Origin of the sequence: Pseudomonas sp. CG7 (assembly GCF_023701885.1) — a bacterium.
GTDB classification, from domain to species: Bacteria; Pseudomonadota; Gammaproteobacteria; order Pseudomonadales; family Pseudomonadaceae; genus Aquipseudomonas; species Aquipseudomonas zanjanensis.
The window spans coordinates 1-48,478 of sequence record NZ_JABAEE010000018.1 but is presented as its reverse complement, the minus strand read 5'-3'; the positions used below and the strand labels follow the sequence as shown (position 1 = coordinate 48,478).

40 protein-coding genes are annotated in these 48,478 nt (G+C 61.8%); 14 read left to right on the top strand and 26 right to left on the bottom strand.

The window, feature by feature from the left end; genetic code table 11:
- Positions 1-158: 158 nt before the first annotated feature.
- The 5 genes from HGO40_RS10160 to HGO40_RS10140 form a co-directional block, all read right to left on the bottom strand.
- Positions 159-1,652 carry a sensor domain-containing diguanylate cyclase gene (locus HGO40_RS10160; RefSeq protein ID WP_250962879.1) on the bottom strand — a complete coding sequence of 498 codons (1,494 nt, stop codon included), beginning with the start codon at positions 1,650-1,652 and terminating at the stop codon, positions 159-161.
- 230 nt (positions 1,653-1,882) lie between these two features.
- Positions 1,883-3,250, bottom strand: a complete 1,368-nt coding sequence (locus HGO40_RS10155; RefSeq protein ID WP_250962878.1) for a heavy metal sensor histidine kinase — start codon at positions 3,248-3,250, stop codon at positions 1,883-1,885.
- Positions 3,237-3,920 (bottom strand): heavy metal response regulator transcription factor, encoded by a 684-nt coding sequence (locus HGO40_RS10150; RefSeq protein ID WP_186705131.1) that lies wholly within the window; start codon positions 3,918-3,920, stop codon positions 3,237-3,239. Before HGO40_RS10150 ends, HGO40_RS10155 begins: the two co-directional genes overlap by 14 nt.
- A gap of 9 nt (positions 3,921-3,929) precedes the next feature.
- Positions 3,930-7,046 (bottom strand): multidrug efflux RND transporter permease subunit, encoded by a 3,117-nt coding sequence (locus tag HGO40_RS10145; protein WP_250962877.1) that lies wholly within the window; start codon positions 7,044-7,046, stop codon positions 3,930-3,932.
- Complete coding sequence (locus HGO40_RS10140) at positions 7,043-8,200, bottom strand: efflux RND transporter periplasmic adaptor subunit (RefSeq protein WP_250962876.1); 1,158 nt, start codon at positions 8,198-8,200, stop codon at positions 7,043-7,045. Before HGO40_RS10140 ends, HGO40_RS10145 begins: the two co-directional genes overlap by 4 nt.
- Before the next feature lie 467 nt (positions 8,201-8,667).
- Here HGO40_RS10140 and HGO40_RS10135 point away from each other — a divergent pair, with 467 nt between their 5' ends.
- The gene (locus tag HGO40_RS10135) at positions 8,668-8,925 is read left to right on the top strand and encodes a hypothetical protein (RefSeq protein WP_250962875.1); all 258 of its coding nucleotides are present in this window, start codon (positions 8,668-8,670) and stop codon (positions 8,923-8,925) included.
- A 28-nt stretch (positions 8,926-8,953) separates the two neighbouring features.
- On the opposite strand, the gene HGO40_RS10130 is transcribed toward HGO40_RS10135, so the two are convergent.
- Complete coding sequence (locus HGO40_RS10130) at positions 8,954-9,922, bottom strand: LysR family transcriptional regulator (RefSeq protein ID WP_186705135.1); 969 nt, start codon at positions 9,920-9,922, stop codon at positions 8,954-8,956.
- Positions 9,923-10,240: 318 nt separating this feature from the next.
- On the opposite strand from HGO40_RS10130, the gene HGO40_RS10125 reads away from it, so the two are divergent.
- Genes HGO40_RS10125 through HGO40_RS10110 form a run of 4 tightly spaced genes read left to right on the top strand, consistent with a single transcriptional unit; the run spans position 10,241 to position 15,095 of the window.
- Entirely contained in the window at positions 10,241-11,818 is a 1,578-nt protein-coding gene (locus HGO40_RS10125) for an efflux transporter outer membrane subunit (protein ID WP_250962874.1), read from the top strand.
- Positions 11,819-11,829: 11 nt separating this feature from the next.
- On the top strand, positions 11,830-14,031 hold the full coding sequence (locus HGO40_RS10120) for an FUSC family protein (RefSeq protein ID WP_250962873.1): 2,202 nt from the start codon (positions 11,830-11,832) through the stop codon (positions 14,029-14,031).
- Positions 14,021-14,221 (top strand): DUF1656 domain-containing protein, encoded by a 201-nt coding sequence (locus HGO40_RS10115; protein ID WP_250962872.1) that lies wholly within the window; start codon positions 14,021-14,023, stop codon positions 14,219-14,221. Before HGO40_RS10120 ends, HGO40_RS10115 begins: the two co-directional genes overlap by 11 nt.
- A 10-nt stretch (positions 14,222-14,231) precedes the next feature.
- Positions 14,232-15,095: an efflux RND transporter periplasmic adaptor subunit gene (locus tag HGO40_RS10110; RefSeq protein WP_250962871.1), complete on the top strand. Its 864-nt coding sequence runs from the start codon at positions 14,232-14,234 to the stop codon at positions 15,093-15,095.
- Positions 15,096-15,422: 327 nt separating this feature from the next.
- Here HGO40_RS10110 and HGO40_RS10105 read toward each other — a convergent pair whose 3' ends face one another.
- The 14 genes from HGO40_RS10105 to HGO40_RS10040 form a co-directional block, all read right to left on the bottom strand.
- Complete coding sequence (locus HGO40_RS10105) at positions 15,423-16,247, bottom strand: SDR family oxidoreductase (protein ID WP_250962870.1); 825 nt, start codon at positions 16,245-16,247, stop codon at positions 15,423-15,425.
- A gap of 34 nt (positions 16,248-16,281) precedes the next feature.
- Entirely contained in the window at positions 16,282-16,746 is a 465-nt protein-coding gene (locus HGO40_RS10100) for a multidrug transporter (protein ID WP_250962869.1), read from the bottom strand.
- A 172-nt stretch (positions 16,747-16,918) separates the two neighbouring features.
- Entirely contained in the window at positions 16,919-18,370 is a 1,452-nt protein-coding gene (locus tag HGO40_RS10095; protein ID WP_250962868.1) for a mannose-1-phosphate guanylyltransferase/mannose-6-phosphate isomerase, read from the bottom strand.
- A gap of 217 nt (positions 18,371-18,587) precedes the next feature.
- The gene (locus HGO40_RS10090) at positions 18,588-19,253 is read right to left on the bottom strand and encodes an alginate O-acetyltransferase AlgF (protein ID WP_250962867.1); all 666 of its coding nucleotides are present in this window, start codon (positions 19,251-19,253) and stop codon (positions 18,588-18,590) included.
- Between the two features lie 14 nt (positions 19,254-19,267).
- Complete coding sequence (locus tag HGO40_RS10085; protein WP_250962866.1) at positions 19,268-20,443, bottom strand: alginate O-acetyltransferase; 1,176 nt, start codon at positions 20,441-20,443, stop codon at positions 19,268-19,270.
- Positions 20,444-20,454: 11 nt separating this feature from the next.
- Positions 20,455-22,020, bottom strand: coding sequence for an MBOAT family O-acyltransferase (locus HGO40_RS10080; RefSeq protein ID WP_250962865.1), 1,566 nt, complete (start codon positions 22,018-22,020; stop codon positions 20,455-20,457).
- A 222-nt stretch (positions 22,021-22,242) separates the two neighbouring features.
- Complete coding sequence (locus HGO40_RS10075) at positions 22,243-23,379, bottom strand: mannuronate-specific alginate lyase (RefSeq protein WP_284739060.1); 1,137 nt, start codon at positions 23,377-23,379, stop codon at positions 22,243-22,245.
- Between the two features lie 11 nt (positions 23,380-23,390).
- Positions 23,391-24,842: an alginate O-acetyltransferase gene (locus HGO40_RS10070; protein WP_250962864.1), complete on the bottom strand. Its 1,452-nt coding sequence runs from the start codon at positions 24,840-24,842 to the stop codon at positions 23,391-23,393.
- An 11-nt stretch (positions 24,843-24,853) separates the two neighbouring features.
- A complete protein-coding gene (gene algG / locus HGO40_RS10065; RefSeq protein ID WP_250962863.1) occupies positions 24,854-26,446 on the bottom strand; it encodes a mannuronan 5-epimerase AlgG in 1,593 nt (530 codons plus the stop codon).
- 26 nt (positions 26,447-26,472) lie between these two features.
- Positions 26,473-27,963 carry an alginate export family protein gene (locus tag HGO40_RS10060; RefSeq protein ID WP_284739063.1) on the bottom strand — a complete coding sequence of 497 codons (1,491 nt, stop codon included), beginning with the start codon at positions 27,961-27,963 and terminating at the stop codon, positions 26,473-26,475.
- Positions 27,964-27,968: 5 nt separating this feature from the next.
- A complete protein-coding gene (algK, locus tag HGO40_RS10055; protein WP_502943250.1) occupies positions 27,969-29,474 on the bottom strand; it encodes an alginate biosynthesis TPR repeat lipoprotein AlgK in 1,506 nt (501 codons plus the stop codon).
- A 15-nt stretch (positions 29,475-29,489) separates the two neighbouring features.
- Positions 29,490-30,659, bottom strand: a complete 1,170-nt coding sequence (locus HGO40_RS10050; RefSeq protein WP_250962860.1) for an alginate biosynthesis protein Alg44 — start codon at positions 30,657-30,659, stop codon at positions 29,490-29,492.
- A 35-nt stretch (positions 30,660-30,694) separates the two neighbouring features.
- Entirely contained in the window at positions 30,695-32,176 is a 1,482-nt protein-coding gene (gene alg8 / locus HGO40_RS10045) for a mannuronan synthase (RefSeq protein WP_411385554.1), read from the bottom strand.
- Positions 32,177-32,276: 100 nt separating this feature from the next.
- Positions 32,277-33,593 (bottom strand): nucleotide sugar dehydrogenase, encoded by a 1,317-nt coding sequence (locus tag HGO40_RS10040; protein ID WP_053124910.1) that lies wholly within the window; start codon positions 33,591-33,593, stop codon positions 32,277-32,279.
- A gap of 472 nt (positions 33,594-34,065) precedes the next feature.
- Here HGO40_RS10040 and HGO40_RS10035 point away from each other — a divergent pair, with 472 nt between their 5' ends.
- A complete protein-coding gene (locus HGO40_RS10035) occupies positions 34,066-34,320 on the top strand; it encodes a hypothetical protein (protein WP_250962859.1) in 255 nt (84 codons plus the stop codon).
- Between the two features lie 83 nt (positions 34,321-34,403).
- On the opposite strand, the gene yaaA is transcribed toward HGO40_RS10035, so the two are convergent.
- Positions 34,404-35,183, bottom strand: coding sequence for a peroxide stress protein YaaA (gene yaaA, locus HGO40_RS10030; RefSeq protein ID WP_250962858.1), 780 nt, complete (start codon positions 35,181-35,183; stop codon positions 34,404-34,406).
- A 299-nt stretch (positions 35,184-35,482) separates the two neighbouring features.
- Between yaaA and HGO40_RS10025 the strand changes: the two genes are divergently transcribed.
- From HGO40_RS10025 to aotJ, 6 genes are all read left to right on the top strand, one after another.
- Positions 35,483-36,607 carry a polysaccharide deacetylase family protein gene (locus tag HGO40_RS10025; RefSeq protein WP_250962857.1) on the top strand — a complete coding sequence of 375 codons (1,125 nt, stop codon included), beginning with the start codon at positions 35,483-35,485 and terminating at the stop codon, positions 36,605-36,607.
- Positions 36,608-36,942: 335 nt separating this feature from the next.
- Positions 36,943-38,337 (top strand): PhoH family protein, encoded by a 1,395-nt coding sequence (locus HGO40_RS10020; RefSeq protein WP_250962856.1) that lies wholly within the window; start codon positions 36,943-36,945, stop codon positions 38,335-38,337.
- A 259-nt stretch (positions 38,338-38,596) separates the two neighbouring features.
- Entirely contained in the window at positions 38,597-39,070 is a 474-nt protein-coding gene (moaC, locus tag HGO40_RS10015; protein WP_030139643.1) for a cyclic pyranopterin monophosphate synthase MoaC, read from the top strand.
- On the top strand, positions 39,067-39,309 hold the full coding sequence (gene moaD / locus HGO40_RS10010; protein WP_250962855.1) for a molybdopterin converting factor subunit 1: 243 nt from the start codon (positions 39,067-39,069) through the stop codon (positions 39,307-39,309). The genes moaC and moaD overlap by 4 nt, the downstream gene beginning before the upstream one ends.
- A 3-nt stretch (positions 39,310-39,312) precedes the next feature.
- Entirely contained in the window at positions 39,313-39,765 is a 453-nt protein-coding gene (gene moaE, locus HGO40_RS10005) for a molybdopterin synthase catalytic subunit MoaE (protein ID WP_250962854.1), read from the top strand.
- Positions 39,766-40,031: 266 nt separating this feature from the next.
- Positions 40,032-40,808, top strand: a complete 777-nt coding sequence (aotJ, locus tag HGO40_RS10000) for an L-arginine-binding protein AotJ (protein ID WP_250962853.1) — start codon at positions 40,032-40,034, stop codon at positions 40,806-40,808.
- A 105-nt stretch (positions 40,809-40,913) separates the two neighbouring features.
- Here aotJ and HGO40_RS09995 read toward each other — a convergent pair whose 3' ends face one another.
- The 5 genes from HGO40_RS09995 to HGO40_RS09975 form a co-directional block, all read right to left on the bottom strand.
- On the bottom strand, positions 40,914-41,540 hold the full coding sequence (locus HGO40_RS09995; RefSeq protein WP_186705153.1) for a helix-turn-helix transcriptional regulator: 627 nt from the start codon (positions 41,538-41,540) through the stop codon (positions 40,914-40,916).
- Between the two features lie 89 nt (positions 41,541-41,629).
- Positions 41,630-42,757 carry an NAD(P)/FAD-dependent oxidoreductase gene (locus tag HGO40_RS09990; RefSeq protein ID WP_250962852.1) on the bottom strand — a complete coding sequence of 376 codons (1,128 nt, stop codon included), beginning with the start codon at positions 42,755-42,757 and terminating at the stop codon, positions 41,630-41,632.
- A gap of 146 nt (positions 42,758-42,903) precedes the next feature.
- Positions 42,904-43,854 (bottom strand): ornithine cyclodeaminase family protein, encoded by a 951-nt coding sequence (locus HGO40_RS09985; protein WP_250962851.1) that lies wholly within the window; start codon positions 43,852-43,854, stop codon positions 42,904-42,906.
- A 123-nt stretch (positions 43,855-43,977) separates the two neighbouring features.
- On the bottom strand, positions 43,978-45,441 hold the full coding sequence (gene rhlB / locus HGO40_RS09980) for an ATP-dependent RNA helicase RhlB (protein WP_250962850.1): 1,464 nt from the start codon (positions 45,439-45,441) through the stop codon (positions 43,978-43,980).
- 98 nt (positions 45,442-45,539) lie between these two features.
- Complete coding sequence (locus HGO40_RS09975) at positions 45,540-46,196, bottom strand: alpha/beta hydrolase (RefSeq protein WP_250962849.1); 657 nt, start codon at positions 46,194-46,196, stop codon at positions 45,540-45,542.
- A 472-nt stretch (positions 46,197-46,668) separates the two neighbouring features.
- On the opposite strand from HGO40_RS09975, the gene HGO40_RS09970 reads away from it, so the two are divergent.
- Entirely contained in the window at positions 46,669-47,700 is a 1,032-nt protein-coding gene (locus HGO40_RS09970) for an amino acid ABC transporter substrate-binding protein (RefSeq protein ID WP_053124867.1), read from the top strand.
- Between the two features lie 65 nt (positions 47,701-47,765).
- The coding region (locus HGO40_RS09965) for an ABC transporter permease subunit (RefSeq protein ID WP_250962848.1) at positions 47,766-48,478 on the top strand (713 nt) is incomplete at its 3' end.

The following is a 48,478-nucleotide window of genomic DNA, read 5'->3' as shown; positions in this document are numbered from 1 at the left end:
CCGGGGGAGGCGTGCGGCCCGCGCCCGCCAGCCCCGCCTGGCCGGCCCGCCGCCAAAGCCTTTTTTGGGGCCGCTGCGCGACCCAGCGGGAGCAAGCTCCCTCGCCACAGGACCGTGCCGGTCCCAAAACCCTTGTGGGTATCCAACATCACCGGACATCACATCGCACAAACCACACGATTTCGCCCACTGGCCTTCGCCTGGTACAGCGCCTTATCCGCAGCGAACAAAAGTTGCGAAAGCTCACCATATGGCCCATTCAGCCAAGTAGCGATGCCAATACTTACCGTCATGGGTGCTCCCCCCTCGGACACCGGCGGTAATTGTTCAACCGCGTCGCGAATGTTCTGGGCCATGGTAAAGGCGCCCGCAGTGGTGGTCTCCGGCAGAATCACCGAGAACTCTTCACCGCCATAACGCGCCGCCAGGTCGGCGGGGCGTCGCACATGCTGGCCGATCAACTGCGCCAAGGCCCGCAGGGCCTCGTCACCCTGTTGATGACCATGGCGATCGTTGAACGCCTTGAAGTGATCGGCATCGATCATCAACACAGACAACGGTTGACCCGAACGTTGCGCACGCAACCACTCCTGCTGCAACGTTTCGTCCAGGGTTCGCCGGTTGGCCAGGCCTGTGAGGGCGTCGGTAGAGGCCAGTTGTGCCAGTTCCCGTTCGGCATTGTGGCGGCGGCGCAATTCCCGGCGCAGCAGCCAGGTGAGCCAGAGCAAACCGATGCACAGCGCACCGGTGGCGCCACTGACCAGCAATGCCGTGCGCTGCCAGGACGCGAAGACCTCTCGGGAGGAGAGCGCTACCACGACGATCAGTGGCAGGTTGCCTACCTGGGAAAAGGTGTATAGGCGCTGTGTCTGATCGACACTGGATATGCTGGTAAAACTGCCGTTGCCCTCGCGCAGGATACGTACGAAATTCGGTCGGGTGCTGAAGTCCTTGCCAATCATGTCGTCAGCCAGGGGCGGTTCCTGGGCCAGCAGGATTCCATCGCGGCTGACCAGGTTGACCGTCCCATGGCCGATGTTCAGGCTCTTGAACAACTGGCTGAAGTAGTTCAGGCGCATCGCGGCTTCGGCCACGCCCATGAACTCGCCCTGGTCATCGCTCAGTCGATAGCTGAAGCTGATGCGCCAATCCTTGGTGGCACTCCTGGAACGGAACGGGCGACTGATCATCATGTCCGGAGTCGGGTTCTGGACATGGGACTGGAAATACTCCCGGTCGGCGTAGTTGCCTTTGCGCGGTTCGACCGAGGCGGAATCGGCGATCACATCGCCCCGCTTGTCGAGCAGCAGGATGTCGCCTTTATAGGGAACGGTGGTGGCGCGGTCGAACAGGGCCAGGTGGCGGATCGTTGGCGAAACGTCTTTCAGGTCGTCGCGTTTTGCCGTGGCGATCAAGCCTTGTAGCGAAAGGTCGTAGAGTTCGACGTTGCGCAGCACGTCGGCATCGATCAGTTGCACGATATTGTTCGCCGCGCGTGTGGCCGCCTGCTGGGCCGTCGCGTGTTCGCGAATCAACAGGAACGTCACGATACTCAGGATGGCAATGACAACCAGCGAGCTGGCCAGTACGAGTACCCGTTCCGAACGTATCGAAGACGGGGTGTTGCCGGGTGTCGCACTGCGCGCGCTCATGGTTCCGAATGTCTGCATTGTCATAGGGTTGGGATCCGTCCCAAAGGATTGCAAACCGGCAAATGAACCAGATGCTGGCCTTTTGCTGATTGTGCTTGGATCGATGAGAGCGGGCAATCAGTGTTTGCGCAATATCTGGTACGCGCTGCCGAAGGTGGCGATCTGTTGATTTTGATTCAGTTGGCTTTCGCCCAGCATTCAACTGGAAAACACCGGACCTTGTGGCGGTGTCAGGCTGGCAAGCGGATCCCGAACGTGTTGGCGCCCTGGTCGCTGTGCACAAAAACATCGCCACCATGCATCAGTGCGATGGCCTTGACGATGGCCAGCCCCAGCCCATGGTTGGCGCCGCTGTTGCTGCGCGAGGCATCGACGCGATAGAAGCGTTCGAACAGGCGCGGCAGGTGTTCGCCGGCAATCGGGTCGCCGGGGTTGGTGACGGCGAGGCAGATCTGCTCGCCAAGGGCTTCGATGCGCACATCGATCACTTGACCGGGCGCCGTGTGCTGCACGGCGTTGCTCAGCAGGTTGATCAGCGCCCGGCGCAGGTGGGCGATCTCGATGTTGGCCTGGGCGTCGCCGCTGACCCGGACCTGGACTTGGGCATCTTCCAGAATGAAGTCCAGGTAATCGAGGGTGGTTGCCACCTCGCTGGCCAGGGAGGTGCTGGTCACCTTGGTGGCCTTGCTACCCTGGTCGGCGCTGGCCAGGAACAGCATGTCGTTGATGATCGAGCGCAGCCGCTCCAACTCCTCGAGATTCGATTGCAGCACTTCGAAGTAATGTTCGGCCGAGCGTCCGCGGGTCAGCGCCACCTGGGTCTGGCCGATCAGGTTGGTCAATGGCGAGCGCAGTTCATGGGCGACGTCGGCGTTGAACGACTCCAACCGTGAGTAAGCCTGTTCGACCCGGTCCAGAGTGGCGTTGAAGGAACTGACGAACTGGTTCAGTTCCGGCGGCAAGGGCGACAGTTGCAAGCGCCCGGACAGGCGGGGCGGGGTCAGGCGTTGGGCTTCATCGGAAAGCTTGATCAGCGGCTTGAGGCCGATGCGCGCGACCCAATAGCCCAGCAACGAAGCCAGGAGCACGCCGACAATCGCCAGGCTCACCAGCGCCACCAACAGGCGATGCTGGGTCTGGTAGAAGGTCTCGGTGTCGATGCCAATCATGAAGCGCAGCGGCGGGCGTTGGTCCTTGGCCGGGAACTGGCTCACCAGGACTTTCATCGGATAGTATCGATGGGGCAACGTCAGGTCGCGTTTACCCAGGGGACCTTGGGCAAAGGTGCGGATCTGCCCATCGGGATCGCCGTACTCAAAGCGCGGATCGTCACTGACGATCCAGAAATGGATGCGCTTGTCTTCCTCGCCGAGCAATCGCAGCTTGTTGTTGATCTTCACCCAGTGTTCAGGCGTGCCATAGCGACCGACAGTAGACTCCAGGACACTGTAGCGGGCATCGAGCTCGGCTTCGGGCAACAGGCCCAGGCCTTTGGCGACTTGTTGATACAAAGCGCCACCGATCAACAGGAACACCAATGCCGCCACCAGCGTGAACAGGCCGCTGAGGCGCAGGGCGATGCTGTCAGGCAATTTCATTGCCGCGATTCTCCAGCACATAACCCATGCCGCGAATGGTGTGCAGCAACTTCTGCTCGAATGGCCCGTCGAGCTTGGCCCGCAAGCGTTTGATCGCCACTTCCACCACGTTGGCGTCACTGTCGAAGTTGATGTCCCAGACCATTTCGGCAATGGCGGTCTTCGAAAGGATTTCGCCCTGGCGGCGGGCCAGGACACTGAGCAGGGAGAACTCCTTGGCGGTCAGGTCCAGGCGCTGGCCGGCGCGTGTGGCCTTGCGGCTGATCAGATCGATCCACAGGTCGGCGATGCTCACCTGCACCGGTTCATGGCCGCCACTGCGACGGGTCAGGGCTTGCAGGCGGGCTACCAGTTCCAGGAACGAAAAGGGCTTGCCCAGGTAGTCGTCGGCGCCGTCGCGCAGCCCCTTGATGCGGTCCTCGACCCGTTCCCGGGCGGTGAGCATGATCACCGGCGTCTGCTTGCGGGCGCGCAAGGCCCGGAGCACGCCGAAGCCGTCCAGGCCCGGCAGCATCACGTCGAGCACGATCACCGCATAGTCGGTTTCCAGGGCCAGGTGCAGCCCCTCGATGCCGTCCGGCGCCACGTCCACGGTGTAGCCCTGTTCGGTCAGGCCGCGGTGCAGGTAGTCCGCGGTTTTTTCTTCGTCTTCGATGATCAGAACGCGCATGGCTCCGCCTCAGTGGTCTGTGCTTGCCAGCGCCGCCGTCGGCGCCGACCCTGGCTGATGGGCAGGCCGATGGAACAGGCGCTCGAGCCACAAGTATATGACCGGAGTGGTGAACAGCGTCAGCGCCTGGCTCACCAGCAGGCCGCCCACCACCGCGATGCCCAGGGGCTGGCGCAGTTCCGCGCCGGCGCCATAGCCGAGCATCAGCGGCAGCGCACCGAGCAGGGCGGCCAGGGTGGTCATCATGATCGGACGGAAGCGTGTCAGGCACGCCTGGAAAATCGCCTCCTGGGGCGCCAGCCCTCTGTTGCGTTGGGCGTCGAGGGCGAAGTCGATCATCAGGATGCCGTTCTTCTTGACGATCCCGATCAGCAGCACCAGCCCGATCAGCGCCATGATCGAAAAGTCCTGGCCCAGCAGCCAGAGCATGATCAGCGCGCCGAGGCCAGCCGAGGGCAGGGTAGAAATGATCGTCAACGGGTGTACGAAACTCTCGTAGAGCACGCCGAGGATGATGTAGACGGCCACCAGCGCGGCGAGGATCAGCCATGGCTGGCTCGCCAGCGAACTTTGGAAAGCCTGGGCCGCGCCCTGGAAATTACCGGTGATGGCGGCGGGCATGCCGATTTCGTTCTTCGCCTGGTCGAGCAGGCGCACCGCGTCTCCCAAGGCCACGCCGGGCGCCAGGTTGAACGACAGGTTGGCGGCCGGGAACATGCCGTCGTGGGCAATGGACAGCGGGCCGTTGCTCGGCGCATCGAAGCGGGCCAGGGCCGAGAGCGGCACCATTTCCCCACTCAAGGGCGAGCGCAGGTAGAAATATGCCAGGCTTTCGGCCTTGCCCCGCTGCGCGGTGTCGAGCTCCAGGATCACGTTGTACTGGTTGGTCTCGGTCTGGAATTCATTGATCTGCCGCTGGCCGAAGGCGTCGTACAGGGCTTGGTCGACATCGGTGGCGGTGAGGCCGAATCGCGCCGCCGCGGTGCGGTCGATGTTGATGTGGGTGATGCGGCCGCCCAGTTGCAGGTCGTTGGAGATGTCGCGGAACGCCGGGTTGCCGCGCAGCTTGTCGGTGAGTTTTTGCGTCCAGGCGTTGAGGCTCGGCCCGTCGTTGCTCTTGAGCACATATTGGTACTGGGCGCGACTGGGGCCGGAGCTGAGGTTGATGTCCTGCCCTGCCCTGAGGTACAGCACCACGCCAGGGATCTTCAACAATTGCGGGCGGATCCGGTCGATGAAGCCACTGGCCGACACGTCACGCTCGCCCCGGGGCTTGAGGGCGATCCAGAAGCGGCCGTTGGCGATGGTCTGGTTATTGCCCGAGACACCGACGGAGTGGGAGAAGGTCTGCACCGCCGGGTCGGCGGCGACGATCTCGGCCAGGGCCTTGTGCTTGGCCACCATGTCAGGGAACGACACATCGGCGGCGGCTTCGCTGGTGCCCAGCACCAGGCCGGTGTCCTGTACCGGGAAAAAACCCTTGGGAATGAACACATAGCCCACCACCGCCAGTGCCAGGGTCAGGCCGAACACGCCGATCATCAGTTTTTGATGGGCGAGGGCCCGACGCAGGCCGCGTTCATACCAGCCCAGCAAGCGTTCGCCGAACCCTGGCGAGCCGTGGGCGTGGTGCACCGGGGCACGCATGAACAGCGCGGCCAGGGTCGGCGCCAATGTGAGGGACACCACCACCGAAATCAGGATGGTCGAGGTGGCGGTCAGGGCAAACTCCTTGAACAGACGCCCGACCACGCCGCCCATGACCAGCAGCGGAATGAACGCGGCGATCAGCGAGAAACTGATGGAAACCACGGTGAAGCCAATCTCGCCGGCCCCCTTGATCGCCGCCTCGCGCAAGCCATCGCCGGCCTCCAGGTGCCGGTGGATGTTCTCCACCACCACGATTGCATCGTCCACCACGAACCCCACCGAGATGACAATCGCCACCAGGGTCAGGTTGTTCAAGCTGAACCCCATCACGTACATCAAGGCGAAACTGGCGATCAGCGACACCCCCAGCACCGCCGAGACGATCAACGTCGCCGAGAGCTGGCGTAGGAACAACGCCATTACCGCCACCCCCAGCCGCACCGCGATCAGCAAGGTGATCTCCACTTCATGCAACGAGGCGCGGATGGTCTGGGTGCGGTCGATCAACACTTTGACCTGCACCGCGGCGGGCAACATCGCTTGCAAGGTGGGCAGGGCCGCCTGGATGCGGTCGACGGTCTCGACGATGTTCGCCCCCGGTTGCCGGAAGATCACCAGGTTGACCCCCGGCTCGTTGTCGGACCAGGCCTGGACGTAGGCGTTCTCCGAGCCGTTGACCACCTTGGCGATGTCCTTGAGGTGTACCGGTGCCCCGTCCCGGTAGGACACGATCAGCTCGCCATACTCGGCAGGTTGGAACAACTGGTCGTTGGTGGACAGGGTGGAAATGCTCGACTCGCCGTACAGCGCGCCCTTGGCCAGGTTGAGGCTGGCCTGTTGCAGCGCCAGGCGAATGTCCGCGAGGGTCAGGCCGATGGCCGCGAGCCGGTCGGCCGAGGCCTGGACGCGGATCGCCGGGCGTTGCTGGCCGGGGATGTAGATTTGTCCGACGCCGTCGAGCTGGCTGATCTGGCGGGAGAGCAGGGTTTCGACGTAGTCGCTCAGTTCGGTGCCGGGCATCAGGCTGGAGCTGATGCTGAGGATCAGCACCGGGCTGTCCGCGGGGTTGACCTTGCGCCAGGTCGGCAGGTTCGGCATGTCGTTGGGCAGTTTGCCGGCGGCGGTGCTGATGGCGGCCTGCACTTCCTGGGCGGCGGTGTCGCTGCTTTTATCGAGGCTGAATTGCAGGATCAGGTTGGTCGAGCCCGGGGCACTGCTGGACGTCATTTGGGTGATGCCGGGAATGGCGCTGAATTGCACTTCCAGCGGCGTCGCCACCGACGACGCCATGGTTTCGGGACTGGCCCCGGGCAACTGGGCGTTGACCTGGATGGTCGGGAACTCCGCCTCCGGCAACGGCGCGACGGGCAGGCGAGGAAACGCGATCACCCCCAGCAATACCAGGGCAAATGTCAGCAGTACCGTGGCGATGGGGTGGTCGATGCACCACGCCGAAACCGAGCCGCGGCCCTTCATGGTTGCGGCTCCACAGTCTTGGCCAGGGCGGGCGGATCACTGAGCACCTGGATGTGGCTGCCCGGCTTGAGCCGTGACTGGCCGTCGCTCACCAGTTGGTCGCCGGCGTTGACCCCCTTGATGATGTGCAGGTCGCTGTCCTGGTAAACCATCGTCACCGGCACGCTCTCGACCATGTCGCCCTTGATCCGGTACACGAAGTGTTGCTCCAGGCCGCGCTGGACCACGGTGGGCGGCACCACCAGGGCGTCCTTGTCGATGGCCGTCTGGATTTTCAGCGTCACCAGTTGCCCAGGCCACAGTCGTTGCGCGGCGTTGTTGAATTCGGCCTTGGCCCGCAGGGTTCCGGTGTTGGCGTTGATCTGGTTATCGATGAGGCTCAGGCGCCCCTCGCCGAGCAGCTCCCCGGTGGCGCCATCGGCACCGATGTAGGCCTTGACCAAGGCTTGCTCAGGGGCGGCGATCAACCGTTGCAAGGTCGGCAGCATTTGTTGGGGCAGGGAGAACTCCACCGCGATCGGGTCGATCTGGGTCACCGTGAACAGGCCTTCGGCATCGCTGGTGCGCAGGAAGTTGCCTTCGTCTACGTTGCGAATGCCGACGCGCCCGCTCACCGGGGAGCGGATCTGGGTGTAGGACAGTTGCACCTGTGCCGAGTCGATGGCCGCCTGGTTGCCCTGGGCGGTCGCCTTGAGCTGGTTGACCAGGGCCTGTTGCTGGTCATAGGTCTGCTTCGAGACGCCGTCATCGACGCTCAGCAACTTGTAGCGCTTGAGGTTGACCTGGGCCACCGCCAACTGCGCCTGGCTCTCGCCGAGCTGGGCCCGGGCCTGGTCGAGGCTGGCGCGGATCGAGCGGTCATCGATGGTCGCCAGCAGGTCACCCTTCTTGACCCGTTGCCCTTCCTTGACCAGAAGCCGGGTGAGGATGCCGTCGATCTGCGGCCGGATCACCACGCTGTGCAGCGACAGGACCGTACCGATGCCGCTGGCAAAGCGCGGCACATCCTTTTGCACCACGCTGACGGCCCGTACCGGAACGGCGGCGGGGGCGCCGGGCTTGGCGGCCACGGGCTTGAGCACATACCAGAGGGCCAGGGCCGCCAGGGCGACCAACAGCATGACAAGCAGGATAGTTTTCTTCTGGGTGCGCATGGATATGAAGGGCCGGTTCGGGACGCAGGAGTTTGAGCTTTCTTATATAGCGTTGCGAGCCGGTCAGGAAGGTGACGGCTAACTGACAGGCGTGTCAGTTTTGTCCTGGATTGCTGTCGGACGAATGGATGTTGGGCTTGCTGGCCCCATCGCGAGCAAGCTCGGCTCCCACAGTGGCTCTGTGTTGGATATCAGTTTTGTGCCCACTGAAGATTGAATGTGGGAGCGAGCCTGCTCGTGATGGCGGTGGTTCGTGTTGGATGAAACTGGCCTGCGCGCCGGGATATCGGGCAGGTATACTGCCGCCTTTCGCGGCTCGCCTACCGAGCCCGGCATACTGAATTGTGGCGAGGGAGCTTGCTCCCGCTGGGCTGCGAAGCGGCCCCATCCCTGTGAGCGCTTCGCACTCAAGCGGGAGCAAGCTCCCTCGCCACGGGTTTGTTGTCCTACTCAAGTGAATAATTCAAATGACTTCCTCAATACCATCGCCCGCGGACGAACGCTCGCAAGGCGAACCGTCCGGCCAGACGGACAGCGATGTTTCCAACAGCGAGGACGTGAAAGCGGCGATCCCCGCCTTCAAATTCCCGTTCAAACCCGGTGAACTGGCTGCGGCCAAGGGCGCCGGCCAGCAGCCGTGGTACAAGAATGGCGCAAAGAATGGCCACACCAAGACTCCGGGCGCCGCGCCTCCTGGAACGCGCCGTTCAATGGGCAAGCGCTGAAGTCATCCTTCGAGCACGGGGCACGACTTCAGTTCGCGACCCGTGTGCCCGCCAGGCTGCCACTCAATTCGTAAGCCGTCAGTTCAGCCTGGTGCGCCGCGAGGATTTCCGGCAACGAGCCGCGCAGGTATTCGACCCAGGTCTTGATCTTCGCGTCCAGGTATTGGCGCGACGGGTAGATGGCGTAGAGGTTCAGTTCCTGGGAGCGGTAGTTGGGCATGACCCGCACCAGCGTGCCGTTGCGCAAGCCTTCGATGGCGGCGTACACCGGCAGCACCCCCACGCCCATGCCACTGGTGATCGCGGTTTTCATCGCATCGGCGGAATTCACCAGGAACGGTGAGCTGTTGATGGTGACCATCTCTTGGCCTTCCGGGCCGTCGAACACCCATTTTTCCAGCGGAATGACCGGGCTGACCAGGCGCAGGCAGGCGTGGTTGAGCAGATCGCTGGGTTTTTGCGGGCAGCCGCTGGCTTTCACGTAGGCGGGCGACGCGCAGACGATGCTGTAGGTGATCCCCAGGCGTTGGGAAACGAAGCCCGAATCCGGCAGTTCGCTGGCGAGCACGATGGAGACGTCGTAGCCCTCGTCGAGGATGTCCGGCACGCGGTTGGCCAGGGTCAGGTCGAAGGTCACGTCCGGATGAGTCTTGCGGTAGCGGGCGATGGCGTCGATCACGAAATGCTGGCCGATGCCGGTCATGGTGTGGACCTTCAACTGCCCGGCCGGTCGCGCATGGGCGTCGCTGGCCTCGGCTTCCGCTTCTTCGACATACGCCAGGATCTGCTCGCAACGCAGCAAGTAGCGTTTACCCGCCTCGGTCAACGCAATGCGTCGGGTGGTGCGGTTGAGCAGACGGGTTTGCAGGTGGGCTTCCAGGTTGGAAACCGCACGCGAGACGTTGGCTGTGGTGGTATCCAATTGCGCGGCGGCGGCGGTGAAACTGCCGGCTTCGGCCACACAGCTGAACGCGCGCATGTTTTGCAAGGTGTCCATGGAGGGCTCTCTTGGGAGGTGGCAAATTGTGACATGAAGTTACAGAGATGCGGGACCCGACTAATGGATTATCGCGTTAACGGTAACAAAGATTCGCAGAAAGGTCGGCTTATCGCCGGGGAGGGCGATGCATAGAATTGCCGCCAAAGCAGGAGCCGGCCTTGGCGAACACCTGTGGGAGCGAGCTTGCTCGCGATGAGGCCATTACCTTCAACCTTTGAGGTGAATGTCCGGACGCCATCGCGAGCAAGCTCGCTCCCACAGATTTTGCGTTACAGCCACCCTCGTCGTTGTGCCCCTCTCAGGAATTTTGCGCCAGTGCCGCGTTGCATCAGCAGAGAGCTGAAGACTCTCAGTGTTTGGGTTCTGACATTAACCATCAGCGGTTGCATCGGCACAGGCGGCATTGCGCCACACGGCCAGGTAGTGCCGGCCAACCAACTGGTAACCGATGCCGCCATCCGCGAGGCCGCCCGCGATGCCCACTGGCCCGCCGGCCAATGGTGGCAAGCCTACGGTGATCGGCAATTGGATCGCTGGATCGACCTGGCGGTGCAGGGCAGCCCGAGCCTGGCCATGGCCGCCGCCCGGGTGCGCCAGGCCAAGGCCATGGCCGGTGTTGCCGAAGCCGCCGAGTCGCTGCAGATCAATGGCCAGGCGACCCTCAAGCGCCATGACTGGCCTACCGATCAGTTCTACGGCCCGGGCGAGTTGGCTGACACCACGACCTGGGACAACCAGGCTTCCCTGGGCTTGAGCTACGCCCTGGACCTGTGGGGCCGTGAGCGTAATGCCAGCGAACGGGCGGTTGATTTGGCCCACGTGAGCGTCGCTGAAGCACGACAGGCGCAACTGGAGTTGCAGAGCAACATCGTGCGCGCCTACATCCAGTTTTCACTGCACTATGCCCAGCGCGATATCGTCGCCGCGACGCTTCATCAACAAGAGCAGATTCTCGCTCTGGCGCAAAAGCGTCTGGACGGCGGCATCGGCACCCAGTTTGAAGTCAGCCAGGCCCAGGCGCCCCTGCCCGAGACCCATCGCCAACTCGACGCCCTCGACGAAGCCATCGCCTTGAGCCGCAATCAGTTGGCGGCGCTGGCAGGCAAAGGGCCGGGCGCAGGCGCGCCGTTGCAGCGCCCGACCCTGGTCCTCGGCGCGCCCTTGAAGCTGCCGGCGGCTTTGCCCGCCGAACTGCTTGGCCAGCGGCCGGATGTGGTGGCCGGGCGTTGGCAAGTGGCGGCCCAGGCCCGGGGCAGCGATGTGGCCCGGGCCGGTTTTTATCCCAACGTCGATCTGGTGGGGAGCCTCGGCTACATGGCCACCGGGGGTGGGGCGCTGGAGTTCCTGACCGGCAAGAAACTCACCTACAACGTCGGGCCGGCGATCACTTTGCCGATTTTCGACGGCGGGCGCCTGCGTTCGCAATTGGGCGAGGCGGCCGCCGGTTATGACATCGCCGTGGCGCACTACAACCAGACACTGGTGAATGCCCTCAAGGGCATTTCCGATCAGTTGATCCGCCGCCAGTCCCTGGACAAGCAACAGGTCTTCGCGGCTGAATCGGTGGCTGCCGCCCAGCGCACCTACGAGATCGCAAGGGTGGCGTTCCAGCGCGGGCTCACCGACTACCTCAACGTGCTCACCGCCCAAGGCCTGTTGTTCAAACAGCAACAGGTGCAACAGCAGGTGCAGGCGGCCCGGTTGAGTGCCCATGCCGATCTGGTGACGGCGCTGGGTGGCGGGCTTGAGGCCGGCAACGACAGTCCTGACTCGGGCCATACCCTGTGGCGAGGGAGCTTGCTCCCGCTGGGCTGCGCAGCAGCCCCTCCAATCGCGCCGCAAAGTGGGTGCTGCGCACCCAAGCGGGAGCAAGCTCCCTCGCCACAATGCTGAGTCGTTCTATTGTGATGTCTTTATTCGCCCCTGCCCGCTGGCTGTACCGTCTCGAATGGCGCCGTGGTTTTTTCGACTGGGCCCGTAGCGACGGGGTGACCTGGGTCTATATCTTCAAGGTCCTGTTGGCCGCGTTCCTGACCTTATGGCTGGCGATGCGCCTGGAATTGCCACAACCACGCACGGCCATGATTACCGTGTTCATTGTCATGCAACCCCAGAGTGGGCAGGTGTTCGCCAAGAGTTTCTATCGTTTCCTCGGCACCCTGGCCGGCTCGGCGGTGATGGTGGCGCTGATCGCCTTGTTTGCCCAGAACACTGGGCCATTCCTCGTTTGCCTGGCGATCTGGGTCGGCCTTTGTTCGGCGGGGGCGGCGCGTTATCGCAATTTCCGCGCCTACGGTTTCGTGCTGGCCGGTTATACCGCGGCGATGATCGGCCTGCCGGCCCTGGCCCATCCGGAAGGTGCATTCATGGCGGCGGTCTGGCGGGTGCTGGAGATTTCCCTGGGGATTCTTTGCGCCACCCTGGTCAGTGCCGCGATCCTGCCGCAAACCGCCAGTGCCGCCATGCGCAATGCCTTGTACCAGCGCTTCGGGGTGTTTGCCCTGTTTGTCACCGACGGCCTGCGTGGACGCAGCCAGCGAGAGGCGTTCGAGGCGCGCAACGTGAGCTTCATTGCCGAGGCCGTGGGCCTGGAAAGCCTGCGTAGCGTGACCGTGTTCGAAGACCCGCACATGCGCCGGCGCAACGGTCGGCTCAGTCGCTTGAACAGCGAGTTCATGGGCATCACCACTCGCTTCAACGCCTTGCACCAGTTGCTTGAGCGCTTGCGCAGCAGCGCGGCGGGTCATGTCGTCAATGCCATCAAGCCTGGTTTGCAAACCCTGGCCGAACGGTTGGACGGCTTCAGTGGCCGGGCCCTGACCGACGGCGATGCGGCCCGTCTATCTGCGGCGCTGGCTGAGTACAAGGCCGATTTGCCGGCCCAGGTGCGGCGGCTGCGGGCGGTTTTCCAGGACACCGCGCCGAGCGACGGGCAACGGCTGGATTTCCATACCGCCTATGAACTGCTGTATCGCTTTGTCGACGACCTGCATGGCTACGCTCAGACCCACGCGTCCCTGGCCGAGCATCGCCATGACCGTGAACGCTGGGACGAGCCGTTCGTGCCGCAGACCAACTGGCTGGCCGCCACGGCGTCGGGGGTTCGCGCTGCTTTCATCCTGTTGTTGCTGGGCGGCTACTGGGTCGCCACCGCCTGGCCGAGCGGCGCAACCATGACGATGATCGCTGCCGCCACGGTGGGCTTGTCGGCCGCGACGCCGAACCCCAAGCGCATGGCCTTCCAGATGGCCTGCGGCACGTTGGCCGGGGCGTTGATCGGCTTCGTCGAGATGTTCTTCGTCTTCCCGTTGATCGATGGTTTCCCGCTGCTCTGCATGATGCTGGCACCGGTGATCATGCTGGGCTCGTTCCTCAGTTCGCGCCCCCAATACGCCGGGGTCGGGCTGGGGCTACTGATCTTTTTCTGCACCGGCTCGGTGCCGGACAACCTGACGGTCTACAACCCCTACGCCTTCATCAACGATTACATCGCGATGATCCTCGGCATGCTGGTGTGCGCCGCGGCCGGTGCGATTATTCTGCCGCCCAACAGCCGCTGGCTATGGCGCCGACTGGAACAGGACCTGCGCGAGCAAGTGGTGTTTGCCATCAGTGGCAAGCTCAAGGGCCTGGCCTCGGGTTTCGAGAGCCGTAGCCGCGACTTGCTGCATCAGGCCTACGGGCTGGCGGCGGGGCAGCCTCGGGTGCAACGGGACTTGCTGCGCTGGATGTTCGTGGTGCTGGAAGTCGGCCACGCGATCATCGAACTGCGCAAGGAACAGGCGATCCTGCCGGTGCACCCGGCCTATGCACAAAGCCAGCCGTGGCGCCAGGCGATCCGGGTGATGGGGCGGGCGCTGGTGCGGCTGTTCCGCCAACCGAACCCGAGCAATCTGGAGCGTGCCCTGGTGGCGGTGGACCACGCCATTGGCCGTGTGCAGGCCACCGACGAACCCTTCGCCCCGCATTTCGACACCTCGGCCCTGCGTCGGGTGAAAAGCTACCTGCATTTCATCCGCACCTCGCTGCTGGACCCGCAATCGCCGTTGGCCGGCTATGTCATACCGCCTGCCACGCTTCCCCAGGAACCTGAACATGCCCCGTGAGATCGCCTTCCATGGCGTGTACATGCCCACCATGACCCTGATGTTTTTCATCGCCGCCGGCCTGGCCTGGGCCTTGGACCGTTTCCTGTCGGGGGTGGATTTGTACCGCTTCTTCTGGCACCCGGCGTTGTTGCGCCTGAGTCTGTTCACTTGTCTGTTCGGCGCGCTGGCGCTGACGGTCTACCGTTGAGATCGATGCGATGAAAAAGTTCTTCAGCCTGCTGGCGACGCTGCTGGTGCTGGGTCTGGCCTTGTGGATTGGCCGTACGCTGTGGGTCCATTACATGAACACGCCCTGGACCCGCGATGGCCGGGTGCGGGCCGACATCATCAACGTGGCCGCCGATGTCAGCGGCGAGGTGGTCGAGGTGCCGGTGGGCGACAACCAGTTGGTGAAAAAGGGCGACCTGCTGATGCGCATCGACCCCGAGCATTACCGCATCGCGGTGAAGCAGGCGCGCTCCCTGGTGGCGTCGCGCAAGGCCACTTGGGAAATGCGCAAGGTCAACGCCCATCGGCGTGCCGACCTGGACAGCCTGGTGATCTCCCGCGAAAATCGCGACGACGCCAGCAACATCGCCGACTCGGCCCTGGCCGATTACCAGCAGGCCCAGGCGCAATTGGAAGCCGCCGAATTGAACCTGTCCCGTACCGAGGTTCGCGCAGCGGTGGACGGCTACGTCACTAACCTCAACGTCCACCGTGGCGACTATGCGCGCATCGGTGAGGCGAAGATGGCCGTGGTGGACATGCATTCGTTCTGGGTCTATGGCTTCTTCGAAGAGACCAAGTTGCCCAAGGTGCGGGTCGGCGATTCGGCGCAGTTACAGTTGATGAGCGGAGAGGTGCTCAAGGGGCATGTGGACAGCATCTCCCGTGGTATCTACGACCGCGACAACCCCGAAAGCCGCGAGCTGATCGCCGATGTCAACCCGACCTTCAACTGGGTGCGCCTGGCCCAGCGGGTGCCGGTGCGCATTCATCTGGATGAGGTGCCGGACGGCGTGCTGCTGGCGGCGGGGATGACCTGCACGGTGGTGGTAGAACCACGCGACAAGCGTTGAGACCAGTGGCTTGCTTGTGGGTGATGGTGAGCCAAAAAAACCTGTGGGAGCTTGCTCGCGATAGCCGTGGTCCAGCTTGAACTGATGTTGGCTATGCCACCGTCATCGCGAGCAAGCTCGCTCCCACTTTTTTCCGGTTGCCCCCGGAACTCTCGTTCACCCGTGGCGAGGGAGCTTGCTCCCGCTGGGTGGCGAAGCCACCCCAAAACAGGCATTGCGGTGCGACGGATTAACCGTGCCAGCCGGGTTACGACTGCTGCGCAGCCGAGCGGGAGCAAGCTCCCTCGCCACAACAGCCAAGAAGCCAAGAAGCCAAGTACGCGATGATTACAGCGATTTGCCCAACCCAAACCGCTTCATCAACCCCTTCTCCAGCAACCCATTTGGCAACAAACCAGCCATCAACGGCAACGCCCGGCTGCCATTGCCCAGTCGCAGCAGGCGGGGCGGCTTGGGTTGTTGTACGGCCTTGAGCAGCGCGGCGGCGAATTCGTGGGCCGGGGTCGGGTTGTCCTGGGACGCCTTGGCCCGGGCGCGGATGCCCTCGCGCAGGGGCCACCAGGGCGATTGCTCGCTGATCAATTGTTCGGCTTCGTGGCCGGCATTCTTGGCGAAGCTGGAGGCGATCGCGCCAGGCTGGACCTCCATCACGCGGATGCCGAACGGCGCCAGTTCCATGCGCAAGGCATCGCTCAGGGCATGCACCGCCGCCTTCGAGGCGCAGTAGGCGCCGGCAAACGGCGTGACCAGCACCCCGGACACGCTGCCGATGTTCACCACCAGCCCCCGGGCCCGACGCAATACCGGAAACAGCGCCCGGGTGACCCCGACGATGGCGAACACGTTGGTTTCGAACTGACGTTGCATGGCCGGCACGCCACCATCCAGCAGCGGGCCCATGGCGCCGTAGCCGGCATTGTTGACCAGCACATCCAGGCCACCCTGCTGTTGGTTGATCCGTTCGCTCAACCGCTCCAGCGCCTGGCCGTCGTTGACGTCCAGTTGCACGGCGGTGAACCCGGCCGTGGCGAGTGTCGCCACGTCCTCAGCCTTGCGCGCCGTGGCCCAGACCTGATAACCCGCGGCCTTGAAGGCCTCTGCGAGGGCGCGGCCAATGCCGCTGGAACATCCGGTGATCAACGCAACAGGCATGGCGCGTTCCTTGTGCAAAAAAGGGGGGAGGCAATCAGTTGGAGAAGCTGCCGTGCAAGCGCTCGGCGCGAAACTCCAGGGTTTGCGGGCGATAACCCGGACGCAGGGGCGGCAGGGGCAGGCAGTCCTGCCAGTCGGCGCCGGCCTGCAATTCGCCAGGGCCACGGTAGCGTGGTGCGTCGTAGGGGCTGTCGGCCAGGTTGATGGTGTCGCCAGGTGCATAGGCCGCGACCCGCCAGCGCAGTTCCAGCAGTGGCACGTCGTTGTTGTTCTTCAGGGTCAGGGACAGCGGCCGGTCGGCGGGGCACTGTCCGGGGGCATAGCTGAGGCGCAGTTCCAGGCGCTCCAGTTGCCGGGTCTCGCGCCTCTCCTGCCAGAGCACCCACACAGCGACCAGTCCCAGCCCGATGAACGCCGCGAGGGAGACCGGCAAGGCCTTGGCCGGGTAGCGCAACAGCAGGATGAGCCAGGTGATGACCAGCAAGACGCCGATAAGCATGGTGGAAGCCTCCGTTACCGTAGGCACATCCTACCGAAGGGCGCGGGCAATGTTGAAGCAATGATGCCCGGCCATGACTTACTTGCAAAAAAAGCCCCCACCCAACCCACTGCGGATAGGGGACGCAGTGGGCTGGATGGGGGCTTCTTGTACGGCTGATCGTTGCTGCGGGTTACTGTGCGATGGTCTTCACCGACACGCCACGTTCGATTGGGGTGGAGCGACCATAGATGTCTTCGAAACGCTCGATGTCGTCTTCGCCCAGGTAGCTGCCGGACTGCACTTCGATGATTTCCAGCGGGATCTTGCCCGGGTTGCGCAGGCGGTGCACCGACGCGATCGGGATGTAGGTCGACTGGTTTTCGCAGAGCAGGAACACGTTCTCGTCGCAGGTCACCTCAGCGGTGCCGCTGACGACGATCCAGTGTTCGGCGCGGTGGTGGTGCATCTGCAGCGACAGGCACGCACCCGGCTTGACCGAGATGTGCTTGACCTGGAAGCGCCCGCCCATGTCCACCGAGTCATAGGAACCCCACGGACGATAGACCTCGCAGTGGTTCTGGGTCTCGGTACGACCCTGTGCGTTGAGGGTGTTGACCATCTGTTTCACGCCTTGGACCTTGTCCTTGTGGGCGATCATCATGGCGTCCTTGGTTTCGACCACCACTATGTTTTCCAGGCCGATCACCGACACCAGCTTGCCGTTGCCGTGGATCATGCAGTTGCGGCTGTCCTGGATGACGACGTCGCCCTTGGTGACGTTGCCATTGGCGTCTTTCTCGTTGACTTCCCACAGCGACGCCCAGCAGCCGACATCGCTCCAGCCGGCCGACAGCGGAACGACGCAGGCACGCTGGGTCTTTTCCATCACGGCGTAGTCGATGGAGTTGTCCGGGCAGCAGGCGAAGGTGGCTTCGTCGAAGGTGATGGTGTCGGCCGTCTGCTCACTGCGCTCCAGGGTCAGCAGGCAGGTGTCGTAGATGTCTGGATCGTGCTTTTTCAGCTCTTCGAGGAAGCGGCTGGCGCGGAACAGGAACATGCCGCTGTTCCAGAAATAACCGCCGGCCTCGACGAACTCGGTGGCACGCTTGACGTCGGGTTTTTCGACGAAGTGCGAGACGCGGCTCACGCCCTCGGGCAGCAGCGCATCGTTGGTCGACTTGATGTAGCCGTAGCCGGTTTCCGGTTTGGTGGCCGGTACGCCGAACAGCACCATTTCGCCACGCTCGGCGGCCACGGTGGCCAGTGCCAGGGCGCGTTGCAGGGCTTTCTGGTCGTCGATCACGTGGTCGGCCGGCAGCACCAGCATCAGCTCGTCGCGGCCTTCGTTGACCAGCATCATCGCGGTCAGCGCGACGGCCGGTGCGGTGTTGCGCCCGAACGGTTCCATCAGGATGCGCTGGGCTTCGAGCTTACGGGTGCTCAGCTGTTCGTTGACGATGAAACGGTGGTCTTTGTTGCAGACCACGATCGGCGTGTCCATGCCTTCGAACACCAGGCGCTCGAGGGTCTGCTGGAACAGGGTGTGTTCACCGGTCAGGGCCAGGAACTGTTTAGGGAATTGCTTGCGCGAAAGCGGCCAAAGACGTGAGCCACTACCACCTGACAAGATCACCGGAATCATGTTTGTTACTCCTTGAAGCGAAATGGTTGTTAGAGCTACTGCGTTCTGTCGTTTCACTCTCTTGTTCTTGTTCCGTACCCGATTGACACCCCGATTCAGGGTGGGAGCGGGCTTTCTCGCGAAAGCGGTGGTTCAGCCAACATCAATGTTGAATGTGAGACCGTATTCGCGAGCAAGCCCGCTCCCACAGGGGTACAGCGTCAATCAGGTGAGTTCATCAGCGGGTCGACACTGGGCGTTTCACCCACACTGGCGACAGGCTGCTGCCCGAGCCGGTCACGTACAGCACGGCCGCTTCGCCGCGCTCCAGGGCCACGGGCTTGACGTCGCCGACTTTCTTGTCGCCTTCGTACAGGGCCAGGGATACTTTCACTGGGTTGATTTCACGTTCGCCACGGCCCTTGGCGGCCACGTTCGGCACCACTTCGGTCTTGCCGTCGGCGGTCTTGAGGGTCAGTGCCTTGTCGCTGAGGTTCTGTACGCGGACCAGGGACTTCTGCTTGTTCTTGAACGGTGGCTCTTCGATCAGTTGCGGCTGGCCGGTGGCGTTGTTGACCAGGGTGTAATAGTGATCGGAGGCCAGTTTCACCGGCACGGACTGGCTGCCGACCTTGGCGCTGTAGTCGCCACCGGGCATGAAGCTGAAGTCGCTGCTGGCCAGTGGGGCTACGTCGCTGATGTTGGTGGTGCCGACGGTGGCGCTGACTTCGGCGTTGCTGGCGTTGTACACCCGCACGAAGCTCGAGCCTTTTGGCGCGACCGGACCGTAGAGGGCCGAGTCACCGGCGAAGGCCGAGAAGGAAAGGGCGCTCATGCTGGCGACCAGGGCAACAGCCTTGAAGGAGCGAGCAGCGAGACGGCGAGGAGTAGTGTTGAAAGTCATGGTGGACCTCTCTTTCAGTTTTGCGCCCGGTCGGGCGTCTCGGATTGTGTGTTAGCAGCTACGTTCTGTTGGCGGGCGCCGGCCTGCTTGAGTTCGGCGACCCACTGCGGATCGGCGTCGCCGATCTCGTTGTTCACGGGCAGATAACGTTCAGGGAACTCCCAGATCAGCACCTGTGGCGGGCTGTTCTTGAAGGCGTCGCTCTTGAGGTAGCTGAGCATCGGCAGAATCGGGCCATGGCCGTCTTCGGCGTAGTTGACGACGTCGCTGTGCAGGGCTTGCTTGAGTGCACCGACGAAGTTCCAGTTCGGGTTGGCGCTGTAGCTGGTGCCGATCAGGGCCACGGGCACCTGGGCATCGGCGAACAGTGCGTCATCGCTGGCCGGCTGGTCGTCGGCTTCGCGGGTGTTGCGCTTGACGAGCGGCTCCTGGGCCGGCATCAGGTTTTCGAACAGCGGGTCCAGCGGCAGGAACTGACGCAGGTCGCCTTTATGAATGACTTTCTCTGCCGGTTCAGTGACGAAACGCTGTGGCTCGCCATTGAGTGGTGTGCGTTCGGCAATGGCTTTGGCCAGATGTTCCGCAGCAATTTGCGCGCCTTCCGGTGTCCAGTGGGTGGCGGTGCGCAGGAACACTTGCTGGCCGCTTTGCTTGGCCTGCTGCAGCGGGGCGAGCAGGTCAGGGGCGACGATCTTGTCCGCGGCCACGCGGGCATGGAAGTCCTCGTACAGGTTGGCGTGAATGCTCGAAGGCTTCACTTCACCCAGGTGCTCCGGGTACAGACGCGCCTTGGCCGGCACGATCGCCATGACCAGGGTGATGCCTTGCTCCTTGAGCTTCTGGCGCACGCCTTCGATCAGCGCGTAGTTGCCTTGCAGGTTCTGGTCTTCGTTGACGATCGGGTTGAACTCTTCGTCGCTGTACAGCCACTGGTCGCGGCCCAGGACCACGCCTTTGCGGCCCTCGTTGAACAGCTTGTAGTCCAGCGCGGCCCAGATGTTGGTGCCCAGGCGCTTGATCGGAAACTCTTCGTCGTAGTGCGTTTCCACAGCCTTGGCCCAGCGCCCGTTGAGCACGGTCGCGTCGGGGTTCGTGCTGAAGCCGAAGAAGCTGCGCATCGACCACAGGCCCAGCGCTGTCAAAATCAGCATGAACAGTGCGATGTAAAAGATGCGTAATGAGCGGGTCATGTTCAGATCCCTCAGAACTGGAAGTAAAGGAACGGCGAGAAGCTTTGCGCCGAGAGTTTGAGAATCGAGGCAATGAACAGCAGCAGCACCAGGGCGCGCATCGCGTAGCGTGACCAGTCCACGGTCCAGTAGGCCGGTTGCACTTGGGCCTCGACGCCGACGGTGTAGCCCGGCTCGTGGATCGCCGCTGGGTTCTCACCCGGCACGGCCTTGATCATTCCCGGTTGCGCGGTGGCCGGGCCGTTGGCTTCGGTATTGACCTCAGGCTTGGTCTTGACCGGTGGACGGTTGGTGTAGAAGTCCCGCAGGCCGAAGAAGGCGAGGGTGGCGTAGGCCACCACCAGCGTGGCGATCTGCAGGCCGGTGAGGTTGGCGCGGGTCAGTTCCGACAGCGACCAGTCACCGCAGCTGAACATCGCGCTGTAGATGCGACCGGCCACGTGCAGGTGTTCGGCACGGAAGATCACCCAGCCCATCACCACCAGCAGGAAGGTCAGTGCCCAACGAATCGGGTTGATGCTGCGTGGGTTGGTGTCGATGCCCACCGCTTTTTCGATGGCCAGCCACATGCCGTGCCATGCCCCCCAGATCACGTAGGTGATGTTCGCGCCATGCCACAGGCCACCGAGCAGCATGGTCAGGAACAGGTTGCGATAGGTCATCAGCGTGCCTTTGCGGTTACCGCCCAGGGTGATGTAGAGGTAGTCGCGCAACCAGGTCGACAGGCTGATGTGCCAGCGGCGCCAGAACTCGGTGATCGACTGGCTGATGTAGGGCTGCTTGAAGTTTTCCATGAAACGGAAACCCATCATCAGGCCCAGGCCGATGGCCATGTCGCTGTAGCCGGAGAAGTCGAAGTACAGCTGCGCGGTGTAGGCCAGGGCGCCGAGCCAGGCATCGCCCGTGGTCGGGTTCTGCAAGGCGAAGCAATGGTCGGCCACCACCGCCAGGGTGTCGGCGATGAACACTTTCTTGATGAAGCCCTGCATGAAGCGGGTGCAGCCTTCGGAGAACTTGTCCAGTGTGTGGGTGCGGTTGTTGAACTGGTCGGCCAGGTCGCGGAAGCGCAACACGGGGCCGGCGATCAGGTGCGGGAAGATCGCCACGAATGCCGCGAAGTCGATCAGGTTGCGAGTCGCCGGTGTGTCACCGCGATAGACGTCGATGATGTAGCTGATGGACTCGAAGATGTAGAACGAGATCCCGATCGGCAACAGCACGTGGGTCAGGATGAACGGGTTCAGACCAAAGCCGGTGATGATCGCATTGAGGCTGTCCACGCCGAAGTTGGCGTATTTGAAATAGCCCAGGATGGCCAAGTCCACGCCCACGCCGAGCAACAGCCAGCGCTGGGCCGGTTTGGTGCGCACGCCGGCGGCGCCGACTTTCAGGCCGATCCAGTAGTTCCACAGGGTCACGCCGGCGAACAGCGCGAGGAAGTCCACGCGCCACCAGGCATAGAACACGTAGCTGGCGATCAGCAGCAGCAGGTTGCGATAGCGTTGCCCGCTCAAGTAGTACAAGCCGAGAAAGAACGGCAGGAACAGGAACAGGAACACGTTGGATGAAAATACCATCCCGATCTCTCCATGTTGAATCAACAGTCAAGGGCCAGAGCCCCCCCAAACCCCCCCGTGAAAACCGGGGGATTTATTACATTTGAAACAGACCACTTTCCCTTGTGGGAGCGAGCTTGCTCGCGATAGCAGTGGATCAGCATGCATCGCAGTCGCATGTGCCGCCGTCATCGCGAGCAAGCTCGCTCCCACAGGGTTCCCTTTCAGGCAGGGAGAACGGTGTCAGCTTCCTTTTTCGCCTTTCTCCCGCGAAGGGTCATACACCCGGGTCAAGTCCCCGCCGAGGCGGAAGGTCTTGAACGGTTGCATTTCGTGCTTGCGTTCCAGCACGTCCTCCGAGCAGGTGTAGAGACTGCAGAACGGTTCGAGCCAGGCGAATTTCGAATCGACCTTCAGGTCCTTCATGTCCTGCTCTTCGCCGTTCTTCTCTTCGAAGATGTCCGGGTCTTTCACCCCGGCCAGCACCCGGTCACCCAGGCGCTTGAGCGCACCGTTGTTTTCCTGGCGCAGGTCGACACCGTTGACCTGGGCGAAACTGGCGATCATCGCCAATGGCGGCAGGGCATAGTTGTGGTAGGACAGGGCTCGTTGCTTGCGCTTGAGTTCGTTGGGCAAATAGCCCTCGGCGTCGACTTGATTGACGCCGACCTTGTATTCCTTGACGGCCCAATCGAACAGGTCGCGGCGGTTGGTTGCCACGGAGGTGGCCATCACCGACCAGGCAGCCCAGTAGGAATGGTTGTTGATCTTGTCCAGCGGCAGGTTGTCCCAGTCGCTGACCACCTGGTCGGCCATCCGGCTGAACCAGCCTTCGATCAGTTGCGCCTGCTCCGGGTGATTGGCCAGCGGACGGGACTCGGAGAACTTCAGGCGCACATAGGCCGAAGCCATGCTGCCCAACGCCCATTTGCGCATGGACTTGCCAGTGTGGTTGAAGTCCTTGGACATCAACGCATCGGCCTGGGCCCAGGCGGTCAGCCAGTTCAGCGTGCATTCCAGTTGCTCGGGGCGGCCGTCACGCATGAACTGCATCACTTGCTTGCTGACGCCACGCTCGATCGTGGTGATGTCGGCGGTGCTATCGCGGAAGGCTTTTTCCGATTGCACGTTCAGCGTCGCGCGGGCCTTGTCGGAGCCCTCGTACTTGCTGCGAAATTGCAGGGAACCGGTGTAGGGCGTCGGCGTGGCGTCGCAACCTTTGGCCGCTTCGCCGGCCTTGACCTTCTCGATCGGTGCGAAGTAACCCTGTGGCGGGCGCAGCGGGGCCGCCGCCTGCGTGGCCCCGGCGAACATCGCCAGGGTCAGCAGGGAGGGCGCCAGCAGCGTTTTCAACGTTCGGGTGCGCGTGGTACTGGTCATGAGACGAGACCTCATTGTCCGATTTGAGCCGTTTGTTGCCCGGCTTGCGGAGATGCGTTGCGTTTGCAGACTTTCGCTTCCACTTGCAGTGGCTCCTTGCCGGCTTCAGGCCCCTGGACCTCTAGAGCCAAGAGGTTCTGGGAGGCCCAGTCCTCGTCGGTACGCAATTGGAAGGCGAAACGTCCGTCGGTGTCGGAGGTATTCGGTTTTTCGATCTTGATGTCCTCGTGGCGCCCATTCATGTTCCAGAGGGTGGCTTGCAAGGTTTTCACCGAGGTGTCTGCGAAGCGGATGTCGACCTGGTGGCTGCCGTTACGCAGATCCATGTTCTGGCTGATGACCATCAATTCGTTCTTGCCCGGCTTGAGCTTGGCCTTGCTGCTCATCAGGGCCGGCTTGCCTTCGGAACCGTTGTTGTCCAGCAGCGCCATCATCTGGCGGTAGATGGTTTCCTGGTCGAGGCGATACAGCGGCGAGAATTCCCAGATGAGAATCTTCGGCGGGTTCTTCTGGAACTCTTCGCTGCCCAGGTACTGGATCATCGCGCCCTCGAAACCACCGCCGGGGAAGGCGACGTTGAGGATGTCGGCGCCGATGGCTTCTTCCAGGAAACCGGCAAAGTTGTAGTTCTTGCCGCTGTGACTGGTGCCCACGAGGGTGATCTGCGGGGTGCCGGAATCGCCGAACAGGTCGCCGTCGCCGGCCTCGCCCTTGGGTTCGGTGGTGAACTGGTCCATGTATTGGATCGCGTAGCTGGTGCCGCACAGCTGCCCGGCCATGTTGTGCAGGGTGCCGGTCTTGCCCATGCGGCCGGACTTCTTGGTCTCGAACTCACGCTTGGGGATGTCGGCGAAGGCCGGGATCTGCTTGACCTTCTCGGCCACGACCTTGGCGGTGCGCTGGGCGCCGTATGGGGTCCAGTGCTGGTCGCCACGGAAATAGAAATCGTGGGCCGGCAGGGTTTCGGGCAGGTTTTCGTTGGTCAGCGGCGACAGGTCCGGCACCACATAACCCATCTGGGCGAAACGGCCGAGCATGGATTTGTAGTTGGCCAGGGCTTTCTCGTAGTCGAAAGCGGCTTTTTCCTGCGGGTTGAGCTTGTTGCGGTTCACCAGGCCCCGGGTCGGCTGGTAGACGAGCACCAGCTCGACGCCTTTGGCCTTGAACGCATCGTGCAACTGCTGTAGGCGCTTGTAGCCGGCCGGGGTGGTGTTGAATTCGGTCCGCAGGTCTTCCTGGGTCCGGAACAGCCAGTCGCCCTGGGCTTGTACCAGCGTGGTGAAGTTCTGCTGGTAGCGCGTGGTGTAGTTCTTCGCGTCATGGGCCGCCGGGCACAGGTTGCAGCACGGGTCGGCGGTGAAGCTCGGTGCCTTGACTTCATCGGCGCGCGCGCCACTTGCGGCGGCGAGAATGCCGGCAGTCAGGGCGGACAGGCCCAAAAGTTTGATCATCTGTGGGTTCATAAAGGTCATCCTCAGTCCCGCATTTCGGTCTGGCGTTCGACAGGGTCGATCAGCACGGCTTTCTGCTGGCGCACCAGCAGGTCAAGAATTTCGTCCTGGCGTTCGCCGAGGATTCCCGAGAAGCTGATGCCGCTGGATTTGGTCGGCGCGAGCATGGACACGCGGTACAGCTCGACGCTCAGGGGCGAGTCGATGGACAACGGGCCGCTGCCGTTGGCGGCCAATTCGCCACCCACCACGATCAGCGAGACCTGGGCGTCGAACGGGTCGAGCTTGATGTCCCGGTCGGTGTCCGACAGGTCTTTGATGTGGCCGTAGAGACCGGTCAGGCCGTTGGCCATGGACACGTTTTCGTAGAGGCGGATGTTCACGCTGTTACGAATCCGGATGCCGTGGCGGCGGTTGCTGATCACTTTGTTGCCCCACAGCAGGTTGTCACCACTCTCGTACAGCGTGATGCCGTCGGTGTGGTTCTTGTAGATCTCGTTGTAGGCGATCAGGTTGTTCACGCTGTTACGGTCGATCACCAGGCCCGAGAGTTTGTTGTCGTAGCTGCGGTTGTTGAAAATGAAGCTGTCGTTGACCTCACGGGAAATGATGATCCCGTGCTTCTTCTTGGTCCCGTAGACGGTGTTGTCGGCAATGATCAGCCGATGGGAACGGTCGTGGGGGTCGATGCCGTAGACGATGTTGTCCTTGTAGGTATTGCTCTTGACCACGAAGTCGTTGGTTTCGTAGCAGTAGAAGCCGTACCACATGTCCGAGAACTCGGAACCGATGATCCAGCCGGTCGGTTCCGGGCGCTTGAGGACCTTGGCCATGTTCGGCGTGTACTGGGAAATACTCACCCCGTACGACTTACTGTTGGCGTAGCCGAAACTGGCCATCTTGCTGTTGACGATGTAGGTCTCGGTGCCGCCCCAGGACAGCAGGAACGGACGGAATTCATTGGGCGAGCGGAACGTGGCAGGGCCGTTTTCCTTTTCGCGCCAGCCGGTGACCTTGGTGTCGCGGATGAACATCCGGCCATCGTTGCCCAGGAACGCGCCGCCCTCCTGGGACAGGCGCAACTCCTGGGTCTGCTTGTCGATCTCAAGGATGCCTTTCTGGCCGACCACAATCGGAATCCTGGCCAGGAACACGCCTGGCGAGGTTTCGCTGAGGTACTGCTTGGGCACCTTCTTGACCAGGTCCTTGAGGTTCATGTAGCCATCGTCGATGAAGATGGCCTGTGGGATGCCGCGCTGGCGCACCACCCACTCGGCCATCTTGTTGTCGCCGCCGATGAAGTCCTTCAAGGCGTTTTCCTGCATCATCCGGCGCACGCTGATCTTGCCGGGCTTGCTGCGCACGATCTTGGCCGCGACCGCTTCGGGCGTATAGCCTTTGAGGTCGGGCAGGGTCGGCGCGGCCAGCTCCAGCGGTGCGGTCGGCGCGCTGCTGACGGTGTAGGTCTTGGCTTGTTGCAGTTCCTTGGCCACGTTGCCCGGCTTGACCACCGGTTCAACGTTGGCGAACGCCGGCGAGCCGGCCAGCAGCATCGCTGCGACCAACAGGCTGATCGAACCTTTCATCGCCTGGCTGTTCCTGAGGTAGCGGTTCATATCGGGCACTCCCATGGCCATTCGCATCAGAAGCGCCAGATCACGTCGACAAAGGCGCGATGCATGTACGAATCGACCTCTTTGCCGTAGGCGTCGCCTGGCTTGAACACGCCGCCACGAAAGCGCACCAGCGCCGACGGCTCATCGATGGACTGACTCAGCGCGGCCGGCAGCAGGCCTTGCTTGAAGTACTTGGTGACGACGAGGTCGACTTCCTGGCCCAGGTCCTTGGCGCCATCACGCAGCGGCAGGGTCGAGGTGGACAGGATCGCGCCGGTCACGTCGTCGGTGTTGTTTTCCACGGCGTTGATGCCGTTGCTGCCCACCGGCTTGTTGCCGTCCACGCGCCAGAACTTGTGGTACACCAGGCTTGCGTCGTATTCGTCACGCAGTTGCCAGGAACCGAACAGGCTGGCGCTCTGGGTGTTGGCCATTTCGCCGCGGAACGCTTCGCCGAAACGGTGCACGCGCGAGCGGGTGCCGGTGAAGTTCGAGCGGTTGCTTTGCAGGCCGTTCTGCTCGTAGTCCTCGCTGGCGCGGGCATAGGCCGCACCGACTTGCCATTGCGGGTCCAGACGCAGACGGATACCCAGGTCGGTGGCCCAGCCGTCGACGTCATCGCTGTGCTTGGCTTCTGTTGGGCGTGTGCCGTCGGCATTGAGCGGGTTGACGGTGTCGCGGTCGCCGGTCATGCCGGTGAGGCTCGCCCAGTAGTTGACGGTGTTGGTGTTGCGCCAGTTGTAGGCGTCGCTGTTGGCTTCCAGGCCCAGCCAGGTCAAGTCACCGTTCTCGGTCTTGTCCAGGGTGTCGGTGGCTTCGCCCGGGGTCGGGTAATCGAGGCTGCCGCTGTCATGGGAGTGGTGGGCACGGATCCCGGCCCACTGGCCTGGCATCCACTGGTAGCCCACGTCGCCATAGACGTGCATGCGGTCCTTGTCCTTGGGGGACAGTTCCTTGAGGTCGGTGCGGTATTCGCTGAACCGTTCGGCCACGCCGAGGTTAGCTCGCAGCAAGGTGGTGTCGAAGGTCCAGTTCAGGGCTTCGATGTTGGTGTCGCGCCATTGGCCGTCGTCGTTGCGCAGGCGCTGGCGACCGAACTTCAACTGCTCGCCCGGGTAAGGGGTCAGGCCACGGTAGCCGATCCAGAACTCGCGCATGGCCAGGTAGCTTTTCTTGGCTTCGCGATCACCGCTGTCGGTTTGCTGGGTGCTGCCATCGGACTGCTGCAGGGTGTCGGTCTCGATGATGTCGCTGGACGTCACGGCCTGGGCCATGGCGTAGGCGCTCCAGGCGCCGCTTTCGCTTTCGCCGTAGACCCACGGACGCAAGTCCAGGCCGACACCGTTGACGTCGCCACCGCTCTGGGTGCCGAGGTCACGGTCGTCTTCGGACTGGCCGGTGATCTTCACTTCCAGGCCGAAGTTCTTGGTGTCAGTCAGGGCCGCCAGGGTCGGGCTGGACCACAACAGGGCAAACGACAGGCCAATACCAGCCTGTACAAAAGGATTGAGCTTCAAAAGCTTCATAGAGGTTCCTCGCCGTCATCTTCTTTTAGGGCTTGCAGTTCAAGCGTATCGGGGCTCATTGCGCCGCGAATGGCCTGCTCTTGTTGTAGCAGGCGTTGCGCTTGTGCAAGTTGTTCCGGCGGTAATTGTGCTTCGAGGGTTTGGGCAAGCTCGGTGGCTTGCGGGGTGTTCTGCGCCTTGGCCAACTGGCTGAACACGTAGGCGTTGACCGGGTGGGGCTTGGTGCCCTTGCCCTGGGAGAACAGCTGGGCAATGGCGTAGTCGGCGCTGTTCTGGCCGTTGCGGGCGGCCTTGAGCAGGTGGTCCAGGGCTTTTTGCGAGTACACCTGGCCCAGGTAACCGCGGCGATAAATCTGGCCGAGGTAATAGTCGGCGGACACTTCACGGCCCACGGCTTTCTGGAAATGCGCCTCGGCGACCTTGGCGTCGGCCGGAACCCATTTGCCTTCGTAGTACAGCTTGCCCAGCAACAGATCGGCGCGCGACTGGTCGGCGGCCCGGCCGTTTTCCAGGTACTGCATCATCTTGTCGACGTCACCCAGTTCCGGGAAGTCGTAGAGCAGTTGCGCCAGGCTGACCCAGGCAGCGGGGTAGCCAGGGGCGATGCCTTCGAGCAGCGATTGGGCGGTCTTTTCATCGGTCTTGCCCAGGCTGGCATCGGCCAGGACGCGGGCGACGCTGTCCACGCGCTGGGCGGAAACGACGCCACGGGCGTGGCCATCCTGCATCTGCTTGAGCAGCGCGGCCTGCTGTTCCGGCTGGCCGCGTTTCTGATAGACCGTGGCCAGTTCGACGTAGCAGATGTCCGTGGTCGCCAGCGCGGCCTTGCAGACCTTCTCGACTTCATCCAAGTGTTGGTCGTAGGTGCCTTGGGTGCGGTAGAGCAGGATCTGCGCCAGGCCCGCTTCCGGATAACCGGCGCTGCGCCATTGGCTGAGCTGCTGCTGGGCGTTGACGTTCGGGAAACTGTGGGGATATTGCAAGTACAGCATCGCCAGCGGTATCAGGGTGTTGCCGTCGCCGTTGGCGAAGGCTTTCTTCAACAGGCCTTCGGCTTCGTGTTTTTCCGCTTCGGTGGAACCGGGCTTGGCCACCAGCAGGCGACCCAGGCGCGCCTGGGCCCGCGGCGAGATGTCGGCCGCGGCGCGGTAAGTCGCCTCGGCTTTTTTCATCTGCTCGGGATCGCGGCTGTCCACCTGGATATCGGCCAGGCCTACTTGGGCTTCGCTGTAGCCCAGGTCGGCCAGTTGCTGGTAGTTCTGCTGCGCCAACGCCGTGTCGCCGCGCTTGAGGGCTTCGTTGGCCAGGCGTTGATCGGGCAGGCCGGCGCAACCGGCCAGGCTGACGGCCAGTGCCAAGGCACACAACGCATAGCCTGTGTGGGAGCGAGCTTGCTCGCGATGCAGGCCGCTCGGAGTACCAGACAGGCCGCGTCGATCCCATCGCGAGCAAGCTCGCTCCCACAGGGAACGCGGTGCATTGTTGTTTTGTGGAGTGATCACGGGCATATCCTCGACTTAAATACCGACGGCCATGGCTTTGTCGATCAGCCAGTTCAGGTTCGGGCCACGGTCACTGGTGACTTCTACCGGACGGCCGGCCAGCGCGCTGTCCAAGGGTTCGTCAGGCTGGATCAGCACACGGATATCGGAGGACAGGTCGGCACTTTTCAGGCTGGTGCTGCTGACGATCTTGCCGGTACGGGTGGTGTCTTCGCCGGCGACCTGGAAGCTGACCGGCGTGCCTGGGCGCACGTCGCCGAACTGGCGATAGGAGAAGCGCGCTTCGACGTTGGCTTCAGTGCCCCGTGGGACCAGTTGGAAGATCACGTCGCCCTTGCTGGCGTACTGACCGTTGGCAACCAGGTGTTGGGCCACGATGCAGTCGCACGGCGACGTCAGGGTGCCGGTCATCTGCTTGCCGAACAGTTCTTCGACCTTGGATGGCTGCAACTGGTTGTCGTCCAGGTGACCCTTGAGCACATCGAGCATGCTGGTGCTGAAGGTGGCCAGTGGGGCGCCCTTGGCGGCTGCGCCGTCGGCCTTGACCAGGCTCTGCACGGTGCCGTCGCGCGGCATGGTGATCGCCATGCCCGGTACATTCACCAGGCCTGCCTGGGCGTGGCTGACGAAGTACATGCCATACACCGACTTGAAGATGAACCCGAACGCCGCCAGGCCAACGATGAAGATCCCGAGGCTGAAGGTCACGGCGCGCAGGCGACCGAAGGCGCTCATGCCGCCGTTGTCGTCTTTCTGCTTGCGAGCCTTGGTGAAGTTGTCGCGCTGCAGGGTCGCCAGCACGTCACCGACACCGACGATGTCGCCGGCCAGGTGCGAGGTGATGATGTGACGCAGTGTCGAGATGTCCCGCGGCTCCAGGTTCTGGAACTGGCAACCGGTACGGCCGGTCTCGCGGTCGTAGGAGCGGATCTGCAATTCCACGTCCATGGCCAGGCCGAGGTTGTCGATGACGAATTGCAGGCGAGCCTTGTAGGTCTCGCCAACCTTGAGCGGCAGCTGGCCGGCGTTGAAGCACAGCCCACCGGCGGACAGGTCCAGGACCTTGACTTCCATGGGCGTGCGGTCGGGACCGAAGAAGCGCAGCTTGGCCGGGATTTTGACCCGGGCGTGTTGGCGCTGGGCTTCGGATTCATGCACTACGTTGACATTCACGGCGGTGTTCATAGGGGCGATTTCCTAGTTAATTCATTCAAGTCCGGTCAGACCATCGTCAGCAGCACGGCGACAAATATGCTGCCGGCGGAGAAGGTCATGGTCCGAGACGACCAAGTGTTGAACCAACGTTGAAAGCTGGCGAGATCACGGGTCAGGTGGGTGGGCTGGCGAGTCCAGGACTGCTGGTCGAGGCGGAAGAACACATAGATCTTCACCAGGGCACCGACTATCTGGTTGTAATAGAGAATCGCCGGGTAGGCAGGGCCGATCTTGTGTCCGGAGCACGACAGCAGCAGGGTCAGCAGGAACCGGGTGATGCCGATCCACAGCAGGTACACCAGGATGAACGCGGTGCCGTACTTGAAGCTGGCGATCAAGGCCACGGTCAGGCCCAGCAGCGAGGTCCACATCGACACCCGTTGGTCAAACAGCACCACCGAGGTGAACAGGCCCAGACGCCGCATGCCCAGGCCCAAAGCCCGGGAGTTCTGCCGCAGGTTGTTGCCGTACCAGCGGAACATCAGCTTGCGGCTGGCCTTGATGAAGCTCTTCTCCGGCGGATGCTCGACGGTGTTGATCGCCGCATCGGGCACGTAGAAGGTGTCGTAGCCCAGGCGCATCAGGCTGAACCAGCTCGACTTGTCATCGCCGGTCAGGAACTTGAAGCGACCCAGGCGCCAGTGTTGCAGCGAGTCGCTTTCCACATCGGCGATGAAGTCCGGGTTGGTGACCACGGTGGCGCGGAATACCGACATACGCCCGGTCATGGTCAGCACGCGCTTGGACAACGCCATGGAGCACATGTTGATGTGTCGCTGGGCGAAGCGCAGCTTGTGCCACTCGCTCATGATGTAGCCGCCGCGCACTTCGCAGAACTCGTTGGTGGTCAAGCCGCCGACATTGCCGAACAGCTGGAACCACGGCACGGTCTTGCGCACGACGCCTTCGGCGAGCACGGTGTCGCCGTCGATCACCGCCACCACGGCACGGTCGTCCGGCAAGTGACGGGAGATGGCGCGGAAACCGAAGGCCAGGCCGTCGCGCTTGCCGGTGCCGGGAATGCGCACGAAGTCCAGCTTGACCCGCGCTGGCGGGTTCATGCGGGCCCAGAGGCTCTTGACCAGCAGTTCGTCGGACATTTCCACGATGGAGCAGACCACGGTGGTGGGCAGCCCGCAGTCGATGGCCTCGCGGATGACCGAGCTATAGACCTGGGCCGTGGTCAGCGCGTCGATCCGGAAGCTGGTGACCATCAGGTACACATGGGACGGATCCGCCGCCTTGCCCAGCTTGCGGACCTTGCGGCGCAGGTGCGGGTAGACGATGTACAGGAAGATCATGCCGCGCACGAAATGCGTCGCTCCCATGGAGTAACGCCAGATGCCCACGGCGCCGATCAGGAAGATGAAATCCTTGGATTCGGAGTCGAACGTGGACGTGGGCAGCGCCATGGCGATGCCCATCAATAAACTCATGTAAAACAGCCAACCGGCGGCCTGAAGCAGGCCGTGCTTTAGCCTGTGCATAATCTGCATCCGTCTCTATCTCGGGCGGGCCTTGTGGGCGGCCCGATGGGTTAAGGCAGGCGAAAGGCCGGCCAGGGCATGCCCTGGCCGGCAAACAGACTTACCAGCAGATGCCTTCGGTCCGGCCACTCGGGTTGGTGGCCTTGGACATGAAGCCGACCAGGTCGATGACCTGCTTGCCTTCCGGTACGTTTTCGGTCAGCGCGCGGAACTTCTCGTCGCGGTTGCCCAGGATGATGATGTCGGAGCTGTCGATCACCGAGTCGAAGTCGGCGTTGAGCAAGGACGAGACGTGAGGAATCTTCGACTCGATGTAATCCTTGTTCGCACCGTGGACGCGGGCGTATTCGACGTTGCTGTCGTAGATCTTCAGGTCGAAGCCCTTGCCGATCAGCATTTCCGCCAGTTCTACCAACGGGCTTTCACGCAGGTCGTCGGTGCCGGCCTTGAAGCTCAGGCCCAGCAGCGCGACTTTGCGCTTGTCGTGGCTGGAGACGATGTCGAAGGCGTTCTGCACTTGGGATTCGTTACTGCGCATCAACGAGTTGAGCAGCGGTGCTTCCACGTCCAGGGCGCCGGCGCGGTAGGTCAGGGCACGAACGTCCTTGGGCAGGCAGGAGCCGCCGAAGGCGAAGCCTGGGCGCATGTAGTACTGGGACAGGTTCAGGGTCTTGTCCTGGCAGACCACGTCCATCACTTCACGACCATCGACGCCGACGGCCTTGGCGATGTTGCCGATCTCGTTGGCGAAGGTCACCTTGGTGGCGTGCCACACGTTGCAGGTGTACTTGATCATCTCGGCAACGGCGATGTCCTTGCGGATGATCGGCGCGTCGAGTTCTTCGTACAGCGACTGCAGAACGTCACCGGAAGCGGTGTCGAACTCACCGATCACGGTCATTGGCGGCTGGTCGTAGTCCTTGATCGCGGTGCTTTCGCGCAGGAACTCTGGGTTGACCGCGACACCGAAATCGACGCCGGCTTTCTTGCCGGAGCAGTCTTCCAGGATCGGGATGACAACGTTTGCCACGGTGCCCGGCAATACGGTGCTGCGCACTACGATGGTGTGGCGGGTGGTCTTGTCACGCAGGACAAAACCGATCTCGCGGCACACGGCCTCGATGTAGTTCAGTTCCAGGTCACCGTTCTTTTTGCTGGGTGTACCGACGCAAATCATCGACAAGTCAGTATCACGAATGGCTTCGGCGAAGTTGGTTGTACCGCGCAGTCGGCCTGTTTGAATGCCTTGCGCCAATAGCTCGCCAAGACCAGGTTCAACGATCGGCGATTTGCCCGCGTTGATCATGTCGATTTTGTCTTTGGCGACATCTACGCCAACTACATCATGGCCCCGTGCAGACAGGCAACCGGCACATACTGCACCGACGTAACCCAAACCAAATATGCTAATGCGCATCGCATTTACCTCTGTTTTTCACGCCATTAAATGGCCGGAGTTAATAGTGTTCAGCGGTCATCGTGCACTCGGAAGTGTGGAATGCAGGCGCCACAGTGCCGTGTGCAGGCATACTAAGTTCCGAGTGTCTAAATAATTGCACTCAAGTTGTGCGCAAAGCGGCCTAGTTGTTATGACCTGCCCTGTTATGCAGCCAGTCCTCGTTGTCGGGAACGCTCGTGCAAAGGTCCTTCACTTCCAATCCCTGGCGAAAAGCCCACAAAATCAGAAGCTTGTGTGCTCGGGTGAGCACGTTATAGGGGCGCAGCCTTGGCCTTGTAGGGGATAGTAATGGTGCGTTATCTCCTGTCCTTTATAAGATGGATCCAAATAGGCGACCGTTTCGCTAAATTGCCATGACAACTTGGTTACTTGGATCGACGGTCTGTGTAAGTCATCTCTTACACGCTCCGTGAGAATCGTTACGGGTGGTATGAGCCGTGCAATTTCACATAGTTCCGATCCGCTCATCGCGATTTTCGTAATTTTTCGAAATATTATCGAAGATGGCACCGCCCTCAATATGATGGCACTTGCCGTTTCAGCCTTTATTAATGGGGAGTTAGGAGGGGTAGATAGTTTTGTGCCACTACTGATAAAAAATTTTGGTGCCACTACGCAAAAAACTGACGAGTGTCGAGTGAAAGAAAAGTTAGCGGGGAAGAGGGTCGATTTATTGGCGTCATGAAACTGGCGAAACAGCCGGGGAACTAAGATGATAGATCGGGGCTTGATCGAAGCCCCCGATCAGGGGCGATATAAGGTTATGCCTTATTCGGGAGCGTGATCGCGCAAGAACACTAGTTTGTCCTGGCTCGACTGTTGTGCGTTGAAGCGGTAACCCTGAACATCGAATTGGCTGAGTGCTGCAGGGTCGTTGATGCGTTCTTCAATGACGAAACGACTCATCAGGCCTCGTGCTTTTTTGGCGTAGAAGCTGATGATCTTGTACTGGCCATTTTTCAAGTCGCGGAATTCGGTATCGATGACGCGTGCTTTCAGTGCGCTGCGCTTGACTGCCGAGAAGTATTCATTGGAAGCAAGGTTCAACAGTATGTCGTCGCCCTGTTCGGCCAAGGCTTCGTTCAGCCATTCGCTGATGCGCGTGCCCCAGAAGGCATACAGGTCCTTGCCCCGGGAGTTGGCCAGCTTCGTGCCCATTTCCAGGCGATAGGGCTGCATCAGGTCCAGTGGTCGCAACAGGCCATAGAGGCCTGAGAGCATGCGCAAGTGTTGCTGGGCATAGTCGAAATCGGCTTCGCCAAGGCTTTGCGCATCGAGGCCGGTGTACACGTCCCCCTTGAAAGCCAGCAGCGCCTGCTTGGCATTGGCCGGGGTGAACGCCGGTGTCCAGCTGCCGAATCGCGCGGCATTGAGGCCGCCGATCTTGTCGGAGACGTGCATCAGCTCGCTGATCTGTGCCGGCGAGAATTCGCGCAGCTGTTGGATCAGTTCCTGGGAGTGATCCAGGTACTGCGGCTGAGTGAAACGCGCGGTGGCCGGCGGTGTTTCGTAATCGAGGGTCTTGGCGGGGGAAATCACCATCAGCATGCGTTCGTCTCCTTGAAGGTGCGGCGATTCTAGGGGGTTGTCCGGGTGGACTCCAGCTATTGGGGTGATAGGTGATGGATGGGCGTGTTTGGATGGTTGCTCTCCTGGGCAGGCGCTTTTGTGGCGAGGGAGCTTGCTCCCGCTCGGTTGCGCAGCGACCGCAAAAATTCTGGGGCCGCTTCGCAGCCCAGCGGGAGCAAGCTCCCTCGCCACAAGGGCTTGTCCGCCAAGTTTGCGCAAGGGGGACGCGTCAGGATCAGCTATCATGCCGCGCGGGTTTCGTTATGGAGACATCCCTTTTGCGCATCGCCCTTCTGTTATCGGCCTGGTTGTTGAGCCTGGGTGCCAGTGCCGCGCCCAACGACGTCGCCACCCTGGACCGCAGCACCTGGCCGGAACAACTGACCAGCCCGACGCTGTTCGACGTGGCCTCGCGGGCCGAGATCCTGATGTTCGCCCGGGGCCTGCTGGATATCGATGCCATGGATGAAATCGCGCTCAAGCAGTACTTGGGGTTGCGCACGGTCAACATGGCCGCGGTCGACGCGCTTCGCGCACGGCTGTGGCAGCGGCTGCTGGCCAATTACAACTTTGCCCAGCGCAGTTGCGATCAGGATGCTTCTTTCTGTTATTTGGTCGAGGACATGGCCACCCTGCGCGAAGAGGCTCGCAGGTTCCATCTGGATGACAACTCCTACTACATCAAATGGGCGGCGCCGAGCCAGATTTTCCATACCCAATATCGCGATGAACTGCTGCGTAAAGCCGCACTTTTTCCGCAAACCAGCAGTGAAGTCGCGCGTTTCGGCGATTACGAACGCAATGGCGAGAACATGAACGATCGGCTGTTCCTGCTGACCTTCGACAGCGCCGCCAACGTGGTGCCGGACAACACCCCGTGGCTGACCGATTACCTGCGCAAGGCGAACATGAACGGCACTTTCTTCGTGCTGGGCAAGGACATCCAGGCGCGGCTGGAGGAACGCTCGGCCAACAGCCTCCAAATGTTGTATGCGGGGCAGTGCGTGGGTGTGCAGGGCTGGGAGTTTCGTTCCCACAGCCATTGGCAGGACTGGCAAGACTCGGTCCGGCGCAGTGTCGAGCTGGTCAAAGGCAAGTTGCCCGAGAATTACGTGCCGCTGTTCCGCCCGCCCCAAGGCCAGCGTCGAGGCGATGCCGAAGGGTTTTTCCGGCAGCAGGGCCTGCAAGTGGCGCTGTGGGACATCGATCCCCAGGACAGCGGCAATCGGCTCAAGCCTGAGCAAAGCGCCCAGCGTGTGCTGACCCTGATGCTGCTGTGGCGTCACGGGGTGATCAATTTCAACGCCAAGCAGGATGGGGTGAAAACGGCAATGCCCTGGCTCATGGCGCAGACGGCGCAGAGCGGGATCGGTTGGGCGGACTGCCAGGAAGCGTTTCGCTGAAACCGGAAAAAGCCCGGAAACATTGGGGAGGGAGGAAAACCCGGGACACATTCGTGACAACCGGACTTCCGACTTTAACGGCGCGACGGCGGTACGCCAAGGGTTATTCGTCACTCTGAAAAATAAACTTCAAAAAAACGTCAAAGTGCTTTTTCCTGTCATGGTTTTTGGAGTATCAAGAAGTCAGACCGCCGAAACCTGCAACACAGGTGGCGTCTTCCAAGACCCAATTGTGTGCAGTTCACCTGAATCCTCGCGGGTGAATTCGGTGGCTACCTCGAGGCGCAGCACTGTCACGGTATTGCGTCGAATGGCCCCCACATAGGTGACCGAGTATGGATGACCACGGACGTAGCCCTTCCTCCAACCAGCCAATCCTCTATGTACTCGATACCAACGTATTGATCCACGATCCAAACGCGCTCCTGAACTTCGAAGAACACCACGTTGCCCTCCCGATGACCGTGCTTGAAGAGCTGGACAAGCTCAAGAGCGGGCACCACAGCGTTGCGGCCGAATGCCGGCAGGCGATCCGCCTGATCGACAAGACCCTGGGCGATGCCTCCCCGGAAGATGTCGAACTCGGCGTGCCGATCCAGCGCGGCAAAAGTGGCCCCAAGGGCCTGCTCTCGATCCTGATGAGCAAGCGCACCGAACCCAACCTGGTGCTGCCTGAACACCTGAACGACAACATCATCATCAACCAGTTGATCGACCTGCACGCGCGCAACAAGGACCAGGCCGTGGTGTTGGTGACCAAAGACATCAACATGCGCCTCAAGGCCCGCGCCTGCGGGATCGCGGCGGAGGACTACAGCACCGACCAACTGGTCGACGACGTTTCGCTCTTGCCCAATGGCTACCACACCATGACCGGTTCCTTCTGGGACCGTGTGAGCAAGGTCGAGACCCGCCAGGACCATGGCCGCACCTGGCACCAGGTGCAACTGATCGACAACCTGCCGGCGGTGCACATCAACGAATTCATTATCGATGAACAAGGCTTCGTCGGCTGGATCAAGGAAATCCAGGTCGACAAATTGCTGATCCTCGATTTGCACCAGGAACCGCTGTTGCATCAAGAGGCGTGGGGCCTCAAGCCTCGTGACATCTACCAGAGCCTGGCGCTGTTCGCCTTGCTCGATCCGGATATCCACCTGGTCAACCTGTCCGGCGCCGCCGGTTCCGGCAAGACCATCCTGGCCCTGGCCGCCGCTATCGAGCAGACCATGGTCAGCAAACGCTACCGGCGCATCATCGCCACCCGCAGCGTGCAGGGCCTGGACCAGGAGATCGGTTTCCTGCCCGGTACCGAAGCGGAGAAAATGGAGCCGTGGCTGGGGGCGATCACCGATAACCTCGAAGCCTTGCACATGGATGACGAACGCACCCATGGCAGCGTCGACTACATCCTCAGCAAAGTGCCGTTGCAGTTCAAATCCCTCAACTACATTCGCGGGCGCAGCTTCCAGCAGAGCCTGATCCTGATCGACGAATGCCAGAACCTGACGCCGCACCAGATGAAAACCATCATCACCCGTGCCGGTGCCGGTTCCAAAGTGGTGTGCCTGGGTAACCTGGCGCAGATCGACACCCCTTACCTGTCCGCGACCAGCTCCGGGCTGACCTACCTGACCGAACGCTTCAAGGACTTCCCCAACGGGGTCCACATCACCCTGCAGGGCGTACCGCGCTCGATCCTGGCCGAATACGCCGAATCCCATCTGTAACCCCAGCCAAGCCGGGCGACCACCAGGTCGCCCGGTTTTTTTATGGCGATACGAAACCTCCTGTGGGAGCGAGCTTGCTCGCGATAGCGGTGGATCAGATAAAAATAGGTACCTGACCCCCTGTCATCGCGAGCAAGCTCGCTCCCACAAGGGTTTTGCAGTGACTTCCGAATCCAGGATAAAAGCAGGTGCGACAATCAGCCCTGCCGGAATCTGACCCACGGGTTTACAATCGATGTTCCTGATCAGGAGTAACCCTGTGCTGACTCATCTCGATTCCCAAGGTCGCGCCAATATGGTTGATGTGACCGACAAGGCCGTGACCTTCCGTGAGGCCACGGCCGAAGCTTTTGTGCGCATGCTGCCCGACACGCTGCAGATGATCGTCAGCGGCGGTCATCCCAAGGGCGATGTATTCGCCGTTGCGCGCATTGCCGGCATCCAGGCCGCCAAGAAAACCAGTGACCTGATTCCGCTCTGCCACCCGTTGATGCTCACCAGCGTCAAGGTCGAGCTCAATGCCGAAGGCGAGGACCGGGTGCGCATCGTCGCCCGCTGCAAACTGTCGGGACAGACCGGCGTGGAAATGGAAGCGCTCACCGCCGCCAGCGTCGCTGCGCTGACGATCTATGACATGTGCAAGGCCGTCGACCGGGGCATGACCATCGAAGGCGTGCGGGTGCTGGAAAAGCTCGGCGGCAAGAGCGGCCATTTCCAGGCAGATGCATCATGAACATCACCGTGAAGTTCTTTGCTCGCTACCGCGAAGCGCTAGGCGTGGACTCGGTAAAGGTGGAAGGCGATTTCGCCACGGTCGACGACGTGCGCGCATTGCTTGCCCAGCGTGACGGTGCCGAGGTGCTGAGAGAGCAAAACCTGATGTGCGCACGCAATGAAGAGCTGTGCCAGCTCGACGAGCCGCTGGCGGACGGTGACGAAGTCGCGTTCTTCCCCACCGTGACCGGAGGCTGAGCCATGGCGATTCGTGTGCCGGTCGAACCGTTCGACCCGGGTGTCGAAGTCAACGCGATGCATGCGGCCAATGTCGGCGTGGGGGCGGTGGTGAGCTTTGTCGGCTACGTGCGCGATTTCAATGACGGCCTCGATGTGTCGGGGATGTTCCTGGAGCATTACCCGGGCATGACCGAAAAAGCCCTGGGCAAGATCGCCGCCGAGGCCGAACAGCGCTGGCCGTTGCTCAAGCTGGAGGTGTTGCACCGTATCGGGGCGCTGGAGCCGGGCGAGCCGATTGTCTTCGTCGGGGCCGCCAGTGCCCATCGCCAGGCGGCGTTCGACGCCTGCGCCTTTGTCATGGACTACCTCAAGACCCGCGCGCCGTTCTGGAAGAAGGAAAACACCGTCGACGGGCCGCGCTGGGTGGAAGGGCGGGACAGTGATCATGCGGCGGCGGATCGCTGGAAGCAGTAACTCCCCTACAGGCTCTCATTGATTGTTAGTCCGTCATCGCGAGCAAGCTCGCTCCCACAGTGGATCTTCGTTGTACATGATGTTTGTGTCCTACACAGATCCCTGTGGGAGCGAGCTTGCTCGCGAAGGGGCCATCAGCCTCCCATCACATTCCCTGTTTCCCCCAATTGACGATATGTACATTAAAGTCCACTATGGATTTATAAGTACAAAACAGTCGCGCCCACCTTTCTCTGCCAAACCAACAACAACCGCGAGAGAACATCATGAGCAAACTCCCCCTTATCACCGGCCTGGCCTTGAGCCTGATGGCCTCCAGCGGCCTGTTCGCCGCTGAGAAAACCCTGCGCATCGGCATCGAGGCAGCTTATCCGCCGTTTGCTTCCAAGACATCGGAAGGGAAAATCGAGGGGTTCGACTACGACATTGGCAACGCCTTGTGCACCCAGATGCAGGTCAAATGCGAGTGGATCGAGGGTGAGTTCGACGGGCTGATCCCGTCGCTCAAGGTGAAAAAAATCGACCTGGCGCTGTCGTCCATGACCATCACCGAAGAACGCAAGAAGTCGGTGGATTTCACCCACAAGTACTACTTCACCTCATCTCGCCTGGTCATGAAGGAAGGGGCGGTGGTCGATGACCAGTACGCCAGCCTAAAGGGCAAGACCGTGGGCGTGCAACGGGCGACCACCACGGATCGCTACGCCACTGAAGTTCTCGAACCCAAGGGCGTGGTCGTCAAGCGCTACAGCAACAACGAAGAAATCTACATGGACCTGGCGTCCGGTCGCCTGGACGCGATTTTCGCCGACACCATCCCCCTGGAAGACTTCCTGTCGATGCCTCGTGGCAAGGGCTACGCGTTCGTCGGGCCGGAGCTCAAGGACCCGAAATACGTGGGTGAGGGCGCTGGTATTGCGGTGCGCAAAGGCAATACCCAGTTGGTGGCGGACTTGAACAAGGCCATTGATGGGATTCGGGCGAATGGGGAGTATCAGAAGATCCAGGCCAAGTATTTCAAGTCGGATATCTATGGTGACTGATTGACCGTCATCGCGCGCAAGTTCGCTCCCACAGGGACCTGGGTACAGAGATCCAATGTGGGAGCGAGCCTGCGCGCGATGGCGTCAGGCCAGGCAACACAAACCTTAGCCCTTCAACTCCTTCAAATGCTTGTACACCGTCGCCCGCCCCATGTTCAGCACATTGGCCACATAGTTGGACGCGCTCTTGCCTTTGAACGCGCCTTCGGCATGCAGCGCCAATACCAGCTCGCGTTTGTGGTCGCGGGTCAACAGGTTCAGGCTCAGTTGACGCTCGCGCATCCAGGCGTGCAGGAAAGTGTTGATCCGCTCCTGCCAGTCATCGCGAAACAATGAATCTGGCTGGGGGATCAGCTTGCCCGGCGACAGGAACAGATCCAACGCGGCCTTGGCATTCTCGAACAGCGAAATATTCAGGTTGATGCACAACACCGCCAACGGACGACCCTGGGCATCGCGCAGGACGCTGCTGAGGCTGCGAATCTTCTGTCCGTCCCAGTTCAGTTTTTCGTACGGCCCGATGTTACGTTCGCTGACGTCCTCGCTGAGCATGTCTTCCAGGGACGAGTCATCGCCGATTTCGCGCTTGGACAGGTTATTGGCGATGTAGTCGACTTTCTGGGTGCGCAGGTCGTGCAGCACCACTTCGGCGTGGGGGTAGAACAGCGTGGCGATGGCGTCGGCGATGGTGCGGAAGTTTTCCAGCGCCGTATCGGAGGGCGAAGCGGTCATGATAGGGCTCCAGGCAGCGTCAGCGCCCCGTGGAACAGGGGCGCGGGGGGAGTGTGCCGCAATCGTGGCGATGCGTCACCTGAGTGGGTTCATCCCAAGCGCTCGGGAGAGAACATGGCGCTGCTCAGGCCGAAACGCGCCAGGGCTTCGGGCAGCGGTTCGCCACGCACCAGCGCCGCACTGGCCTGGCCCATGGCCGGGGAGGTCTGGATGCCGTAGCCGCCCTGTGCCGCGACCCAGAACAGCCCGGGCACCTGCGGATCGAACCCGGACAGCAGATCACCGTCGTGGACGAAACTGCGCAACCCGGCCCAGGTGCGGGTTGGACGGCGAATGGTCAGGGTGGTGGCCTCTGCGATCTGGTAGATGCCCATGGCGATGTCCAGCTCTTCCGGCTGCACGTCGTGGGGTTCCACCGGGTCGGCGTTGGCCGGCGAGCCGAGGAACATGCCGGCGTCGGGCTTCATATAGAAGGATTCGTCGAGGCTCACCAGCATCGGCCAGTCGTGGATGTCCACGCCCTCGGGGCCGGCGAAGATGAACGCCGCACGGCGCTTGGGCTGCAGGCCCAGTTTGCGGGCGCCGGCCATTTCGGCCAGTTGATCGGCCCAGGCGCCGGCGGCATTGATCACGATGGGGGCGGTGAAGGTCTGGCTGGCGGTTTTCACCTGCCAAAGCCCTTGGTCATCGCGGCCCAGGCCCAACACTTCGCTGTCGGTGTGCACACTGCCGCCGCTGCGACGGATGCCACGCAGGTAGCCTTGGTGCAGGGCATCCGTATCGATGTCGCAGGCCGTGGGGTCATAGATCGCCCCGTGGACCTTTTCCCGCCGCAGGATCGGCAGCCTCACGCAAGCTTCGTCGGCGCTGAGCAGTTGCATCTGCGGCACCGTGGCCTTGGCGCTCAGGTATTGGTTGTTCAGCTCGGCGGGGTCGCCAGTGAAGTCCACGGTCATTTCGCCCCGTGGGCTCAGCAACGGGTGCTCACAGAAACCGGCCGGTGGCACGTCGAAAAAATCCCGGCTGGCCTGGGTCAGCGCCCGCACCTGAGGGGTGCCGTAGGCCGCGGTATACAGCGCCGCGGAGCGTCCGGTGGAATGGTAGGCCGGGTGCGATTCGCGTTCGAGTACAACGACCCGGCCGTGGGGTGCCAGCCAGTAACCGGTGGAAGCACCGGCAATGCCGCCGCCGATGATGATGAAGTCTGCTGAGGTCATGAAGCTCTCCTGTCGAGCACATTGCCGGGCGTTCGCGGAACCTGTGGGAGCGGGCTTGCTCGCGAAAACGGGGTGTCTGCCACATGAATGTTGAATGTGCTGCCGCCTTCGCGAGCAAGCCCGCTCCCACAGGGAATCGAGTTGTGTCAGTGGTGGTGCAACCGGTAAAGGGCATTCGCCAGCGCAACATCCTCCAGCCCCAGGCCGATGGAGCGGAAGAATACGTGGCGGTGGTAGTCGGGACGCGCCACGTGTTCGCTGAGCAATTCAGGCAAGTCGCCGATGATGCTCGACGCTTGCCAGCCGTGCTGTTCGCCTGCGATCAGCATTTCGCCGGCCGAGCCCGGGGTGGTCTGACGGTAGTCGCAGTACACATCCATGTCATTGAGGCAGTGGGGCGGTACTTCGTGGGCGCGTGGGGCATTGGTGCTGATGGAGGTAATCAGCGCTGGTCTGCCCAAGGTCCGTGGGTCGAACACGGCGTTGGCGGAGGAGGTGCAGAGCATCACCACATCGGCATCGTGCAGCGCCGCTTCGAGGGTGTCGGCGATTTGCAGGCGCGGGTCCAGGCCGGTGAGCGAGGCAAGTTCCTGCGCCGACTTGGTTTTCAGGCCGGGCGAAAACAGGCTGATGCCTTGCCAGTCCCGCAGGTCCTTGACGTAGTGCACATGCGCCCGCGCCACCGCGCCGCTGCCAATGACCACCAAGCGCCGGGCGGTATGCGGGGCGAGGGCATCGACGGCGACGGCAGTGGTCGCGGCGGTGCGGGCGGTGGTCAGTTCGGCGGCGTCGCACAGCAGCAGCGGTTGGCCGGTCTGCATCGACATCAGCAAGGTCCAGGCGGTAACCAACGGGCCTTGCTCGCGCACGATGTAGGGCGAGGTCTTGATCCCGTAGACCTGCTCTTCAGCCAGCACGCCCAGGTAATTGATGAAGTCCCCGGCACCCTGGGGAAACACCACCAATTGCTGGGGGGGCTGCACCGCTTGCCCGGCCGCGAGATCACGAAACAGCTTGCGCAAGATGTGTGGCACATCGACCTGTCCGAGCAGTTCTCGGGCTGTCGCTTGGGTCATGACATAAGGCGTGCTGGACATAGGGACTCCGGGATGGGCTTGGAAACTAATTTGTCCATTATGGACTTTTAGTTTATTCGAGCAATATCCCGGGCAAAAAAAAGCGCAGCCTGTCGTGGCTGCGCTTTTTGTTCTGTAGGACGGTTAAGGACGCTTGCGCTCAACCGGCCGCAACAAATGCGTCGGTGGCATCTCACAACTGATCTTGCGCCCCAGCAACGCCTCGATCGACGGCAATTGGTAAGAATCATCTTCACCGGCGAAGCTGATCGAAACCCCAGCGGCCCCGGCACGACCGGTGCGGCCGATACGGTGCACGTAATCGTCCGGTACTTCCGGCAGGGTGAAATTGATCACATGACTGATACCGTCGATGTGGATACCACGACCGGCCACGTCGGTGGCAACCAGTACGCGGATCTTGCCTTCGCGGAAGCCTTCGAGGGTCTTGATACGCTTGTGCTGGGGCACGTCGCCGGAGAGTTGGGCGGCGTTGACGCCATCACGCACCAGGCGTTCTTCGATACGCCGCACTTCGTCCTTGCGGTTGGCGAACACCATCACCCGTTCCCAACCGTTGTCGTTGACCAGGTTGTAGAGCAGCTTGTATTTGTCGGCACCGGCGACGGCGTAGATATGTTGCTCGACGTTTTCGCTGGCGACGTTCTCGGCTTCGATCTCGACGATGGCCGGGTCGGTCGTCCACTGCTTGGCCAGGTTCATCACGTCTTCGGTGAAGGTGGCGGAGAACAGCAGGGTCTGGCGTTCGCTTTTCGGTGGGGTCTGGCGAATGATCTGGCGCACTTGTGGGATGAAACCCATGTCGAGCATGCGGTCGGCTTCGTCCAGCACCATCACTTCGACCATGTCCAGGTGCACGTCGCCGCGCTGGTTGAAGTCCAGCAGGCGGCCCGGGGTGGCCACCAGGATGTCGCAGTGGCGGGCTTCGAGGTGCTTGAGTTGCTTGTCGAGATCCATGCCGCCCACGAACGTCATCCCGGTCAGGCCGGTGTACTTGGTCAGGTCGGCGGCGTCCTTGGCGATCTGCACCACCAGCTCACGGGTCGGCGCGATGATCAGTGCCCGCGGTTCGCCCATGTAGCGTTCCTTGGGCGGCGGGGTCTGGAGCAATTGGGTGATGATGGAGATCAGGAACGCGGCGGTCTTGCCGGTGCCGGTCTGGGCGCGACCGATCGCGTCTTTGCCGGCGAGGGTGTAACCGAGCACTTGCGCCTGGATCGGCGTGCAATAGGGGAAACCCAGGTCCTGGAGGGCATGCATCAATTCAGGGGCGAGCTTGAAGTCGTGGAAGCGGGTCTTGCCTTCCTGGGGTGCTACGGCGAAGTCCTCGAGTTTCCAGGCGACGACCGGTGGTTTCGGTGCGCGTTCGCGGCGCGGCCTGGGGGCTTCGTTGCGAGGTTTCTCGGGCTCGGGGGCCGTGACAGGCTGGACGACGGGTTCTTTTGTTGCCTGTGCAACAGGTGCCGCCCGGCGCGGTTGTTGCGCATCGGTATGGCTCGGGCCGTGGGTCGGCGCTGTGGGGCCAGGCGCGAGTTGCTCGGCCTCGCTTTTACCGAACATCTTCTTGAGTGCTTTGAGCACGGTCATCTCATCGATTGGTTAAGGAATGTACGCCGGCCAGTGTAATGCAAGAAACGGGCGCGGCGTAGTGGGATCGTCAAAGGACCGGCGTGGCGATTGGCCGCTTAGCGCAACCGCTCGGCCAGCCAGGTGCCGATGTCGCGAATCTCCTCGGGTAACACTTCGTGGCCCATTGGGTATTCCTGCCATGTCACGGTGACACCATGCTGCTTTAAATACTCTTTAGCGGTCCGTCCCATGGGGTTGAGTACCACTTCGTCGTACTGACCATGCAGCGCCAGGACCGGAATGCGCTGCTGGCTGGCCGATAATTGCAGTTCTTCGCTGAAGGTCGGTGCATAAGTAGACAGTGCGACCACGCCGCCCAGCGGGCCCTGCCATTTCACGAAGGCGGTGTGATAGACCACCGCGCCACCTTGGGAAAAGCCGGCGAGGAAAATCCGCGAGGCGTCTATTCCGCTGGCTCGCTGGGTTTCGATCAGGTCAATGACCCGTTGCGCCGAGGCTTCGAGTTGCTGTTCGTCGATGGCCCGCGCCGGGCTCAAGGCACGGATGTCGTACCAACTGGGCATGGCATAGCCGCCGTTGATCGTTACTGCTTGCGTCGGGGCCTGGGGTAGAACGAAACGTGTGGTGAGCAGGCTTTGCTGCAACATTTCGGCGACCGGCAGGAAATCAAAACGATCGGCGCCCAGGCCGTGGAGCCAGATAACGCACGCGTCAACAGTGCCGCTGGGCTCGAGAATCAAGGGGTCGGTCATGGTTGTGCTCCAAATCTGTGCGGGTGCGCTCAATCAGTGCGTGATTACAGTGCGCTTCCGGTGTCTCAGTTAATTAGATGTCGCAAAGTTGAAAGTTTTTGTCTTGACGTGTTTTACATGGCCTAAGCGCAGCGGTCTGGTACGGGCTTTGCTATGGGGTAGCTGAGTGATGATTCTTACGCTGCGCGGTAACACTATCAGTTAGACGCGCCGCATGGGATATCAGAAATCCGGTGATGAATGTTCGCCAATAGCCGCTACGGGCTTCGCGAACGTGAAGGGCTACAGCCCGTTCGGCCGATTGGTGAGAGATGGGCATGACCACTGTTTACGGACATCCTCATTAGTAGACCCATAGCGAAAGTCCAGACGTCGGTTGACCCTAAAAAAAGCCAACAAGGGTCGGCAATGCCCCAAAAGGGTGCGACAGGGCTCGAGCTCCGACACAACAAGAGCAAAACTGGAGGTTTGAATGAAGTTACTGAAATCCACCCTGGCAGTCGTGACTGCAGCAGCAGTCCTCGGCGTCAGCGGGTTCGCTCAGGCGGGTGCAACCCTGGATGCCGTGCAGAAGAAAGGTTTTGTGCAATGTGGTGTAAGTGACGGCTTGCCGGGTTTCTCGGTACCTGATTCCACCGGCAAGATCGTTGGTATCGACGCTGACTTCTGCCGTGCCGTGGCCGCTGCGGTGTTTGGCGACGCGACCAAGGTCAAGTTCAGCCAGTTGAACGCCAAGGAGCGCTTCACCGCGCTGCAATCCGGGGAAATCGACATGCTGTCGCGCAACTCCACCATGACCAGCTCCCGTGATGCGGGCATGGGCCTGAAGTTTCCTGGCTTCATTACCTACTATGACGGCATCGGTTTCCTGGCCAACAGCAAACTGGGCGTCAAGAGCGCCAAGGAACTGGACGGTGCGACCATCTGCATCCAGGCCGGTACCACCACCGAGCTGAACGTGTCCGACTACTTCCGCGCCAACGGCCTGAAGTACACCCCGATCACTTTCGACACCTCCGATGAAAGCGCCAAGTCGCTGGAATCCGGTCGTTGCGACGTGCTGACCTCCGACAAGTCCCAACTGTTCGCCCAGCGCAGCAAGCTGGCTTCGCCGAAGGACTACGTGGTCCTGCCGGAAACCATCTCCAAGGAGCCACTGGGCCCGGTCGTGCGTAACGGCGACGACGAGTGGCTGGCCATCGTGCGTTGGACTGGCTTCGCCATGCTCAATGCCGAAGAAGCAGGCGTGACTTCGAAGAACGTCGAAGCTGAAGCCAAGTCCACCAAGAACCCGGACGTCGCTCGTATGCTGGGCGCTGACGGTGAATACGGTAAAGACCTGAAGCTGCCGAAGGACTGGGTCGTGCAGATCGTCAAGCAAGTCGGCAACTACGGTGAAATGTTCGAGCGCAACCTCGGCAAGGACACCCCGCTGCAGATCGATCGCGGTCTGAACGCTCTGTGGAACGCAGGCGGCATCCAATACGCACCACCAGTGCGCTGATGGTTCTATCACCCGGTGGGCCAACCACCGGGTGATGTTCTGTTCCATTCTTTGCGGGGCACTTCATGCAAAATTCAATCGGCGCACCTAAGCAGAGGCTCAGCCTCAGCGATCCACGAGTGCGTGCGTGGGTATTTCAGATCGTCACCATCGTGGCGGTTATTTCGCTGGGCTGGTTTCTGTTCGATAACACGCAGACCAACCTGGAACACCGGGGCATCACGTCCGGTTTCGGCTTTCTGGAGCGCAGTGCCGGGTTCGGCATCGCCCAACACCTGATCGACTACACCGAAGCGGACAGCTATGCCCGCGTCTTTGTCATCGGTTTGCTCAACACCCTCCTGGTGACCTTCATCGGCGTGATTCTGGCGACCATCCTGGGGTTCATCATCGGCGTCGCACGCTTGTCGAAGAACTGGATCATCTCCAAGCTGGCGACCGTCTATGTGGAGGTTTTCCGTAACATTCCACCGCTGTTGCAAATCCTGTTCTGGTACTTCGCCGTATTCCTGACGATGCCGGGACCACGGGCTGCCCACAATTTCGGTGACACCTTCTTCGTCAGCAGCCGCGGCCTCAACATGCCGGCGGCGCTGATGGCGGAAGGGTTCTGGCCGTTCGTGGCCAGTGTCGTGCTGGCGATCGTCGCCATCGTGCTGATGACCCGCTGGGCCAACAAGCGTTTCGAAGCGACCGGCGAACCGTTCCATAAATTCTGGGTGGGCCTGGCGCTGTTCCTGGTGATCCCGGCACTGTGCGCCGTGATCTTCGGTGCGCC

Coding starts and splice junctions, on each gene's coding strand:
- HGO40_RS10160 (WP_250962879.1), bottom strand. CDS start 1,652: ATGAGCGCGCGCAGTGCGACACCCGGCAACACCCCGTCTTCGATACGT.
- HGO40_RS10155 (WP_250962878.1), bottom strand. CDS start 3,250: ATGAAATTGCCTGACAGCATCGCCCTGCGCCTCAGCGGCCTGTTCACG.
- HGO40_RS10150 (WP_186705131.1), bottom strand. CDS start 3,920: ATGCGCGTTCTGATCATCGAAGACGAAGAAAAAACCGCGGACTACCTG.
- HGO40_RS10145 (WP_250962877.1), bottom strand. CDS start 7,046: ATGAAGGGCCGCGGCTCGGTTTCGGCGTGGTGCATCGACCACCCCATC.
- HGO40_RS10140 (WP_250962876.1), bottom strand. CDS start 8,200: ATGCGCACCCAGAAGAAAACTATCCTGCTTGTCATGCTGTTGGTCGCC.
- HGO40_RS10135 (WP_250962875.1), top strand. CDS start 8,668: ATGACTTCCTCAATACCATCGCCCGCGGACGAACGCTCGCAAGGCGAA.
- HGO40_RS10130 (WP_186705135.1), bottom strand. CDS start 9,922: ATGGACACCTTGCAAAACATGCGCGCGTTCAGCTGTGTGGCCGAAGCC.
- HGO40_RS10115 (WP_250962872.1), top strand. CDS start 14,021: ATGCCCCGTGAGATCGCCTTCCATGGCGTGTACATGCCCACCATGACC.
- HGO40_RS10110 (WP_250962871.1), top strand. CDS start 14,232: ATGAAAAAGTTCTTCAGCCTGCTGGCGACGCTGCTGGTGCTGGGTCTG.
- HGO40_RS10105 (WP_250962870.1), bottom strand. CDS start 16,247: ATGCCTGTTGCGTTGATCACCGGATGTTCCAGCGGCATTGGCCGCGCC.
- HGO40_RS10100 (WP_250962869.1), bottom strand. CDS start 16,746: ATGCTTATCGGCGTCTTGCTGGTCATCACCTGGCTCATCCTGCTGTTG.
- HGO40_RS10095 (WP_250962868.1), bottom strand. CDS start 18,370: ATGATTCCGGTGATCTTGTCAGGTGGTAGTGGCTCACGTCTTTGGCCG.
- HGO40_RS10090 (WP_250962867.1), bottom strand. CDS start 19,253: ATGACTTTCAACACTACTCCTCGCCGTCTCGCTGCTCGCTCCTTCAAG.
- HGO40_RS10085 (WP_250962866.1), bottom strand. CDS start 20,443: ATGACCCGCTCATTACGCATCTTTTACATCGCACTGTTCATGCTGATT.
- HGO40_RS10080 (WP_250962865.1), bottom strand. CDS start 22,020: ATGGTATTTTCATCCAACGTGTTCCTGTTCCTGTTCCTGCCGTTCTTT.
- HGO40_RS10075 (WP_284739060.1), bottom strand. CDS start 23,379: ATGACCAGTACCACGCGCACCCGAACGTTGAAAACGCTGCTGGCGCCC.
- HGO40_RS10070 (WP_250962864.1), bottom strand. CDS start 24,842: ATGAACCCACAGATGATCAAACTTTTGGGCCTGTCCGCCCTGACTGCC.
- algG (WP_250962863.1), bottom strand. CDS start 26,446: ATGAACCGCTACCTCAGGAACAGCCAGGCGATGAAAGGTTCGATCAGC.
- HGO40_RS10050 (WP_250962860.1), bottom strand. CDS start 30,659: ATGAACACCGCCGTGAATGTCAACGTAGTGCATGAATCCGAAGCCCAG.
- alg8 (WP_411385554.1), bottom strand. CDS start 32,176: ATGCACAGGCTAAAGCACGGCCTGCTTCAGGCCGCCGGTTGGCTGTTT.
- HGO40_RS10040 (WP_053124910.1), bottom strand. CDS start 33,593: ATGCGCATTAGCATATTTGGTTTGGGTTACGTCGGTGCAGTATGTGCC.
- HGO40_RS10035 (WP_250962859.1), top strand. CDS start 34,066: ATGAGCCGTGCAATTTCACATAGTTCCGATCCGCTCATCGCGATTTTC.
- yaaA (WP_250962858.1), bottom strand. CDS start 35,183: ATGCTGATGGTGATTTCCCCCGCCAAGACCCTCGATTACGAAACACCG.
- HGO40_RS10020 (WP_250962856.1), top strand. CDS start 36,943: ATGGATGACCACGGACGTAGCCCTTCCTCCAACCAGCCAATCCTCTAT.
- moaD (WP_250962855.1), top strand. CDS start 39,067: ATGAACATCACCGTGAAGTTCTTTGCTCGCTACCGCGAAGCGCTAGGC.
- moaE (WP_250962854.1), top strand. CDS start 39,313: ATGGCGATTCGTGTGCCGGTCGAACCGTTCGACCCGGGTGTCGAAGTC.
- aotJ (WP_250962853.1), top strand. CDS start 40,032: ATGAGCAAACTCCCCCTTATCACCGGCCTGGCCTTGAGCCTGATGGCC.
- HGO40_RS09995 (WP_186705153.1), bottom strand. CDS start 41,540: ATGACCGCTTCGCCCTCCGATACGGCGCTGGAAAACTTCCGCACCATC.
- HGO40_RS09990 (WP_250962852.1), bottom strand. CDS start 42,757: ATGACCTCAGCAGACTTCATCATCATCGGCGGCGGCATTGCCGGTGCT.
- HGO40_RS09985 (WP_250962851.1), bottom strand. CDS start 43,854: ATGTCCAGCACGCCTTATGTCATGACCCAAGCGACAGCCCGAGAACTG.
- rhlB (WP_250962850.1), bottom strand. CDS start 45,441: ATGACCGTGCTCAAAGCACTCAAGAAGATGTTCGGTAAAAGCGAGGCC.
- HGO40_RS09975 (WP_250962849.1), bottom strand. CDS start 46,196: ATGACCGACCCCTTGATTCTCGAGCCCAGCGGCACTGTTGACGCGTGC.
- HGO40_RS09970 (WP_053124867.1), top strand. CDS start 46,669: ATGAAGTTACTGAAATCCACCCTGGCAGTCGTGACTGCAGCAGCAGTC.